At 64.4% G+C, this 57,671-nt stretch carries 38 protein-coding genes (2 of these 38 only partly in view); 29 read left to right on the top strand and 9 right to left on the bottom strand.

Annotated features, from left to right (window positions below):
• The 5 genes from EL249_RS00490 to EL249_RS00470 all read left to right on the top strand — a co-directional run.
• Positions 1-225: the 3' end of a gamma-butyrobetaine hydroxylase family protein gene (locus tag EL249_RS00490; RefSeq protein WP_005675046.1), read on the top strand. Its footprint begins 228 nt before the window's first position; only the last 225 of its 453 coding nucleotides appear in the window; the start codon falls outside the window, past its left edge; the stop codon is at positions 223-225.
• Positions 226-349: 124 nt separating this feature from the next.
• Positions 350-1,090, top strand: a complete 741-nt coding sequence (gene ubiE / locus EL249_RS00485; protein WP_005675047.1) for a bifunctional demethylmenaquinone methyltransferase/2-methoxy-6-polyprenyl-1,4-benzoquinol methylase UbiE — start codon at positions 350-352, stop codon at positions 1,088-1,090.
• Between the two features lie 335 nt (positions 1,091-1,425).
• Entirely contained in the window at positions 1,426-2,382 is a 957-nt protein-coding gene (locus EL249_RS00480; RefSeq protein WP_005675049.1) for a Tim44 domain-containing protein, read from the top strand.
• A 286-nt stretch (positions 2,383-2,668) separates the two neighbouring features.
• Positions 2,669-4,315 (top strand): NAD-dependent malic enzyme, encoded by a 1,647-nt coding sequence (locus EL249_RS00475; RefSeq protein ID WP_005675051.1) that lies wholly within the window; start codon positions 2,669-2,671, stop codon positions 4,313-4,315.
• 75 nt (positions 4,316-4,390) lie between these two features.
• Positions 4,391-5,107 carry a ubiquinone biosynthesis accessory factor UbiJ gene (locus EL249_RS00470; protein WP_126348021.1) on the top strand — a complete coding sequence of 239 codons (717 nt, stop codon included), beginning with the start codon at positions 4,391-4,393 and terminating at the stop codon, positions 5,105-5,107.
• 35 nt (positions 5,108-5,142) lie between these two features.
• Here the strand turns inward: EL249_RS00470 and EL249_RS00465 are convergent, their stop codons facing one another.
• The gene (locus tag EL249_RS00465) at positions 5,143-6,228 is read right to left on the bottom strand and encodes an asparaginase (protein WP_005675053.1); all 1,086 of its coding nucleotides are present in this window, start codon (positions 6,226-6,228) and stop codon (positions 5,143-5,145) included.
• A 400-nt stretch (positions 6,229-6,628) separates the two neighbouring features.
• Between EL249_RS00465 and EL249_RS00460 the strand changes: the two genes are divergently transcribed.
• The 5 genes from EL249_RS00460 to EL249_RS00440 all read left to right on the top strand — a co-directional run bounded on the left by EL249_RS00460 (position 6,629) and on the right by EL249_RS00440 (position 15,350).
• Positions 6,629-6,955, top strand: a complete 327-nt coding sequence (locus EL249_RS00460) for a hypothetical protein (protein ID WP_040530242.1) — start codon at positions 6,629-6,631, stop codon at positions 6,953-6,955.
• 572 nt (positions 6,956-7,527) lie between these two features.
• Positions 7,528-9,600 carry an anti-phage ZorAB system protein ZorA gene (gene zorA / locus EL249_RS00455; RefSeq protein ID WP_005675056.1) on the top strand — a complete coding sequence of 691 codons (2,073 nt, stop codon included), beginning with the start codon at positions 7,528-7,530 and terminating at the stop codon, positions 9,598-9,600.
• A 3-nt stretch (positions 9,601-9,603) separates the two neighbouring features.
• Positions 9,604-10,314: a flagellar motor protein MotB gene (locus EL249_RS00450; protein WP_005675057.1), complete on the top strand. Its 711-nt coding sequence runs from the start codon at positions 9,604-9,606 to the stop codon at positions 10,312-10,314.
• Positions 10,311-12,008, top strand: a complete 1,698-nt coding sequence (locus EL249_RS00445) for an EH signature domain-containing protein (protein ID WP_005675058.1) — start codon at positions 10,311-10,313, stop codon at positions 12,006-12,008. Before EL249_RS00450 ends, EL249_RS00445 begins: the two co-directional genes overlap by 4 nt.
• A 12-nt stretch (positions 12,009-12,020) precedes the next feature.
• A complete protein-coding gene (locus tag EL249_RS00440; RefSeq protein WP_005675059.1) occupies positions 12,021-15,350 on the top strand; it encodes a DEAD/DEAH box helicase in 3,330 nt (1,109 codons plus the stop codon).
• Positions 15,351-15,405: 55 nt separating this feature from the next.
• Here EL249_RS00440 and EL249_RS00435 read toward each other — a convergent pair whose 3' ends face one another.
• A complete protein-coding gene (locus EL249_RS00435; protein WP_126348020.1) occupies positions 15,406-16,455 on the bottom strand; it encodes a LysR family transcriptional regulator in 1,050 nt (349 codons plus the stop codon).
• 110 nt (positions 16,456-16,565) lie between these two features.
• Here EL249_RS00435 and metE point away from each other — a divergent pair, with 110 nt between their 5' ends.
• From metE to EL249_RS00415, 4 genes are all read left to right on the top strand, one after another.
• On the top strand, positions 16,566-18,977 hold the full coding sequence (gene metE, locus EL249_RS00430; RefSeq protein WP_040532189.1) for a 5-methyltetrahydropteroyltriglutamate--homocysteine S-methyltransferase: 2,412 nt from the start codon (positions 16,566-16,568) through the stop codon (positions 18,975-18,977).
• A 235-nt stretch (positions 18,978-19,212) separates the two neighbouring features.
• Positions 19,213-20,658: a peptide MFS transporter gene (locus EL249_RS00425; RefSeq protein WP_005675064.1), complete on the top strand. Its 1,446-nt coding sequence runs from the start codon at positions 19,213-19,215 to the stop codon at positions 20,656-20,658.
• Positions 20,659-20,805: 147 nt separating this feature from the next.
• The gene (locus EL249_RS00420) at positions 20,806-22,632 is read left to right on the top strand and encodes an aminopeptidase P family protein (protein ID WP_005675065.1); all 1,827 of its coding nucleotides are present in this window, start codon (positions 20,806-20,808) and stop codon (positions 22,630-22,632) included.
• A 292-nt stretch (positions 22,633-22,924) separates the two neighbouring features.
• Positions 22,925-24,889 carry an ATP-binding cassette domain-containing protein gene (locus tag EL249_RS00415; protein ID WP_050782104.1) on the top strand — a complete coding sequence of 655 codons (1,965 nt, stop codon included), beginning with the start codon at positions 22,925-22,927 and terminating at the stop codon, positions 24,887-24,889.
• A 39-nt stretch (positions 24,890-24,928) separates the two neighbouring features.
• On the opposite strand, the gene EL249_RS00410 is transcribed toward EL249_RS00415, so the two are convergent.
• Together EL249_RS00410 and EL249_RS00405 are read right to left on the bottom strand one after the other, a co-directional pair.
• Positions 24,929-26,005 (bottom strand): AI-2E family transporter, encoded by a 1,077-nt coding sequence (locus EL249_RS00410; protein WP_005675067.1) that lies wholly within the window; start codon positions 26,003-26,005, stop codon positions 24,929-24,931.
• A gap of 176 nt (positions 26,006-26,181) precedes the next feature.
• On the bottom strand, positions 26,182-27,144 hold the full coding sequence (locus EL249_RS00405) for a polysaccharide biosynthesis tyrosine autokinase (protein ID WP_169311706.1): 963 nt from the start codon (positions 27,142-27,144) through the stop codon (positions 26,182-26,184).
• 805 nt (positions 27,145-27,949) lie between these two features.
• On the opposite strand from EL249_RS00405, the gene epsF reads away from it, so the two are divergent.
• Positions 27,950-29,449 carry a chain length determinant protein EpsF gene (gene epsF, locus EL249_RS00400; protein WP_083799589.1) on the top strand — a complete coding sequence of 500 codons (1,500 nt, stop codon included), beginning with the start codon at positions 27,950-27,952 and terminating at the stop codon, positions 29,447-29,449.
• A gap of 17 nt (positions 29,450-29,466) precedes the next feature.
• Positions 29,467-32,520: a hypothetical protein gene (locus tag EL249_RS00395; protein WP_005675071.1), complete on the top strand. Its 3,054-nt coding sequence runs from the start codon at positions 29,467-29,469 to the stop codon at positions 32,518-32,520.
• Positions 32,521-32,727: 207 nt separating this feature from the next.
• Here the strand turns inward: EL249_RS00395 and EL249_RS00390 are convergent, their stop codons facing one another.
• On the bottom strand, positions 32,728-35,709 hold the full coding sequence (locus EL249_RS00390) for a hypothetical protein (RefSeq protein ID WP_005675073.1): 2,982 nt from the start codon (positions 35,707-35,709) through the stop codon (positions 32,728-32,730).
• Between the two features lie 697 nt (positions 35,710-36,406).
• Here EL249_RS00390 and EL249_RS00385 point away from each other — a divergent pair.
• Together EL249_RS00385 and EL249_RS00380 are read left to right on the top strand one after the other, a co-directional pair.
• Positions 36,407-37,972: an alpha-L-arabinofuranosidase family protein gene (locus EL249_RS00385; RefSeq protein WP_148669024.1), complete on the top strand. Its 1,566-nt coding sequence runs from the start codon at positions 36,407-36,409 to the stop codon at positions 37,970-37,972.
• A 45-nt stretch (positions 37,973-38,017) separates the two neighbouring features.
• Positions 38,018-39,607: a lipopolysaccharide biosynthesis protein gene (locus EL249_RS00380; RefSeq protein ID WP_005675077.1), complete on the top strand. Its 1,590-nt coding sequence runs from the start codon at positions 38,018-38,020 to the stop codon at positions 39,605-39,607.
• 288 nt (positions 39,608-39,895) lie between these two features.
• Here EL249_RS00380 and EL249_RS00375 read toward each other — a convergent pair whose 3' ends face one another.
• Positions 39,896-40,978 (bottom strand): glycosyltransferase family 2 protein, encoded by a 1,083-nt coding sequence (locus tag EL249_RS00375; RefSeq protein WP_005675078.1) that lies wholly within the window; start codon positions 40,976-40,978, stop codon positions 39,896-39,898.
• Between the two features lie 383 nt (positions 40,979-41,361).
• Positions 41,362-42,405, bottom strand: coding sequence for a hypothetical protein (locus EL249_RS00370; RefSeq protein ID WP_005675079.1), 1,044 nt, complete (start codon positions 42,403-42,405; stop codon positions 41,362-41,364).
• A 446-nt stretch (positions 42,406-42,851) separates the two neighbouring features.
• Here EL249_RS00370 and EL249_RS00365 point away from each other — a divergent pair, with 446 nt between their 5' ends.
• The 10 genes from EL249_RS00365 (at position 42,852) to EL249_RS00320 (ending at position 55,748) form a co-directional block, all read left to right on the top strand.
• The gene (locus EL249_RS00365) at positions 42,852-44,081 is read left to right on the top strand and encodes a glycosyltransferase family 4 protein (protein ID WP_005675081.1); all 1,230 of its coding nucleotides are present in this window, start codon (positions 42,852-42,854) and stop codon (positions 44,079-44,081) included.
• A 5-nt stretch (positions 44,082-44,086) separates the two neighbouring features.
• Complete coding sequence (locus tag EL249_RS00360) at positions 44,087-45,229, top strand: DUF1972 domain-containing protein (protein WP_232002050.1); 1,143 nt, start codon at positions 44,087-44,089, stop codon at positions 45,227-45,229.
• Positions 45,226-45,945 carry an HAD family hydrolase gene (locus tag EL249_RS00355; RefSeq protein ID WP_005675084.1) on the top strand — a complete coding sequence of 240 codons (720 nt, stop codon included), beginning with the start codon at positions 45,226-45,228 and terminating at the stop codon, positions 45,943-45,945. Before EL249_RS00360 ends, EL249_RS00355 begins: the two co-directional genes overlap by 4 nt.
• A 237-nt stretch (positions 45,946-46,182) precedes the next feature.
• Positions 46,183-47,895, top strand: coding sequence for a GMC oxidoreductase (locus EL249_RS00350; protein ID WP_005675086.1), 1,713 nt, complete (start codon positions 46,183-46,185; stop codon positions 47,893-47,895).
• A gap of 366 nt (positions 47,896-48,261) precedes the next feature.
• Positions 48,262-50,292, top strand: coding sequence for a galactose oxidase early set domain-containing protein (locus tag EL249_RS00345; protein WP_005675089.1), 2,031 nt, complete (start codon positions 48,262-48,264; stop codon positions 50,290-50,292).
• A gap of 342 nt (positions 50,293-50,634) precedes the next feature.
• Entirely contained in the window at positions 50,635-51,768 is a 1,134-nt protein-coding gene (locus EL249_RS00340) for an OmpA family protein (RefSeq protein ID WP_169311708.1), read from the top strand.
• 971 nt (positions 51,769-52,739) lie between these two features.
• Positions 52,740-53,099 (top strand): HvfA family oxazolone/thioamide-modified RiPP metallophore, encoded by a 360-nt coding sequence (locus EL249_RS00335; protein ID WP_005675094.1) that lies wholly within the window; start codon positions 52,740-52,742, stop codon positions 53,097-53,099.
• Between the two features lie 190 nt (positions 53,100-53,289).
• Positions 53,290-54,309, top strand: coding sequence for an HvfB family MNIO-type RiPP peptide maturase (locus tag EL249_RS00330; RefSeq protein ID WP_005675096.1), 1,020 nt, complete (start codon positions 53,290-53,292; stop codon positions 54,307-54,309).
• On the top strand, positions 54,306-55,145 hold the full coding sequence (locus EL249_RS00325) for an HvfC family RiPP maturation protein (protein ID WP_005675097.1): 840 nt from the start codon (positions 54,306-54,308) through the stop codon (positions 55,143-55,145). Before EL249_RS00330 ends, EL249_RS00325 begins: the two co-directional genes overlap by 4 nt.
• A 33-nt stretch (positions 55,146-55,178) precedes the next feature.
• Complete coding sequence (locus EL249_RS00320) at positions 55,179-55,748, top strand: HvfX family Cu-binding RiPP maturation protein (RefSeq protein WP_126348017.1); 570 nt, start codon at positions 55,179-55,181, stop codon at positions 55,746-55,748.
• Between the two features lie 48 nt (positions 55,749-55,796).
• Here EL249_RS00320 and EL249_RS00315 read toward each other — a convergent pair whose 3' ends face one another.
• Together EL249_RS00315 and EL249_RS00310 are read right to left on the bottom strand one after the other, a co-directional pair.
• Positions 55,797-56,072 (bottom strand): anti-sigma factor family protein, encoded by a 276-nt coding sequence (locus EL249_RS00315; RefSeq protein WP_005675099.1) that lies wholly within the window; start codon positions 56,070-56,072, stop codon positions 55,797-55,799.
• Positions 56,069-56,686 carry a sigma-70 family RNA polymerase sigma factor gene (locus tag EL249_RS00310; RefSeq protein WP_083799593.1) on the bottom strand — a complete coding sequence of 206 codons (618 nt, stop codon included), beginning with the start codon at positions 56,684-56,686 and terminating at the stop codon, positions 56,069-56,071. The genes EL249_RS00315 and EL249_RS00310 overlap by 4 nt, the downstream gene beginning before the upstream one ends.
• Positions 56,687-57,064: 378 nt before the next feature.
• Between EL249_RS00310 and EL249_RS00305 the strand changes: the two genes are divergently transcribed.
• Positions 57,065-57,671: the 5' portion of a beta-ketoacyl synthase chain length factor gene (locus tag EL249_RS00305; protein WP_197721592.1), read on the top strand. The gene runs 128 nt beyond the window's last position; the window shows 607 of its 735 coding nt (coding positions 1-607); the start codon lies at positions 57,065-57,067; its stop codon lies beyond the right edge, outside the window.

The following is a 57,671-nucleotide window of genomic DNA, read 5'->3' as shown; positions in this document are numbered from 1 at the left end:
TACGCCATCCGCCCGGTCTTCAGCGATGGCCACGGTTCCGGCATCTATTCCTGGGACTATCTCTACCAGCTGGGCAAGGACCAGGACGTCCTCTGGAAGGACTACCTGGCGCAGCTTGAGGCCCGGGGGCTCAGCCGCGACGGCAACGCCGAACCTCCCCCACCCAAGCACCACGGCGGCTGTGGGGGTGGCGGCGGCTGTGGCAGTGGCGGCTGCGGCGGCTGATCCTGTACTCGCTCCCTCTTGCGTCCGGCCGCTGCCGGGGCAATCTCAGGCCCCGCGGCGTGCCGTTTCCGGGTGAAGGCACGCTTCTCACCCGCAGACAAAAACACCATTCACGGAGGCTTTCATGCCCGACACCCACGAGAAAACCCACTTTGGCTACCAGCAGGTCGATGCCACCGAGAAGGCTGGCCGGGTGCGTGGCGTGTTCGATTCGGTGGCCAGCCGCTATGACCTGATGAACGACCTGATGTCGGGCGGTCTGCACCGGCTCTGGAAGCACTTCACCGTGGGGCAGGCAGCCCTGCGCCCCGGCATGAAGGTGCTGGATCTGGCCACTGGCAGTGGCGACCTGGCCCGTGCCATGGCCAAAAAGCCTGGCGTCGAGGTCTGGATGACCGACATCAACGCCGCCATGCTGGCCGTGGGGCGTGACCGGGCGCTGGATGACGGCTTGACCGTCCCCACCGTGCAGTGCGACGCCGAGAAACTGCCGTTCCCCGACAAGAGCTTCGATCGTGTGACGCTGGCCTTCGGCCTGCGCAACATGACCCACAAGGAAGAGGCCCTGAAGGAGATCCACCGCGTCCTCAAGACCGGCGGCAAGGCACTGGTGCTGGAATTTTCCAAGGTCTGGGAGCCGCTGCGTCGCCCCTACGACGCCTTCTCCTTCGGTGTGCTGCCCCTCATCGGCAAGGTCGTGGCCCACGACGCCGAGAGCTATCGCTACCTGGCCGAATCCATCCGCATGCACCCCGACCAGGAAACCCTGGCCCAGATGTTCCGTGACGCCGGCTTCGGTCAGGTGCGCTACTTCAACATGACCGCCGGCGTGGTGGCCCTGCACCAAGGCGTGCGGCTGGACTGATTCCGGGCCTGACCTGATCCCTTGCCCCGATCTCGCCGGGGCGGCCTGCGGTACGCTGCATGTCGGGCCTGCCGCCCGCTGGTTCGGGGGGCTGCGCAAACGGGCATTGTGGTTTTCCGCATCCTGTTGTATTTTGGCGGACCGCCCCCATCTACGGCGGAGGTCACACCACACACCGTGTTTTCGTGCACGTTGGGTGGTCGATCCGGGCAGATGCCCGGTAGATGACCGAAAAAGCCTGGCCGAGCCCTCGGCCCCCGGGAAGGCGCCCATTTTCGGCCTTCCCCAGTTTCCCCGTTGCCCAACCACACATTCGCTTGGACAGAGGAACTCACATGAAAAAATTCCTGATGATGCTGATGGTCGTGCTGGCCAGCTCGGTCATGTTCATTACCGACAGCGCCGAAGCCGCCCGGATCGGTGGCGGCCGCAGCATCGGTCGCCAGAACAGCACCATTCAACGTACCGCGCCGGCTCAGCAGAACAACGCCATGGCCAACAACCGGCAGCAGCAGGCTGCCCAGGCCAACAACGGCCGTCGGCCCGGCTTCGGCATGGGCCTGCTGGGCGGTCTGGCCGCCGGCCTGGGCCTCAGCGCCCTGGCCTCGGCCTTCGGCCTGGGTGAAGGCTCCGGCATCTTCTTGCTGATGATCCTGCTGGCCGGCCTGGCCATCTTTGCCTTCCGCATGTTCGGCAAGCGTCTGCAGCAACAGCAGCAGGCACAGGCGGCCGGCAGCGGGGCCCCGTTTGCCGGCAACCTGCGTGACGCCTTCAACAACAGCGGCAAGCAGGGCCAGAACGACATGTTCCGCCAGAACAGCAACGCCGGTGGCCTGTTCAGCCAGACGCCGGCCGCCGGTGCGGCTCAGGCGCCTGCTGCTGACTCGACCGTCAGCGGCTACACCGCCGCCATGCAGGTGCCCGGTGGTTTCGATACCGAAGCCTTCGTGCGCCAGGCCAAGGTCCAGTTCGTCCGCCTGCAGGCGGCCTTCGATGCCCGCAACGCCGACGACCTGCGCGAGTTCACCTCGCCCGAGATGTTCGGCGAGCTGAACATCGACATGATGCAGCGCGGCAGCGCCCCGCAGACCACCGAAGTGGTCGAGCTGAACGCCGAACTGACCGGCATGCACCAGGAAGGCCCCATCCTGGTGGCCAGCGTGCTCTTCAGCGGCCTCATCCGCGAAGAGCCCAACAGCCCGGCCGAGCCGTTCTCCGAGATCTGGAACTTCACCCGCCCCGCCTCCGGCGCTTCCGGCTGGGTGCTGGCCGGCATCCAGCAGCCCAACTGATCGGCTGATCGGCACCCAGGCCACGGCGCTGCCTGCCGGCGCCGGGCAGGTCGGGGGCGGCACCTTCACGGAGGTTGCGCCCCTGGTCTCGCCAGACACACACCCGCCCCACGCGTGCATGCGTCGGGGCGGGTTTTTGTTTCAAGGGTGCCTCGTCATGAATCACACCGCGGGGGGCCTCCCTGGCTAAATGCCTGCAGTGTCAACGGGTAATTCCGTCCGCTCGTTCGTATCCGTGTCAGGCTGTGCCTTCAAGCTGGGCGCATGCCACCGACAGGAGCCAACAATGAGCAAAACCCCCGACATCCTGAAGAATCCTCTCACCAACAAGGGCACGGCCTTCACCCTGGAAGAGCGCGCCCGGTATGGACTGACCGGCCGGCTGCCGGTGGCCGTGGAGACGCTGGAGCAGCAGGCCGCGCGCGCTTACCGCCAGTACTCCGGCTATGAAAGCGACATCGAGAAGTACGTCTACCTGGACCAGCTGCACAACCGCAACGAGGTGCTCTACTACCGGTTGCTGACTGATCACCTGGTGGAAATGCTGCCCATCGTTTACGACCCCACCGTCGGTGAGGCCATCAAGAAATGGAGCCGGGACTACCGTCGTTCGCGCGCCGTGTACCTGGATGTGAATCATCCCGAGAACGTTCGAGCATCCTTCGAAACGCTGGGTCTGGGGCCCGATGACGTGGACCTGCTGGTGGTCTCGGATGCAGAGGAGATTCTGGGCATCGGTGACTGGGGCGTGAACGGTACCGATATCTCCGTTGGCAAGCTGGCTGTCTACACGGCCGCCGCGGGTATCCACCCTGACCGGGTGATCGCCGTGAATCTGGATGTGGGCACCGACAACGAGCAGCTGCTCAACGATCCCGCCTACCTGGGCAATCGCCATGCCCGTGTGCGTGGCGAACGCTACGAGCGCCTCATCGATACCTATCTGCAGGTGGCCAGTGAAATGTTTCCCCGGGCGCTGCTGCACTTCGAGGACTTCGGACCGGGCAACGCTCGCCGCATCCTGGTGAAGAACCGCGAGCGCTACCGCATCTTCAACGATGACATGCAAGGAACCGGCGCCATCGTCATGGCGGCCGTGATCTCCGGGCTGAAGGTGACGAAACAGGGCTTTGCCGATCAGCGGCTGGTGGTGTACGGCGCGGGTACCGCCGGCACCGGCATGGCCGACCAGATCAGCGCCGCCATGGAACGTGACGGCCTGAGCCGTGAAGAAGCCAGGAAGCGTGTCTGGCTGATCGACATCAACGGTCTGGTGACCGATGACATGCAGGGGTTGCCCGACTACCAGCAGGAATACGCCCGCCCGGCTGCCGAGGTTTCCAGCTGGAAACGGCAGGACGGCAAGATTGGCCTGCTGGAGGTCGTGAAGCAGGTCAAGCCCAGCATCCTCATCGGAACCTCCACCGATCACGGTGCCTTCACCAAGGAGGTGATCGAGGCTCTGTGCGCCGGCGTGGAGCGCCCCATTCTGCTGCCTCTGTCCAACCCCACCGAACGCATCGAGGTCCTCCCGTCGGACGCCATCCCCTGGTCCGGCGGCAAGGCACTGGTGGCCACGGGCATTCCCGTCGAGCCCGTCAGCTACCAGGGAACGAAGTTCCATATTGGCCAGGGCAACAATGCGCTGCTCTACCCCGGTCTGGGCCTGGGTGTCATCGTTTCGGGGGCGCGGCACGTCACCGACGGCATGCTGCTGGCCGCAGCCCAGGCGGTGGCCGGACAGGTCAACCCGCAGGAGCTGGGGGCCTCGCTGCTCCCGCCCGTGGACAATCTGCGCGCCTCGTCCGCCACTGTGGCGGTTGCCGTGGCCAAGCAGGCTGTGGCCGAGGGTGTGGCCACCCGCCAGCATGACAACTGGGTGCAGGCCGTGCAGGATGCCATGTGGCAGCCGGCCTATCCGGCCGCTTCATGACAGGTGCGGTCCTGGAGCATGCCTCGTTATCTCCGGATGCCTATAATGGCCGCCAGTTCCGCCCGAGATATCACCATGTTCCAGATCCCGCTACCCGTTGCCCAGCTGGTGCTGTCGGCCATCAACCACATCACCGGCCAGCAGCCCTGGCTGCGTGAACTGCTGGCCAGCCATGCTGGCCACGTGGTGCGCATCCGGGCCTTGCCGCCCACCGCGGGCGGGCAGGGGGGCAAGGCAGCGCCTCGTCCCGCGAAGGCGGGCACTGCTCCGCGTTCGGCCGCGGCCCCGAGGGTCAGCGCCGAACCGGCATCCGACGAGGGCTTTCTGCGCCTGCCCACCCTGCAGGCCGATGCCCGTATCGGTGTCGACGGCATGCTGACTGCTGTGTCCGGCGAAGAACCGGCCGTGGTGCTGACGGCGCGCCCCACCGTGGATGCGCTCTTTCGGGTGCTGCGCGAAGGCCCGCTGGCCTTGGGCGCCACGCTGCGCATCGAAGGCGATGTGATGCTGGCCCAGGCCCTGGGCGATGTGGCCAAGGCCCTGCACTGGGACGTGGAGGAAGACCTCAGCCAGGTGGTGGGCGACGTGGCGGCTCATCGTGCTGGCCAGTTCTGGCGTGATGCCCGCGTGCACGCCGCAGAGGTTGGCGGCCGGCTGCAGGACGCCCTGGCCGATCACCTGGCTTCAGGAACCGGCGTGCTGGTCTCGCGGCCCGAGTTCGAGGAATGGTCCGATGGCGTGCGCAGCCTGGCCCAGCGCCTAGATTGGCTGGAGGGAGCACGCGGGCGTTGAGCGGGGACGGCCAGGTCAGTCCGGGAAAGGCCGCCTCACGGTGAACAACGCTCGAAGAGCGCCTGAATCTCCCGGGCGTTACCCATCTTTGCTGCCAGGCAGAGCTGCAGCAGAATGCGCGCCTTGCGGGCGTCCAGCCAGCCGGCTGCAATGAAATCCAGCGCATCGTCGCCGTCTTCCGGCCTGGCTTCCGTATTGCGCCCCACATAACCTTCCGGTACCCGACTGGCACGCACCACCAGACAGCCCGCCTGGCGCGCCTGGGCCAGCGCCGCCCGCATGGGCACCGGCATGGTGCCGACGCCCGTGCCGGCCAGCACCAGCCCCTGACAGCCCCGTGACCGCAGCCAGGCCACCATGGCCGGGTCAGCATCCACGTGCTGGGGCACGATGCCCACCGGGGGCAGCGTCATCGATGCGGCATCGCCTTCCGCCGTGGCAGCCGTATCCTCCAGCCCCAGCGTTGCAAACTGCCCCTGCAACCCTCCGGCCGCCAGCGCCGGCTGCCAGCACGGCCGGTCCGCCTCCAGCCAGGCCACCGGCTGACCGAAGCGTTGCGCAAAGGCATCCGTCCGGTTTGCGTGCTGCTTGTACACCGCATCCGCACGCAGCACCCGGCCGCCAAAGCTCACGAACACCCCGCCGATGCCGGCCTGTCGTGCCGCCAGCGCAAAGCGGCAAGCATCGTACAGATTGCCCGGCCCATCGGCACTGAGCGCGCTGGCCGGTCGCATTGCCCCCGTCAGCAGCGCCGGCCGCGTGGCCGGCAGCACCAGCGACAGGAAGAACGCCGTCTCCTCCAGCGTGTCGGTGCCGTGCGTGATGACAATGGCATCGGGCGCCTCGTCACCGCTCAGCCACGTCCGCAGCCGGCCCGCAAGCTGCAGCCAGTGCGCCCCGCTCATCTGTTCACTGGGGATCGAGAAGACCTGCTCGGTGGCCAGCCGCCCCTCCGGCACCAGGCCCGACAACCCCGGCACGGAATCCAGAATCTGCCCGATGGGCAGCGCCCCCGCCTGGTAGCCGGCTGTGCTGCCCGCCGACGGGGCCACACCGGCAATGGTGCCGCCCGTGCCGATGATCAGGAGCGAAGGGGGAGAGGATGTGGAGGAGGAGGCCATGGCAGAGAGACCGGGGTGAATCGGGGGAAACGGCAGACAGGGGGCGGTCGGTGCGTGGGTACGGCTCGCATGCGGAAACGGCTCCCGTGCGGAAATGGCCGGTACCGACCGCACGGCAAGTGTAGCCCATGGGGTGTGCACTCATTCAGCACCCCTGGCATGGCCGGCGCCGCAAGGATGGCCGGGTAAAACCAGGGGGCAAAGCGCCGGAAGGAGGCGTTTGCTGGATACACTCGAAGAACCTGGCATCGGGCAGGCAGCGGCAGGACAGGGCCGCCTTTTCAGACCCGGATGACCCGGTACACATGAGCAGCCCGTAAAGATGCTGCCACCGAGGAAGACAGCGGCCACCCGCGCGGCCGACTGCCTGCCCGTAAAGCCACAGACAGGGGGCGACACCATGCGACAAGACCAGACCGACACCCGCGCCGAAACCGCCGTATCGGCCAGCAGGGCACGTTCCCCGCTGGGCGGCTGGTGGATATCCCTCGTCTACGGCCTGGTGCCCTCGGTCCTGGTCCTGACCCCCATCGACGGACGCCTGGGCCAGGTCAGCACTACCTCCATCGCCGGCGTGCTGGTCTATCTCGCCTTCACCCTGCTGCTGCTGCGCCAGTCGGCCCGCAACCGCATCGATGAACCCATCTGGTTCATCGTGCTGCTCTTTGTCTTTGCGGCTGCCATCCTGCTGTTTGGTAGGGGGGTGGCGGAGTGGTTGGGGGTGTGAGGAAGGATCAGACCTTCGGCTGGTCCATGGAGATCGGGTGCTCCAGAACGTTCTCATCCCACACGCTTGCAATGCCGTTCACGGCCGTCGACTTGAAAGCATACCGCTGGTCTCAGGTCATCGTGCTGGGGCAGCAAAGGAGATGAGCGGCTTCTCTGCCGGAGCGAGTGGCACATGGCGTTGCGAAAATATGACTGGCATCCAGATCCTTTGTTGTGCAAACGATACGGTTGGATGAGGGAAGTCCCTCAATAATTTACACGCTGCTGGGCGTTATTTACTGCGTGATAGCATCAGACAAAAATCATAAATGGCTTTCATTGCAGTATGGAAGACGTGGCGTGGAGTAGCGGCGGAGGGCTGGGGGTGCATGCCTTCGCTTTTTTTGGCAGGACATATTCTGTTGTTTCGATGATGCGTGCTGCGGAAGGCGCAGTGGGCAGCCTTGGCACATCCGCCGACAGTCTGCCGGTAACGTCGGGGCAGGCAGAACAAGGGCAGGTGCATCCCGGTGATCTATCCGGGCAGAGGCACGCCGTTGTCATGCGAGCTGCTTATCTGGAGGTGCGCGCATGAACGTGCCGCTTGAAAGACTTATGTCCTTTCCTACTCCCCTGCTGGTGGTCGGGGGTGTTCTTCTTTTCCTTGTCGCTACTTTTCTTGTCTTCTTTCTGGTTCGTGGAGGATTTGTCTGGTGGCGCCTGTTTCAGCTTCAGCGTGCGTTCGCCAGGCTTAAGTCTGGGGGAGGTTCTTCTACGGGCCCCGATTCGTGCAGGGCCGTGTCCGAACTGGACAAGGCCTTTGCCAGGGATAGGCATCTGCTTCATCTCTGGAAGGAGTACCGCGAGTCCCTGCATGAGCAGAGGGCTGTGCAGGATGGCCAGGATGTGGTTACGGCGCTTCGAGCGACGATGCTGGCAGAGATGTACTTCAATGGCCAGTCCGTGGTCGATGGTCGTCTTCGCACAGAGTTCTTCAAGCATCTGCCCGGGCTCCTGACAGGTATCGGGATCATTGGTACCTTCACTGGCCTCATCGGGGGTCTTGAGAGCTTTCATGTCAGCGAGGATGCCGATACGGTACGTGGCAGCCTCAGTGGGCTGATGAATGAGGTGGGAGAGGCGTTTCTCGTATCGGCGTCGGCCATTGGCGCTGCGATGCTGGTGACGTTCCTTGAAAAACTGCTTCTGTCATCGCTCTATCGTCGGATAGAGAAGATTGCTCAGGACATTGATGCTTGCTTTGTGGCCGGTGCGGGTGAAGAGTATCTTTCTCGCCTGGTTCGGGCCTCGGAAGACTCTGCCAGTCAGTCCAAGATCCTGAAGGATGCGCTGGTCAACGAACTGGGCACTCTCCTGCGAGAGCTGACCAAGCAACAGATTGAGTCCTCCCAGCAGCAGCAGCAGCGTCTTCTGGAGGACATGAAGGCCTCTGCCAGGGAGAACAACCAGGCGTTGGGTGACGCCATCAACGGTGTCTTCCGGGAGCCCCTGGAGAAGATCGCGGGTGCTGTACAGGTCGCCAGTGGTGAGCAAAGCGCGATGACCACCACCATGCTGCAGGATGTGATGAGTCAGTTCAGCGCGCGGCTCAATGAGCTGTTCGGTGGCCAGATTTCGGGTTTGAACGAGCTGAACCAGCAGACGGCACGCAGCATGCAGGAGGCAGTCTCCACACTTCAGGCGCTGGTGCAGAACATCGAAGCGACCAGTGGCCGAGCCAGTGATGACATGGCGAAGCGCTTTGCCGAGGCCATTGCCCAGATGGAAAAGCGCCAGCAGGCCATGAACGAGCAGTCGGAAGCCTTTATCGGGCAGATACGTGCGCTTGTGTCCCAGTCGACGGCTGAGACGAACGAAAAGCTTCGCGAAACCTTGGCGGCCATTGGCACGACGATGCGCGAAGTAATGAACTCCCTCAGCGAAAGTCAGGACCAGGTGGCAGAGAGCGTCAGAAAGCGGGAAGAGACGATGGTCTCTCGCACCGAATCGGCGGTCAGAAGCCTCTCCGATTCGGTGGATTCTGTCATTCAGAAGATGGCAGAGATCAGTACCCAGATAGCGCAGAGTATCAATAAACTGGAAGGGGTCACAACTACATCCATTGGCAAGATGGAGAGCAGCGCCGGGTTGCTTGCGGCTGCATCGTTGGATTTTGCCAAGGCGGGGAGCGGTGTGGCAGGTGTTCTGGAAAAGGCAACCACGGCAAGCTCTGGGCTGACGGAGGCGTCCTCCGCTTTCCAGGACAGCGCGGCTTCGGTCAAGAGCGCACTGCAGGACTACCGGCTGCAGCGTGATGCCATGGCTGCAATGACGACCGAATTGAAAGCCACGGTGGAGGCTGCTCGGCGAGAAGCGTCTCTGACCACGGATATCGTTTCGCGCATCGAGCAATCAGCGCAAGGGCTGGGCAGAGCGCAACTGGCGGCGAACGAGTACCTCAATGGCCTCAACGAGGTGCTGGGCGGAGCGCAAGGGGCCTTTGCCGCTTCCATTCGGAAGACGTTGGACACCGCCAATGTGGACTTTCACAAGAAGCTTTCCGATGCCGTCAACCTGCTGAGTGCCGCGGTGAGTGAGCTGGAGGCGTCATTGGCGTCCGTTGGGGCGTCCACGCCCCCCGGCAAATCGGTTGGACGGAGTTGATCCATGCTGGGGGCGCGTCTGGTTATGAACCGTTCACGGCGTGACGAGGCCGAGAAACCGTTCTGGATCTCCTTCGCCGACATGATGACGGCGTTGATGGTGCTGTTTCTGGTGGTAATGAGCGTTGCACTGCTGGCAGTTACCAAGAAGGTCAGCGAGCAGGAGCGGGCAGAGACGGAGCACCGGCAGGATATCGCCGAGATCATGAGACGCTTCGAGCAGGCAGCCGACCGTTATGAAGGCATCCGGATTGATCTGTCCCGTGCCGTCATTGACTTTGGCGACCGTGCCCGGTTTGCCTTTGGAAAATGGAACCTTTCACCAGAGCAGGAAAGCGTGTTGCGCCAGTTCGTACCGGATATCCTTACGCTGGCCAATGATGAGCTGGGACGCCGCGTCATGAAGCGCATCGTGGTGGAAGGTTATACCGACAGGACAGGTTCCTATCTCAGCAATCTGAACCTGAGCCTGCTGCGCAGCCAGCGGGTGTTGTGCGCCATGTTCGCGCGCTCTGGTGCTCATCTGTTGACGGAAGACCAGAAAGCCGATGTCCGCAATCTGTTCCTGGTTGGGGGGTATTCCTTCAATGCCTCGCGCGAGAGTGCGGAGGAAAGCCGTCGGGTGGAGATGCGCATTGAGTTCCTGGGCATTGGGGAGCGTCGGGCGGACCCGGTACCTCTTTCCAATGATTTTGGCGAGTGTGCTTTGCGATGAATGCCCTTCAGCAGCTGGAACACCGGCTGGCGCGATCCACCCAGGATGCCTTTGCCCACAGCCCCCAGTTGCCTGACCGGGGGGCGTGGGAGCCGATACTTGATGCAGTCATCAAACGGATCAGAGAATCAAATCCGGGCCTGAAACCCGGCAACCTTCCGGAAGATCGGATGCAGGATGCGCTGGGCAGGTTCTGGGAGGGCATGGAGGTCAGGGACTTTCGTGATGCCTACCTGCTTTCGCATGCCCTGAGTACCCCGTATCGGGGGACAAACACCTGCGCCATGGATGATGCCGGACGATTCGACAGGATCCTGGCGGGGGCAGACTCCTGGGTCGGGCGGCCGAACCTGTACCGGAGGTGCTACCGAGGGCTGGTGCATAACTACTTCAGCTATGGTTCGTTTCCCGATCGTGTCAGCGAGACGGGCAGGAAGAACTGGAGTGCCTTGCGCCAGTACCTGTACGACAGGAATGGTGTCATCCAGGCTGAGCGTTTCAACCCGCCGTGGGTGCAGGTGGCATTGGACAATCGTCAGCTGTTCACGGCAGATCCGGTTGGCCCCTATGTTGCCAAGGTCATGCAAGGGGACTACGCCACGATAGACAGCCTGAAGGAGCACCTTGGCATCGAACAGTCTTCCTGGTTCTTCAGACAGCTCATTCTGTCGCAGATCAGGCAGGCGGTGGGCTATGAAGATCAGCGGTTCCGGAACAGCCTTGACAGCATGTTGCAGCTGATCCGTGGCAACCTGATCCTGAGAAATGAGGCGCTGGCCATGTTGCTGGAGCGCTACAAGGAAATAAAGGGGCATCCCATCCATATCGGCCTGCGAGACCATTCCGTGACGTGGTGGGAGAACCCATGGCTACCCTCCAACAAGACGGCCTGGCAGAGGGTGTCCGAAGATGCACGCCAGATGGTCTCGAACTGGCTGAAAGGGGAGTTCATCGAGGCGTTCTTCACGAAACTTGCGCAGGACGGAACCAGCGATCGGCGTCGTGTCAATTTCTGGAAGCGCTACGTGAAGGCCATCGACCATGTGGATTTCGCTCTGGGGCCTACAGCGCGCAACTCAAGGGATCCGGACTTCAAGGTGTTGAAGGAGAAGATGAAGGGTCTACTCTGGTACCTTGATGCCTCCGGCAACAACAATGCCTTCATCATGAGAATGGGCAAACTGGTTGTCGTTGAGTTCAGCGACATGGGGAATGCCTTGTACGCTTATCGTGATGACCAAGGGCTGCCGTTTGATCTGACAAAGCCATTGGCCTTGCCAGTAAACGCTCGGAACTCCCTGAAGAATTCGGCCAGGCGTAACAAGCTGACTCACAAAGACGGGATATACGGCTACAGTGAGTGGGAAGACCACTTTGAGAACTGGCTGCGCAGTGAGGGCGTGTCGCCGGAAGGCCGGGGTGATGGTGCGCCCGCTCGACCTGGCCGGCAGGGAGAAGGTCGTTCCACGGAACATGTTCCGGAGCGGCCTTCACCACCGCCGGGACAGCCCGTTTACTACCCACCGCTGTACAACGTTCTTGATATCGCCAGAAGGCATGGTCTGAAGACAAGTGATCTTCGGAAGCAAGGTGGATACTTCTGGGTCTTGACGGATGACTCTGATCCGCAGATTGGTAACGCTCTGAGCATGCAGGGGTTGCGCTATAGGCCCGGTAAAGGTTGGTACACATAGGAGAGTGTCGTCGTGTTCAATCTGCGCAAGGCTTTCCGGGCAAAGCAGACTGCATGCTGGTACCGTCGTCTGGATGCTGTTGGCATCCGAATCTCGCGGGATGCGTCTTCAGGCGGGATGCCCATTGAGTCTCCCCTGCTGGGAGGCTATCTGGAGCAGCTGCTGGATGACGGCTGGCTGACCGAGACGAGTGATGGCGGTTTCCTGGAGTGGGAGGGTTTTTATGGCAGCCTTTCCACGGCCATGGCCGAGATGCGCTCGATGGATGATCTTGCTGGGGCGTTACAGCTTCCCGAGGAGACATCGGCCCAAATCGTCCTGCGCAGTGAAGGGACGCTGATCGACGCAGGCTTCTCGATCATCATTGCAGGCTGGCGTTATCCTGATGGCATCGTTCGAAGCGCTCGTCTGGAGGGAGCGATCCTGCAGCTGGATGATGTTATGGAGCGTCTGACCGTTGAGCAATGGCAGTTGGTCCAGGCCATACGGGCATTCAGCCGCAGGCCAGACGCGGAGCGCGATGATCTGTCCAACCGGAGGGCGTGGGGCCATATCCGTTCTCTGGCCTTGGCAGCCCATGCCAATCTGGACGATTTCCTGACACGTTCCGTCGTTGTGACGCCGGAGCACATGCTGCTGGCGTTTCGCCGCTCTGCCATCGTGTCCGATGGCCCGGTCGTCGAGATCATTCCCGGGTTTGATGGCGTGCCGGATGTCTGGCTGGCTGCCTTCGATCGGAACTCCACTGTTCTGCCACGGTATGACCTTTCTATGCCGGAAGGGATAATTCAGGTGCTGATCACGCCTCAGGTTCGTACCGTACTGGAGTCGATCAAGCGGATGCCAGGGCGGCGTGTGGCTGGCGCAAGGGCAGAGGCCATCCTCCGGAATCCCATGGCGGCTCTGGGAGAGGATGCCCAGGAGGTGCTTGATCCGAAACAGATTGAAGAGGTCTTGGCCGGTGCCGGCGTGCTCTTTGAGCGCTTCACCCCCCGAGTCGTATGGGATGCAGAGGGAAGGTTGCTGCACATCGGCTTGCTTATTGAACCAGAGGGTGCAGAGGGGCTTCAGTCATCCGAGATTCATTGGCTGTCTGACGAGCAGGTCGAGAATTTCATCGAACGGGTGGAGCGTGCCATTCAGGCGCAGCGCCAGCTGGTTGCCTGGAATGGACACGATCTGGCGATCAGGGGTGAAACACCTGAACATCTTCATGTCTTGCGTGAAGCGCTCAGAGCCAAGCATGCGCAGATGGAAGGCATTGGCTATGAGAGGGTCCATGACCTGGGCATCTATAGCGAACGTATCGCAGGCATTGGGCAGGACACGGTCCTGCATGTGTCGGCGGTGGGGCGGGATAAGGAAGGTGACGTCTGGTTTCCAGAGCAGATTCCTGAATTCATCGTCTATACCCCTGAGGGGCGGGAGCTACCAGTCCGGATTCCGACCGATCCTGAAAATTTGGCCAAGCTTGAAAAGAGCGCATGGGAGGCAAAGTCCAGGGGAGAGACGGATGTTCAGGTCCCGGGGACATCTGACAAGCTGCCCGTGGATGAGGTGCTTCGCCTGGTCGGGCGCCTGAAGGTACCGATGGGTGAGGCGGGTAACCCCAAGAGCCCCGACTCCGGTCTTGAGAAACCCAAGGACAAAGAGCGCGATAGCACGCCTCGGCAGTCGGGTTCCAAGACCCTGATACTGCTGGACAACATCGATCAGGTCGACTACGAGGAGAAGAGAAGGATAGCTTTGAGCGGAGAGAGGACGGCAGCCCGGGTACCCGCATGTATCAGGTCTGGGCTTTCATTGCTCCCTCATCAACGGGAGGGGGTGGCATGGTTGCAGCACCTTTATGGCCTGAGATCGGATTTCCAGGTTCGGGGGGCCATTCTGGCGGATGATATGGGGCTGGGAAAGACCTTCCAGCTGCTGGCCTTCATGGCATCACTCATCGAAGAGAATCCCTCCATCGAGCCGATGCTGGTGGTTGCTCCAGTGTCTCTGCTGGAGAACTGGGCGGAAGAGGCGGACAAGTTCTTCGTCCCCGGCGTGCTGACCCTGCTGACGGCCTATGGGGATGCACTTGCGCCATTGCGCGTTCCCAGGCATCTCATTGATGAACGTCTGAGGAACGAGGATGGGCTGGTGAGGTTCCTGAAGCCGGGCTGGATCGGCAATGCCCGGGTGGTGCTGACAACCTACGAGACGTTGCGGGATTTCGAGTTCTCTTTTGCCGCCGAGAAGTGGTCAGTGATGGTGTGTGACGAAGCACAACGGATCAAGAACCCGGCTGCGATGGTGACACGTGCTGCCAAGAAGCAGCAGGCCGGTTTCCGGGTTGCCTGCACCGGGACGCCTGTCGAGAACAATCTGGCGGATATCTGGTGTCTGTTCGATTACATCCAGCCTGGTCTACTGGGGGCGCTCAGTGATTTCACCAGGCGCTATCGGAAGCCGATCGAGGCATGTACCGATCAGGAGAGGCAGCGGGTTGGGGAGCTGCGCGCACGCATTCAGCCGCAGGTACTGCGGCGGCTGAAGCAGGATGTGGCGAAGGACCTGCCCCAAAAGATCGTCGATGAGGGCTGCCGCCGCCTTCCATTGTCCCCTTTTCAGCGCAGCCTCTATTCCCAGACTCTGGAGGGATACAGAGCGTCCAGGGAGGGCCTTGGGAAGTCTCCGTTCAAAAACCAGCTTGGGGTGCTGCATTACCTGCGGTTGCTCTGTACCGACCCCCAGGAGTTCAACATGAAGGGTAGCCAGCGCGACCGGTTGGATGTCTACCGAGCAAAGGCACCCAAGATGGACTGGCTGCTGACGCAGCTGAAACGCATCCAGCGCTGGAACGAGAAAGTCATCGTCTTCTGCGAGTTCCGCGAGGTGCAGCGGCTGTTGCAGTCCTGTATCGAGGTAGAGCTTGGCTATTCGGCGACCATCATCAATGGAGACACCAGTGCTTCATCCCGGAACGTCGATAGTCGGCAGAAGCGCATCCGGGCATTTCAGGAGAAGCCGGGTTTCGGTGTGCTGATTCTTTCGCCAGTCGCGGTAGGGTTTGGGGTCAACATCCAGGCGGCCAATCACGTTGTGCACTATATGCGAACCTGGAATCCCGCCAAGGAGGATCAGGCAACCGACCGTGCCTATCGCATTGGTCAGACGAAGGATGTCCACGTTTACTATCCCACCGTGGCCGCCGATGATTTCGTGACCTTTGATGTCAGGCTGGACCAGCTGCTGACCAAGAAGCGGGAGCTGGCCGGCGACATGCTGAATGGCTCCGGGGACATCAGTGGCGCTGAATTCGACACCATGCTCAATGAACAGGTGGGAGCGGCCTCATGAATGGTTCGGGAGGGGGCATTCCTTGCCCAGTTCTCGGGCTGCTGCAGGGTCGAATTCAATCTTCCAGACCATGGTGCTTCATCACGTCTTCCTGTGACAGGGTCTGGGTCTGGGTCTTGCCGCTGCGGATGTCGATCAGACGTTGTTCGGCCAGTGACAGGTCTTCCAGGTCATCTAGGCGTTCGAGGCAGGTGGCCTCAGGCCGCTCACGCCCGGATTGCCCCCGCGCCAGCTCCACAAACCCCCGCAGGTAATCCACCTCATCCTCGCCCTCCCGGAAGCCCAGGAAGATCTGCTTGGCCACGCCGTGAGGGCCCAGGCGCAGCGGCACCACGGCAAAGCGCTGCATGTTCTCTTTGACCAGCCAGCGAGGCAGGGCGGTCACGCCCCGGCCGCTTTCCACCATCTGCAGCATGATGTCGGTGGTCTCGATCTGTCGGTGATGTCGGGGAGCGATGCCGGCGGGGGTCAGGAACTGGGTGTAGATGTCCAGGCGGTCAATGCCGACGGGGTAGGTGATCAGGGTCTCGTTCGCCAGCTGTTCGGGTTGCACGTCGACCTGAAGGGCCAGCGGGTGGCTCTGTGCCACCACCAGCACCTGTTCGTAGTCGAAGACGGCTTCGTAGCGCAGGCCGGGGCGGTACAGGGGGTCGGGGGTCACCAGCAGGTCGATCTCGTCATTGAACAGGGCCCCGATGCCGCCGAACTGGAACTTCTGCTTCACGTCCACGTCCACGGCAGGCCAGGTGCGCAGGTAGGGGGCCACCACCTTCAGCAGCCATTGGTAGCACGGGTGGCATTCCATGCCGATGCGCAGGGTGCCTCGTTCGCCAAGGGCAAACTGGCGCAGGCGTTCTTCGGCGTGCTGCAGTTGGGGCAGCAATCGGTTGGCAACGCCCAGCAGGTAGAGGCCGGCCTGGGTGGGACGCAGGTTGCGGCCTTCGCGGTGCCAGATGGGGGTGCCCAGTTGGTCCTCCAGCTTGCGGATGCAATGGCTGAGGGCCGGCTGGGTGAGGTGCAGGCGTTCGGCGGCGGCGGTCAGTGAGCCGTGCCGGTCAACGGCCTGGATGATTTCCAGGTGGATGCGTTCCAGGAAGGTGGCCATGTGCCAATCCATGAAAATTATTGATCGACCGATGAAAGAATAGCATTTCCATTCATGGATGAGGCTTCCTACCATGCAGTCCTGCTCATCGGCAACGCATGGAGAAGATCATGGCAAGCACGCATTCCCTGGGGTTTCCGCGCATCGGTGCGCGGCGGGAACTGAAATTCGCGCTGGAGGCCTATTGGCGGGGCGAGTCCTCGCGCGAGGCGCTGCAGCAGGTCGGCGCAGAGCTGCGCAGCCGTCACTGGCAGGATCAGTCGGGTCTGGACTGGGTGCCGGTGGGGGATTTCTCGTTCTACGACCAGGTGCTGGACATGAGCTTCACGCTGGGCAACCTGCCGGCGCGGGTGCGTGGCTATGCCGGCGATGACCTGGACAACTACTTCCGGGTGGCGCGGGGGCGTTCGGCGCCGGGTACCGAGCCGGCGGGGCAGGAAAGCCAGGCCGTAGTCCCTGCGTCGGGACAGGATTCCACGCTGGCGGAAGGTTCCGTCGACAAGGCCGCCTGTGGCTGTGAGCCCGGCACGCATGATGTCGAGGCCGGTGTGGCCGCGGGCGAGATGACCAAGTGGTTCGACACCAACTATCACTACATCGTGCCGGAGTTTGGCGCCGACACGACCTTCCGGCTGGATCCGTCGCGGATTCTGGCGCAGCTGGCCGAGGCCCGGGCGCAGGGCGTGGCAGCCAAGCCGGTGCTGCTGGGGCCGGTCAGCTATCTGGCGCTGGGCAAGGTGCGTGATGCGGCGCATCCCGATCTGGACCGTCTGTCACTGCTGCCGCGGCTGCTGCCGGTGTACACCGAGCTGCTGCAGGCGCTGGCCGATGCGGGGGTGGAGTGGGTGCAGGTCGACGAGCCGATTCTGGTGACCGAGCTGTCGCCGGACTGGCAGCACGCGCTGAACCTGGCCTATCACCACCTCAAGAGCGTGCGCATCAAGGTGTTGCTGGCCACGTATTTCGGGCCGCTGAAAGAGAATGCCTGGCTGGCGGCGAATCTGCCGGTGGCGGGGCTGCATCTGGACGCCATCCGTGGCCGCGAGGATGCGAAGCCCCTGCTGAACCTGCTGCCGACGCACAAGGTGCTGTCGCTGGGCGTCATTGATGGTCGCAACATCTGGAAGACTGATCTGGAGGCGGTGCTGGACTGGCTGGAGCCGGTGGCGGCACGGCTGGGTGACCGGCTGTGGCTGGCGCCGTCGTGCTCGCTGCTGCATGTGCCGGTGGATCTGGCCAGCGAGGACGGGCTGGATGCCGAGCTGAAATCGTGGCTGGCCTTTGCACGCCAGAAGCTGGATGAACTGCGCGTGCTGGCCCGGGCCATCAATGAAGGGCGTGACGCCGTGCGGGACGAGCTGGCGGCCAATCGACAGGCGATCGAGTCGCGTCGTCGTTCACCGCGTGTCCACAACCCGGCCGTGCAGGCGGCGCTGGCCCAATGCGCCACGGAGGCCGCAACGACGCGCCAGAGCCCCTACGCGGTGCGGGCGCAGCGCCAGCGGGCCCGTTTCCAGCTGCCGATGTTTCCCACCACCACCATTGGTTCCTTCCCGCAGACGGCCGAGATCCGCCAGGCACGTCGTCAGTTCAAGGCCGGCGAGATTGATGCGGCGGCCTACGAGCAGGCCATGCGGGCCGAGGTGGCCTGCTGTGTGCGCGAGCAGGAAACGCTGGGGCTGGACGTGCTGGTGCATGGCGAGCCCGAGCGCAACGACATGGTGGAGTACTTTGGCGAGCAGCTGGAAGGCTATGCGTTCAGCCGCTTCGGCTGGGTGCAGTCCTATGGGTCGCGCTGCGTGAAGCCGCCCATCCTGTTCGGCGACATCAGCCGTCCAGATCCGATGACGGTGGCCTGGGCGCAGTACGCACAGTTGCTCACGAAGCGCCCGATGAAGGGCATGCTTACCGGTCCGGTAACGATGCTGAACTGGTCGTTCGTGCGGGATGATCAGCCGCGTGCCACGACCTGTCGGCAACTGGCGCTGGCCATTCGCCAGGAGGTGCTGGATCTGGAAAAGGCCGGTATCGGCATCATCCAGATCGACGAGGCGGCGCTGCGCGAGGGGCTGCCGCTGCGTCGGGCGCAATGGCAGGAGTACCTGGGCTGGGCGGTGGAGTGCTTCTGCATCACGGCCAATGGTGTGGCCGACGACACCCAGATCCACACCCACATGTGCTATTCGGAGTTCAACGACATCATGCCCGCCATTGCAGCCATGGATGCGGACGTGATCACCATCGAGACCTCGCGCTCCGACATGGAGCTTCTGGATGCCTTCGATGACTTCAGCTATCCGAACGAGATTGGACCTGGCGTCTACGATATCCATTCGCCCAACGTGCCCACGGTGCAGCACATGGTGGACCTGATGGAGAAGGCGGCGCAGCGCATCCCGGCGGAGCGGCTCTGGGTGAATCCGGACTGCGGCCTGAAGACGCGCCAATGGCTGGAGGTGCTGCCGGCGCTGGCCGGCATGGTGCAGGCCGCCCGCCGGCTGCGGGAGCAGCATGCGGGTTGATCAGGGTTTTCCCTGAACCCTCCCTTTCCGGGGCTCTTCCTGACCGCCAAAGCCGCAGCAGCACTCTCAGTCCGTAGTACATTCAACACACTTTTCAACCTTTCGGTGCGCCTGGCGCGCCGGGGCTGAAAGGGCCGGGCGTCCGAGCAGGTCTTCCGGTCAGAACCACGAGACCTGTTCCGGGTGTGTTGCGTTGCCGTCCCTTCGTGCCGCCCGGGCGCGCAAGGAGAGGCACATGCCACGTCACGTCCCGGATACTTTCTTCGGCCATCCCCGGCCGCTGTCCACGCTCTTTCACATTGAGCTGTGGGAGCGTTTCTCCTATTACGGGATGCAGAGCATCCTGCTCATCTATCTCTACTATGAGGTCACCCGGGGAGGGCTGGGCATCGATCAGGGGCTGGCGGGCGGCATCGTCGGCATCTACGGCGGCAGCGTCTATCTGGCCACCATCCTGGGCGGCTGGCTGGCCGACCGGGTGCTGGGAGCCGAGCGCACGCTGTTCTATTCCGGCATCGTGGTGATGCTGGGGCACATCGCGCTGGCGCTGCTGCCGGGCATCTCCGGGCTGGTGGTGGGTCTGGTGTGCATCGCGCTGGGCAGTGGCGGGGTGAAGTCCTCGGCCAGTTCCATGGTGGGGGCGCTCTATGAGGATCCGCAGTGGCATGCGCTGCGTGATGCAGGCTTTTCCATCTTCTATCTGGCCGTGAACATCGGCGGCTTCTTCGGGCCGCTGCTGACCGGCGTGCTGCAGACCGAGATGGGCTTCCACTATGGTTTTGGTGCCGCGGCGCTGGGCATGGCCTTCGGGCTGTGGCGCTATGCGCGCGGTCGGGCAGGACTGCCGCAGCTGCCGGTGCCCAATCCGCTGTCGCCGGCACAGCGCGTGCGCGTGCAGCTTGCTGCTGTTGCCGTGATCGCGGTGGTCGGTGCGCTCTTCGGGGCGAATATCATCCACACGGGCAACTTCTCGTCGGTGGTGCTGGGCATCAACATCGTGGCCGTGCTGGGCTACTTCGGGCGCATGCTGCTGGGCCCCAGTTTCTCGGCCAGCGAGAAGCGCCACGTGCTGGCCTATGTGCCGCTTTTCCTGGCGGCCTGCGTGTTCTGGATGCTGTGGTTCCAGGTGTTCACGTCGGTGGTGGTGTACTTTGACGAGACGGTGGTGCGCCGCATCGGGGACTGGGAGGCACCGGTGTCCTGGTCGGCTTCGGCCCAGAGCATGTGGGTGATCATCCTGGCGGGCACGATGGCCACGCTGTGGACGAAGCTGGGTGACAAGCAGCCCCGTACGCCGATGAAGTTCGTGCTCTCGCTCTTCGTGCTGGCGGCGGGCTACTATTGCTTCGTGCCTTACATCAAGGCGGGCGAGCCGATGTCAATGCTGGTGTTCGTGGGCGTGCTCTTCCTGGTCACGGTGGCCGAGCTGCTCATTTCGCCCATCGCCATCTCGCTGGCCACCAAGATCGCACCGGCCTCGTTCCGCACGCAGATGGTGGCGGTGAACTTCCTGTCGCTGTCGCTGGGCTTCACCGCAGGTGGCGTGCTGTTCGACGCCCACTACAGCAAGGAAGCCGCCGCAGACTTCTATGTCGAGCTGACGGTGATCAGTCTGGTGTGTGCGGTCGCGCTGTTGGTGCTGGTGCCGGTGCTCAACCGCATGCTGAAGGACGTGGATTGAGGGGGCGATGCATCCGCCCGGGCAGGCCGTCCTGAAGGGCACGGTCTGCCGGCTCCTGTGGTCGGCCTGCACTTCTTGTAGCCTGCTGCAGGCTTCTCCCGTCTTTCTCCTGTTTCTTCGGTCATCCAGGATCCTATTTTTTTCGTCATGAACGCTGTCTCTTCTTCCTCCGCCCTGCAGGGCCCCGTCCAACGTCTGGCCGCACTGCGCCAGACCATGCAGAAACAGGGCATTGATGCCTGGATCATTCCGTCGGCCGATCCGCACCTCTCTGAATACCTGCCCGAGCACTGGCAGGGCCGGCGCTGGGTGTCGGGCTTCACGGGCTCGGTGGGCACGCTGGTGGTCACGGCTGCCACGGCCGACCTGTGGGCCGACAGCCGCTACTGGGAGCAGGCCACGGCGCAGCTGGCCGGCACCGGCATCCAGCTGCAGAAGCTGGGCCGGGGGCGCACGCACGTGGAAGCCCTGGCCGAGGCCCTGGGCCAAGGGGCCGTGGTGGGGGTGGCGCCCGACATGCTGTCGCGTGCGGCCAAGCGCCAGCTGGAGCAGGCCTTCGTGGCCAAGGGCATCCAGCTGCGGGCCGATGGCGACCTGCTGGCCGGTATCTGGACGGAGCGCCCGGCGCTGCCGGCCGAGCCGGTGGTGGTGCATGCAGCGGAATTCGTGTCGGAATCTGCCGCCGAGAAGCTGGCCCGCGTGCGTGCCGCCATGCAGGAAAAGGGCGCGGCCCATCACCTGATCTCGTCGCTGGATGACATCGCCTGGCTCACCAATCTGCGTGGCAATGATGTCTCCTACAACCCGGTCTTCCTGGCGCACCTGCTCATCGGGGCGTCCAGCGCCACGCTGTACGTGGACGACTCGCGCCTGACGGAACCTGCGCGTGAGGCGCTGGCGGCGGCCGGCATTTCGGTGGCACCGTATGAGAAGGCGGCAGACGACATCGCCCGGCTGTCCGACAGCCTGCTGGTGGACCCGGCCAAGGTGGCCGCCAGCACGCTGCAATCGCTCAAGGGCACGGTGCCGGTCATCGAGTCGGTCAATCCCAGCACGCTCTTCAAGTCCGTCAAGTCGCCGGCCGATGTGGCCCACACCCGTGAGGCGATGATCGAGGACGGCGTGGCGCTCTGCCATTTCTTTGCCGATTTCGAGACCCGTCTGGCCCGGGGCGAAGTGCTCAACGAGCTGGACATCGACCGGATGCTGCTGGAATTCCGCAGCCAGCGGCCGAATTTCGTCTCGCCCAGTTTCGGCACCATTGCCGGCTTCAACGCCAATGCCGCGCTGCCCCATTATTCGGCCACGCCCGAGGCATTCAGCGAGATCCGTGGGGATGGCCTCCTGCTGATTGATTCCGGCGGCCAGTACCTGAACGGCACCACCGACATCACCCGCGTGGTGCCGGTGGGGACGCCCAGCGCCGCGCACAAGCGCGACAACACGCTGGTGCTGAAGGCGCACATCGCACTGGCCGAGACGATCTTCCCGGAAGGCATCGCCGGCCCGCTGCTGGATGCCATCTGCCGCAAGCCCATGTGGCAGCAGCAGTGTGACTACGGCCATGGCACCGGCCATGGCGTGGGCTACTTCATGAACGTGCACGAAGGCCCGCAGGTGATTTCCTGGCACGCGCCGGTGCTGCCGCAGGGCGCCCTGAAGGTGGGCATGATCACGTCCATCGAGCCCGGCATCTACCGGCCCGGCAAGTGGGGCATCCGCATCGAGAACCTGGTGGTGAACCAGCCGGTGGCAAACCCGAAGGAAACGGAATTCGGCCAGTTCCTCCACTTCGAGCCGCTCACGCTGTGCCCGATCGACACGCGGCTGATGGACACGGCGCTGATGACCCCCACGGAAATCCAGTGGGTGAATGCCTATCACGCGCTGGTGCGCGAGAAGCTGGCGCCGCGCCTGCAGGGCGCTGCGCTGGCGTGGCTGGAGGCGCGGACGCAGCCGCTGGCCAAAAGCTGAGGTCGGCTCAGCCCAGGCAGGCCGGTTCCCATCCTGCGGGCCGGCCACGCGCATGCATTTCAGGCAACGCAGTGCGCTCAGGACTGAGGGCCCGCATCCATGAGGGGCCGGGTGCTTTCTGCCGCCCAAGCTCCTAGAATCCCGGAAGTGTCTTTCTGCGCTTGCCCGGTTGGCGGTCGTCCCGCCAGCGGTGTGCGCGGCTCCCAACTCTTCGGGCCTGCCCATCTACAGGCGGGGCCCGGGAGCCATCGACACTGACCTGAGCCCCTCCACCTGCAACGAGATCCCTTCCGTGAGTGTCCTCTTCAGCCTGATCGATGCCGGCCTGGCCTTTGGTGCCCATCCCCTGCTGGATGGGGCGGCCTTCACTCTGACTGCCGGCGAGCGGCTTGGGCTGATCGGTCGCAACGGCACCGGTAAGTCCAGTCTGCTCAACGTCATTGCCGGCCGCATCCAGCTTGATGACGGGCGTGCAGTGGTGCGCGACGGCCTGCGCATCGTGCTGGTGGAGCAGGAGCCGGTGCTGCCGCCGGCCGGTACGCTTTTCGAGAGCCTGCTGGCGCGCGGCACGGCGGCCGGGCTGGTGGACGAGCGGGATGAACGGCGCTACTGGGCGCTGCAGGCGCGGCTGCGCGCCGAGCTGGACCGCTTCGGTGTCGACCCGGAGGTTGATCCCGAAGGGCTTTCGGGCGGGCAGAACAAGCGGGCGGCGCTGGCGCTGGCCTTTGCGCTGGAACCGGACCTGCTGCTGCTGGACGAGCCCACCAACCATCTCGATATCGAGGCCATCGAGGCGCTGGAGGCCATCGTCAACGCAGGGCCGGCGGCCATCATCATCACGCACGACCGGCGGTTCCTCGACCAGGTGGCCACCCGCATCATCGAGCTGGATCGCGGGCTGGTGCGCAGTTTCCCCGGCAACTTCGCCACCTACGAGAAGGTGCGCGGCGAGCAGCTGGAAGCCGAGGCGGTGGCCAACCGCAAGTTCGACAAGTTCTGGGCGCAGGAAGAGGTCTGGATCCGCAAGGGCATCGAGGCGCGCCGCACCCGCAACGAAGGCCGTGTGCGGCGGCTGGAGGCACTGCGCGAGGCGCGGGCCGCCCGGCGCGAGCGCACCGGCCAGATCCGGCTGGAGGTGGATGCAGGCGAACGCTCCGGCAAGCTGGTCTGCGAGACCCGTCAGGCCGGCATCAGCCTGGGCGGGCGTTGCCTGGTGCGCGACCTGGACCTCACCATCATGCGCGGCGACCGCATCGGCCTGATTGGGCCCAACGGCATCGGCAAGTCCACGCTGCTCAAGCTCATTCTGGGCGAGTACCCGCCCGACACCGGCTCGGTGCGGCTGGGCTCCAACCTGCAGATTGCCTATTTCGATCAGCTGCGCGAGCAGCTCGACCCCGAGCAGAGTGTGGCCAACACGGTCAGCCCCGGCTCGGAATACGTCGAGATCAATGGCGCGCGTCGCCACATCATGAGCTATCTGCAGGACTTCCTGTTCCCGTCCAACCGCGCCAACTCGCCGGTGCGCACCCTGTCGGGCGGTGAGCGCAACCGCCTGCTGCTGGCGCGCCTGTTTGCCCGCCCGGCCAACCTGCTGGTGCTGGACGAGCCCACCAACGACCTGGACCTGGAATCCATCGACCTGCTGGAAAGCATGCTGCAGTCCTACCCGGGCACGCTGCTGCTGGTCAGCCACGACCGGCGCTTCCTCGACAACGTGGTCACGTCGGTGCTGGTGGCCCAGGGCGATGGCCACTGGCTGGAGCTGGTGGGCGGCTATTCCGACTGGCTGGCCTGGCGTCAGACCCAGCCGAACCAGGCGCCGTCGGGCTTCGGCGCGGCGGTCATCGCGTCGTCAGCCGGGCAGGCAGGCGCGGAGGGTGGTGACACGGCCAACCGCGCGGCAAGCGCTTCCGGCGCGCAGGCGGCGGATGCGGCCGGCTCTGCGTCCAGTCCGGCAGGGGCTTCCTCCGCTTCCTCCGAGGCGGCCAGGCCCCGGGGCGGGCGCCTCACCCTCAGCAACCGCGAGGTGCGCGACCTGGCCAACCTGCCCGGCGAGATCGAGACGCTGGAGGCCGAGATTGCCGCCGATCAGGCCCGCATGAACGAGCCCGACTTCTTCCGGCAGCCGCCCGAGCAGATCAAGGACTTCCAGACCGCCCTGGCCGACAAGGAACAGAAGGTGCTGGACATGATGACCCGCTGGGAAGAGCTGCTCGAGAAGGAAGCGCAGGTCAACGCCAGCCGGGGCCGGTAAGGTCCAGGGGGAAGGCTGCGCTTTGCGCAGCTTGCGTGCTCACTCGTGGGGGTGCGGCTCTGGCAGGGGCGCCGTATGCGGCGCCACCGGCGCGTTGTTGAAGCGCGTCCAGAGCCGGGCAATCTCACGCTTGAAGAACGGGTAGAGCAGGGGTGCCGTCACCAGGCCCGGCACGCCGAACAGCGACTCGCCGGTCAGCATCGCCGCCAGGATTTCCCACGAGTTCATCGAGATCTTCGAGCCCACCGTGCGGGCGTTGATCACGTATTCCAGCTTGTGGATCAGCACCAGGAAGACCAGCGAGCTGACGGCTACCCACGGCGAGACCGCAAACGAGATCAGCGACAGCACCGTGTTCGCCATCAGGTTGCCCAGCACCGGCAGCACGCCCGTCAGCAGCGTGAACATGCACAGCAGCCCGCGGAAGGGTAGCTGGACCTGGAAGAGCGGCAGCACCACGAACAGGTAAAGGGCCGTCATCGTGGTGTTGAAGAGTGCAATGCGCATCTGGGCGATGGCCACCCGCTCCAGCACCACCAGCAGCCGCGCGATGAACAGCCGGTCCGATCGCAGCCGGTGCGGCTGCCACGTGGAGACCGCCGCCAGCGCGCCCACCAGAATGGCGAACAGCGACTGCACGATGGTGTGCACCACCACGCCGCCCACGCTGCCCAGCACGGCCGCCTTGCTGCGCACGACGTTGAAGAGCTGCGCCTTCAGGTCCGCCCAGTTCTCGGGGATCACCTTGGCAGCCGCCTCGGGCAGCGCCTGGCGCAGCACCTCCAGCGAATCCTCGATGCGCACCAGGAAGATGCGCAGGTCATTGGATGAGGCCAGATGGATGGTCCAGTACGTCAGGAAGACGAAGGCCGTGATGACCAGCACCGAAACGACGGTTCCGCTGATGACGGCCGGCCAGCGCTTGGGGTAGTAGCCCAGGGACAGGGCCGACGGCTTGTGCGCCTGCACGATGCGGTCGGCCAGCAGGCAGCTCCAGGCGTACACCAGCAGGGCCAGCAGCACCGGGATCACCAGCCCTTTCAGGATGATGACGAAGGCGGCGACCGCAGTGGCCAGCAGGCCCAGCACGGGCATGAGGGTGGGAATGTTCGGCATTCGGATCGGGCGGACGGTTCCGGTTCTGTCCGAATATACAGGCAATTGCCCGCTGACTGCTGCAGAAAGCAGACAGGCGAGCGGCCGTGGCAGCCGCTCGCCTGTCAGGGATCCTCTGGATAAGTCGCGGTGACTTGTTCAGAGGATCCCCAGGGGAGTCCGTTTGGGGGGTGGGATCAGTACTCGTTCAGCGAGGCGCCCAGCAGCGCGATGTTCGAGCTGGCCATCACCGAGGCCAGTTGCGCGATCTCGGTGGCCTTCGTCTTGTTGCGACGACCGACGATGAGCGCAGCGCCGGCGCGCTGGCCGATCACCATGGCGTCCGACGCTTCCTGGGCCGACGGGGTGTCGATCAGGATCACGTCATAGTGGCCCGCCAGCGTCTGCAGCAGGTCCATGAAGATGTCGCGGCCCAGCAGTTCCTGCGGGTTCGGGGGTTGCGGGCCCGACGGCAGCACGGCCAGGTTGGGCAGGGTGGGGAACTCCATCACCTCTTCCAGACCGGCGCGACCGCTGAGGATGCCCGACAGGCCCATCTGGTTGCGCAGGCCGAAGTTCAGGTGCTGGGTGGGATGGCGCAGGTCACCGTCGATGACCAGGGTGCGCTGGCCGATCTGCGAGAAGGCCACGCCCAGGTTGGCGCAGACGAAGCTCTTGCCGTCGCCGCGGTCCACGCTGGTGATGGCCAGCGTGCGGCGGTCGGGCGAGCCGTCGAACCAGCGCGTCATCAGCTGGCTGCGCAGGCCGCGCAGCGCTTCGGCGAACGGCGAGTAGGGGTTGACCGCGCTGGTGACCTTGTCGGGCAGCGCCAGGGCCGAGGCCCGCGACGACGAATAGCCGAACTGGATGGCCAGCGCCTCTTCCACATCGGCGTGGGAGACCAGGCGCATGCGCATGGCGGTCTCGCCGAAGCGCAGGTTGGTGACACGCTGCTCGTTGAGCACCAGGTCGATCTGGTCCTGACGCAGCTTGCCGTTGGCGACCAGGATGCCACCCATCATCAGGGTCTTGCGGTTGGCCTGATTGAAGTCGGGCAGCCGGGTGCCGTCATCCCGGACCAGGGCGGTGCCAGTTGCCTGGCGGCCACCGGAGTAGTTCGAGGAAGAGCCTGCCGGCGCTTGGTCGATCGGGTTGTTCATGTTGGCAAAATGGTGTCTGAGGAATCGGGTGAAACAGAAGGCGTTGCCGGCCATGGCCGGCAGGCAGCAGGGCGATGACGGCCCGGCGGCTCGCCAATCCGCGGAATGTGCCCGCGGCACGGCAGGGCATCCATGTCGGCATTGTCCCTGATTCTGCGGCGGCGCGCAGCCTCCGACGTGGGCCGGACAGGGAAATTGCCCGGCCACCGGACGCCTTCGCGCCGGATCGGGACCCCGTGACGGGGGCCCGTATCGGCGGATCGGTCCATCATGCCGCGTGCCGGGCAGCGGGGCGAGGCATTTGTGCACGGCCGCGGCATCTGCCGGGGCTGGAGGCCCGTTTGCGTCAGTGTGGCGCAGGAGCTGCGGCCTGCGGCATGGACGCGCCACAGTATGTCGGCAATCGGCATGGCTTTTACATGCGCATTACGTGCCGGCTACGAACCCGCATCATGGGACCGGAAATTTCATAATCCCCGGGGGCGATCCTTGCGATAATACCGCCCCGGCCCTGGTATCGCTTCAGGCCGGTCCGTCATCGGCCGCAGGCCCTGGGCCGTTGTTCCAAGGGCAGCGCACGGGCTTTCATGCCACATCTGGCGCGCATTCGCGCCGTTTGGGCTGTCGGCATGCGTGACATCCAGCCCCATACATAGCCGGATACTGGGATAATACCGGGTGTCGAGGAAGTCGATGCCCAGCCGTCCGGCGCCGGCGCGGAGCCGCCGCGCGGTCGGTCGACCGTGTGTTTCCGTGGCCGGCACCATCGAATCTCCATGCGACCCGCGGTCCCGCGCCGCGGACGATGTGCAGTTTCTCACCGCCTCGAACCGTCGCTCCATTCACAATCGGCACTTCCGTGCCAACTCCAGGTAGTCCTATGCGTTTCGACTTGCTTTTTGGAATTCTCCGATCGCGATTCTGGCTGGTCGCGTCGATCGTGGCCATCACCACGCTCATGGCCATCACCGGCAGCCTGCTGATGAGCAAGCGCTACAGCGCCGCCACCACGGTCTACGTCGATGCCAACACGGTCGACCAGGTGTCCGGTATGGCGGCGCCCACCCGTGAGACCATCCGCAACATGCTGGCCAGCCAGACCGAGCTGATCCAGAGCAGCCAGGTGGTCGATCGGGTCATCAAGGACCTGAAGCTTGCCCAGGACGAGGACGTCCAGACCGACTGGCAGAAGGCCACCAAGGGTCGGGGCAACATCGATGACTGGCTGGCCACCGTGCTGCTGAAGTCCATCAAGGTCACCTCGTCCACCGACGGTACCACCATCGCCATCGGTGCCGAATGGTCCAGCGCCGAGCGTGCTGCCGAGATCGCCAATGGCTTCGCCAACGCCTACAAGGCAGCCGCCCTCGATCTGCGCACCAAGCCGGCTCAGGAATACGCCGAGCGTTTTGCCTCGCAGGTCAAGGAGTACAAGGCCAAGGTCGAGGCCGCCCAGAACAAGCTGACCAGCTATCAGCGTGAAAGCGGCATCATCACCAGCGACGAGCGGATCGACGTCGAGAACCAGCGCCTGCAGGAGCTGTCCTCGCAGCTGGTGCAGGTCCAGTCGGCCCTATCCGAGAGCCGCTCGCGCAGCGCCGTGGTGGGCCGTGGCGGTGACATGGCCATCCCCGAAGTGGTGGCCAACGAGCTCATCCAGACGCTGACCACTGACCTGGGCCGTGCCGAGGCCAAGCTGGGTCAAGTGTCGTCGCAGTACGGTGCCAACCACCCCATCCGCCTGCAGGCGCAGGCCGAGGTGCAGGAGCTGCGCACCCGCCTCAACACCGAGATCAGCCGCGTCAAGAACAGTATCCGCACCGCCAACTCGGTGAACCTGCAGCGCGAGCGCGAGCTCTCGGCTGCCGTGGATGCCCAGAAGGCCAAGGTGCTGTCGCTGCGCAGCAAGCGTGACCAGATCGCCATCCTGCAGCAGGATCTGGCCAGCGCCCAGAAGGCCTATGACCTGGTCGAGCGTCGTCTGACCGAGACCCAGGTGGCCATGAGCGCCGGTCTGTCCAACATCAGCATCATCACCCCGGCCGTCGTGCCGCTGCTGCCCAGCCGGCCCAACCTCATCCTCAACACGGCGGTGGGTCTGTTCCTGGGTCTGTTCCTGGGCCTGATGGCTGCCTTCACCCTGGAAGCTGCCCAGAAGCCGCTGCGCAGCGCCGACGATCTGCTGCAGGCTTCCGGCATCCCGGTCCTGGCCGTGCTGCCGCCGTCGCAGTCCACCCGTGCCCAGCGCCTCATTGGCGGTACGGGCCCGACGGTGACGCCGCCCAACCTGCGTCTCGGCAACTAAGCTCCTAAGCACCTCGCATGGCTGTCTCCTCCATCCTGAATCGCCTGCCGCGCCTGGCAGGCAACCACTCCTGGACCCCGCTGCTCATCGGCGGGCTGTTCCTGGGCGTGGGGGCGCTGGTCGGGCTGGTCGTCGCCACCGGCAACCTGATCCTCATCGCCCTGGTGCTGGGCGGCATCGCCGGCGTGCTGCTGCTCAACGCGCTGCCGATTGCCGTCTGGCTGATCCTCATCGGCGTGTTCCTGATCAACGGCCCGGTCGGGTACTTCTCGCCCGGCATGGCCAAGATCTCCTGGCTCTTCTCGCTGCTGGGCATCTTCATGGCCGGGGCGGCCATGCTCTACACGGTGGCGGGCAGCAAGCATTTCCAGCGGCCCATGCCCCCGTTCATCTACACGAGCCTCGCCTTCATCGTGCTGGCGGTGGCCTCGGGTCTGATGTCCGATGGTCCCATCACCGAGGTGGCGGCCGGTGCCAAGCGCTACTTCCAGTTCTGGGGCGTGATGTTCCTGATGGCGGTGGTGCCGTTCAGCGAGAAGCAGGTCCGCAACTGGCTGCTCTTCATCCTGGGCGTGGGCCTGATGCAGCTGCCGTTCACGCTCTATCAGCGCGTGGTGCTGGTGCCGGGCGTGATGGGCTACGACAAGCCTGGCTTCGTGCCCTTCGACATCATCGTCGGTACCTTCGAGGGCTCGATGACCGGCGGTGGCGCCAGCTCCATCATGGCCATGCTGCAGGTGATGGTGCTGTTTGCCGTCTTCTATGCCTGGCGCGAGAAGCTGCTCAACGGCTTCTGGACGCTGCTGCTGACGGTGGCCCTGCTGGTGCCGCTGGGCCTGGGTGAAACCAAGGTCGTGCTGATCATGATGCCGGTGGTGCTGTTTGCCGCCTACTTCGACCTGGTGGCCAAGCGGCCGCTGGCGTTCCTGGGCATCGTGGTGGCTACGCTCTTCTTCGGGGCCATCCTGGGCTACTTCTACTTCGTGGTGCAGACCTCGGGCGACATTGCCAACATGTCGTTCGACGAGAACCTGCGTGACACCATCGAGTACAACTTCGGTAACCGCGGCTACTACGCGACCGGGGTGAACCGTCTCACGGCGGTGCCCTACTGGTTCGAGTCGCAGTCCTGGAACGACCCGATCGAGACGCTGTTCGGTACTGGCGTCGGCTCTTCCTACGGTGTCGACGGTCTGGTGCCAGATCCGGGTCACATGTTCCTGGCACACCCGGGCATGTACATCGACCTGCTCACGACGTCCACCGTGCTATGGGACTTTGGTATCGTCGGCTTCATCCTGTACTTCATGATCCTCTTTGGTGCCATGCGTACGGTGGCAAAGTGCTTCGCGGAAGCCACCACGGCCTGGGATCGTCTGCTGTGCCGGATGCTGATGTCCAGTCTGGCGGTCACGCTGCTGATGGCGGTTTACTCGAACAGCGCCGTGGTGCTGGTCAGTCATGCCTTCATCGTGTCGCTGACGCTGGGTCTGGTGGCATGGCGCTATCGGCATGGCCCGATGTCGCCCACCCGCGCCGATCTGCTCAAGGCTGGCAAGCCGTCACGCTTCAAGCCCGACTTCCGCCATACCAAGGTCATCTTCCCGACCGAAGGTGTGCTGGCACCGCAGGAACTGGCCTGGCAGCAGCAGCGCCTTCTGGCGAGCAAGGCCGCCGAGGCCGGTGAACAGCCTGCTCAGGAGGCGCGCCACCTGGGGTACTCGGCGCCTGCTGGGGAGCAGGGGCAGCAAGGTCAGGGTGCGGCTGCGGATTCGAGTCATGCCGTGCACGGCCAGCAGGCCACGTCGGCCTTTGCAGCCGGGGCGCCCATCGGCGGTGCGGCGGCCCCTGCGCAGACCGGCGCTGCGGATCAGTCCCATGCGGCGCATGGCCAGCAGGCCAAACCTGCCTTTGCGGCCGGCACGAGCATCTCAGGCACACAGGCCCAGGCCTCCCGTCCGCAGGCGGGTCCGGTACCGGGCCAGCCGTCTGCGCCAGCCCAGGCCGTGGCATCGGCGCAGGCAGGGCAGGCCGGTCAGTCGGCGGCATATTCGGCTGGGTACACCGCAGCTGCGCCGTCAGCCCAGGCTGGCCAGACGGCCACCCAGCAGCCCATGAATCCGCAGGCGGCCTCAAGCGCTGCAGCGGCTACCCCGGGCAGCACCGAGATGACGGCGGCCCAGGCCATGGCCAACCTGGCCACGGCTGGCCAGACGGCACGTTCGGCCTTCCCGAAAGCACAGGGGGCCCAAGCTCAGGCTGAAGCGGCGCCCCGGCAGCCGGCATCGGCGCCGGTCGCCCAAGGGCCGGTCGCTCAGGGACCTGCCGGCCAGGCGCCGGCGGGACAGGGCATGCCGGCGGCGGCTGCGTCGTCTCCGGCCGCACCCCGCATGCAGCCCCCTGGTGGCATGGGGGCGGCTGCACCGCGGCGCACGGGAGTCGGCCAGCCCGGGCCGCAGATTCCGCCTTCGTCGGCCGTTTCCCGCGGGCCGCAATCAGGGACTGCGCAGCGTGCTCCGTCGCAGGTGGCTCAGCCCCCGCAGCAGCGGCAGGTTGCTCAACCCCAGGCCACGCAGCAGACCATGCAGCAGCAGGTCACGCAGCCGCAGGGTCCGGTGTCTGTGCCGTCGCAGCCTCGCTTCCCGCAGGCGCCGGCCGCACCGCAGGAACCCATGATGACGCAGCCGCAGCCGCCGTATTCGTCGCCGGTGCAGCCTTCGCACGTGGCGCCGGATGCAGGCATGCCGTCGCAGCCCGCTTTCGGGGAAGGCGCGCAGCATCATCGCCGCGCTCGCCACACCGGGCACTTCGGCCCTCGGCCGCAGCATCTGGATCTGGCCAACCCCTCGGCCTGGGGAGCGCCCGAGCAGGGGGCGGACCTGCCGCCCGCCGTCGGTACCCGCCGGCCCAGTCCGCGCCAGGGCATGCCCGGTGAGCCGACCATCGACGATGTGGCCGGTCCGCGCACGTTGCCGATGTTTGCCGACGATGACGAGCCCGACAACGGCAAGGACCTGTCGTCGCGGCGCTCCGGCTGGCTCGATACGCGCGATTCCAGCCGTCGTCGCTGATTTCGGGGGCATCCGGCAGAGGCCGGGAATCCGGAGGCATGAGAGCCTCTCGGGTTCCCGGCCTTTTTCTTGCACGGTCGCAACCGGTCAATGAAGAGGGGGAGACCGTTGCCGGCCTCCCCCGTTACCACACGCACACAACGATGATTGTCAGAGTCCCGCGCGTGTTTACTGCCTTGTCATGTCAGGAGTGGTTTTGGTGGTGCATCACTCCAGCGGCGGGGGGTTGTTGATCAGTTCCTGGGTCGAGATCGAGCCACCCGGTTCCGGTTTGCCGGCGTCGATAGTCGAGAAGTTGAAGGCTCGCCATTCGTTGCGGACATACTTGGCGCGGGAGACACCGACACCCGGGAAGTAGTAGGCCGGTGCCGTGGCGGCTACACGCGTGCTCGTCTCGGGGTAGTAGTCGGCGCCCACGTGGATCAGGAACTTCGCACGGGAGCGGTCGTCCGGACGGGCCGGGTTGTCCACCACCAGGCGGGCCTGAACCGTGGTCACCAGCGCTTTCAGATCCCAGGCATCGAAGTTGATCGGACTGCCCCAGCCGTGGAACACGCGGTTCCGGCCGTTGGGCTTGAGCGAGCGGGAGCCGTCGGCTTCGTAGCGGATGTCGGCGCGGGTCGTCTGGTCACCCTGCAGCGATTTCGGGTAGTCCTCGCCCGAGATGGGCTGGTTGATGATGACTTCCCAGCGGTTGGTGGACTTGCGCTTCATGTACAGCTTGATGTTGCGCATCTGCACCCGGGTGTTGGTGGCACCGTTGCCCACACCGTCGAACACCACCAGCCAGGGAATGACGGCGTTCCAGGTGGCGCTGCTCTTGAAGTGGGTGTTGGCCGGTCTCCAGTAGCTCGGGGTGTTGGTGCCACGGGGGATGTTGCCCATGATCACGTAGCCCGGACCCGAGGCCCAGCCGTTGCCCTTGTCCACACCGGCCAGTTCGCCCTCGTTGTACAGCTTCATGTCGTTGATGATTTCCTGCACCGAGTTCACGGTGCCGCCGCGGTTCTGCTGGGCGACGGGGGCAGGAGCCGACACAGGTGCGGGGGCAGGACGTGCCGCGCTGGCCGAGGCAACCACCTTCACGGCCGGGGCCGTGAAGTTCACGATGTCGCCGGAGCGGCCCAGGACTTCCTCGGTGTAGACGATCGACTTGCCGACGTCAGCCGAGGTCGGGACATATTCCGGACCCCAGCCCTTGTCCTCACCGTTCACCTTCCAGATGGCGTTGGTCACGTAGCCGTTGGTGTAGGAACCCATCGTGCGAACCAGCCGCTGGCCAACCACCGCGTTGGCGGTGCCGATCGAGATGGTGGGCATCGTGCTGGCCGTCGGATACCCGGGCTTGGCAGCCTGGGTCGGCTGCTGGGGGGCCGTTGCCGGGGCACCGGCCGAGGCCACCACCCGCACGGCAGGGGCCGTGAATTCCTTGACGGTGCCGTCGCTGCCCCGAACTTCTTCGGTGTAGACGATCGACTTGCCAATGTCCTCGCGGCTCGGGGTGTATTCCGGACCCCAGCCCTTGTCCTGCCCGTTCACGCGCCAGATGGCGTTCATGATGTAGCCGTTCTGGTAGGCGCCCAGCTTGCGTTCCAGCGTCTGCCCTACCACGGCGTCGCGCGTGCCGGTGGTCAGCGAGGGTTGGGTGGTAACTTCCAGGCTGTTGGCGGCCACCACCGTCACCGGCGTGCTGTGGAAGGTGGCGCTCTTGCCGTTGGACGGGTTACGCACCACTTCCGAATAGCTCACCTTCTTGCCGGCGTCGGCAGACACGGTGGAGTAGCTCATCTGGGTGGCGCCGCTGATCGGCTGGCCGTCACGCAGCCACTGGCGCGAGGCGGTCTGGCCATTGCGATAGCTGCCGGCCACGGCGTTCAGGCGCTCGCCAGCCTTCACCTGGGCATTGCCCGAGATGCGCGGTGCCGTCACCTGAGCGGGCGAGGCGGCATCGACCACCGTCACTTCCGCACTGTAGAAGGTCTTGACCTCGCCGGTACGCGGGTTGTGCACGCGTTCGCCGTAGATGATCTTCTGGCCGACGTCCGCTTCCACCGGGGTGTAGCTGGCGGCATAGCCGTTGCTGATCTCGACGCCGTTGCGCAGGCGGAAGCCTTCGAAGGCCACGCCGTTCTGATAGGTACCCGAGACGCGGGTGACGGGTACGCCGACCATCAGCGGCTGGTCGGCCGGCGCAAAGCGCGGTGCCACCGTCATCGTGGGGGCCGTGGCCGTGGCCGTGGCCGTGGCCGGAGCCGGTTGCTCGGCAGCCGGGGCGGGGCGCGGAGCCGTCACCACGGGCTTGGCGGCCTGAGCGCCGGCAGCGACCACCGTCACTTCGGCACTGTAGACGGTGATCACTTCACCGGTGCGCGGGTTGCGCACACGCTCGCCATACACCAGCACCTGGCCGATGTCGGCGGCCACTGGCGTATAGGCGGCCTGCTGGCCGTTCTCGACCGGCTTGCCGTTACGCAGACGGAAGCCTTCGAAGGCCTCGCCGCCATCATATTCACCCGTCACGCGGGTGACGGGTTCGCCCACACGGATCGTGCGACCGGCGGGGCCGAAGGTCGGCGCCTTGCGGGCGACGGGCGCCGTGGAGCTGACCACCGTCACCGGGGCGCTCTCGGCCCAGATCTCTTCGCGGGTGCGGGGGTTGACGACACGCTCGCGGTAGATCAGCTGCTTGCCGATATCGGCAGCCGTCGGGGTGTAGGCAGCCTGCTGGCCATTGGCGACTTCCTTGCCGCCGACGTAGAGGCGCTGGCCTTCCACGGGCTCACCGTTGCGATACTGACCCATCACGCGGGTGACCGCCTTGCCGACGCGGATCGTCTCGCCGGCCGGGCCGAAGGACGGGGCCTTCAGGATGGCAGGCTGGGTGGCCGTGGCCTTGACGGCCTTGGCCACCTTGTCGGCGTGAAACTGAGGAACGTGGCCTTCGGCCGGCTGACCCACGCCAGCAGCCGGTTCATTGGCCGCGTCGAAGAATGCGCCCGCCAGGCTTTCTTCCTGCTGGCTGCTCGATGTCGGAGCACCGCTCTGCTGGCCCTCGCCGCCGCTGCCACCGCAGGCAGCCAGCAGGCCAGCGCTCAGGAACAGCGCGGCCAGCGTCCGCGGCTGGGAGGAGAGCATGCCGTTCAAGAGAGGTAAGTCTTCGGCGGGCGGGATCTGGAATTGCTTTTTCATGGTCTGACGTTCATCGTGTGGTTGGTGAACCCGGCAGGTACCTGGGCAACTGCCGTCGTTGTGCGCTTGCATGTGTGCGTCATGCGGGACGTACTCTACGAACGACAGTTTTGGTTGTTAAACAACACAGGATGGACGGTTGCTGCCATGGGACGGGCAGGCGAATGAAAAGAAAAGCCACTCTTTGGCGGCCTTTTTTCAATGACTTTGTGGGAAACGCCCGCTGGCAGCCGTGACCGGTTTCCTGGGAGAGCAATTCCGCGGCTGAGACGCCCCGGTGAGCCGTATCGTGGCCATCCCGTGAATCCATGACGAGGTGGGAGAGCTTGCACGTCAGGCCGCGAGGTCGTCATATGGGCGAAACGACCCGTGCGGCATGGGGCTCATGCGCATCCATGGCCGCTTCCGCGCAGGACAAACCCGTTTTGGCAAGTGAAAAATGGCGCGGCGGCACCTATCGCCTTACAATTGGAGGCTGTTCGTGTCCCGGAGCCATCCGGGACAGGACACTGCCGGAAAGCCTCCCTGTGCATTTCTTCACGGGCGAGGGCATCGCTGCATGGCAGCATCCGGCCTTTCGACACGGGGCGCATGCGCCCATCGTGTCCATGCCCGCGTCGTCATCCGGGCTTCGTCGCCGGCCGGTCCGCCCGGACCGCCGACCTCTCGAACCCCCTTCGCCCCTCGGGTCATCGTCATGCCAAAACCTGATGTCAAATCCCTGTGCAGGCTTCCCCTGGCCCTGATGCTCGGGCTGGCCCTTGTCGGCTGCAAGTCCACCGTAGCGCCCAGCGGCGACTGCAAGCCGGTGGCGGTCAACAAGGGTTCCGAGGGGCTTTCGCTCACGATTTCCGACAAGGTCGTCAAGAGCATGGGGCCCGAGTATTTCGGCTTCAACCTGGAAAACAGCGAGTTCCAGCTCTCGCTCTGGGATGCCGAGCGGCAGCAGGTGCGCCCCGAGGTCACGCGCTTCCTGAAGCAGCACTTCCCGGGGGCGGTCTATCGATATCCCGGTGGCACCACCGCCAACTACCACCGCTGGAAGACCTCGGTGGGCAAGGTCGCCACGCGCAAGTCGGTCCGCATCAACGACTGGATCGAGCTGCCGCGCATCGAGTTCGGGGTCGATGAGTACCTGGATTTCGTGGGCGAGATCAATGGCCAGGTCTGGTACGTGCTCAACCTGAAGGGTGACATCGACAGGCTGGCCGACATCGACAAGCTCTCCGGCGAGGCTGCCGACCTGGTCCGGCACATCGGCGAGCGCAAGGTGCCGGTCGTGCGCTGGGAACTGGGCAACGAGCTGGACCGCTTCGAGGAGAAGTGGACTTCCGACCTGTACGTGAACCGCGCCCAGACCGTCATGGAGGCCGTGCGCAAGGTCGATCCCAAGGCGCGTTTCGTGGCCATGATGGCCGACTTCGACGCCCAGTCCGACCGGGGCATCAACGCCTCGCAGTACAACACGGCGCTGGCCAAGGGGCTGAAGGACAGTGGCATCACCGAATTCGCCCAGCATCTCTACTATGACGGCGAGCCCGATGGCCCGCCGGTCACCAACCGCATCGACCACCTCTGCCAGTCCATTGCCGATGCCGAGAAGGGCGGCGTCCCGGCCAAGGATGTCGGCTTCTGGGTCACCGAGCACGCCCGCTGGCCCGAAGGGCAGGGCGAGGCCTGGAACAGGAACTGGCGCCAGTCGGGTGATCTGGGGGCCAGCATCGGTCTGGCCGACCTGATCATCACCACCACGCAGCTGCCCCAGGTCAAGGGCACCGATCTGCATGCCCTGCATGGCAGCACCGGCCCGTGGCCCATGTTCCATCAGCCCGAGGGTGCATCCGCCTACCATCCGTCGGTGCCGTTGCATGCCTATGCGCTGCTGCGCGAGACGCTGCTGCCCCAGGTGCTGGAAACGAAGACCAGCAGCGGCAACCCGTCCAGCTACGGCGGCGGCTATTCGGCGCGCGGCACGGTCATGACCAACCAGGACCGCAGCCGCTACAGCGTCTGGGCCGTCAACCGCGACAAGGCGGCTACCGAGATCACCCTCAACATGCCGGCGCTGGCCGGCAAGACGCTGAAGGCCAATCTGGCCAGCATCAGTGGCGGCGTCACCCAGATCAACAACTACGACCGTCAGATCATCGATGGTCCCAAGCGGCAGAGCATCCAGCTCTCCTTCGACGCCCAGGGGGTGGCGCGCTACACCGTCGCGCCCAACTCGGTGTCGGGGCTCAGTTTCGCAGGAACGACACGCTGAGCGCTTCCTTGATCCTTCTCTCCGTCAGAACAGGCAACAGATCCCATGTCGGAACACGCCGATCACAACCCCTATAGTGCGCGGCGTATCGCTGCCGGCATGAAACACTTCCTGATGGGCAAGGCGCTGACCTCCGTGGCCGGCGTCGGTGCCCTGCTGCTCACCGTCCGGCATCTGCCGGTCGAGGAGTTCGCGGCCTACTCCGTGCTGCTGGGCCTGACCGAGGTGCTGCTCACCCTCACGTCGGTCGGTACCGGGCAGATCCTCACCCGTTTCGTGCCCGAGATCTTCAACCTGCGCTACGCCTGGGCGCTGCGCCGGCTCATCGGCTATTCCATGGGCCTGCGCCTGCTGCTGATCCTGCTCACGGTCATCGTGCTGATGATCTTCCCGCTGTGGCTGGCCGACTGGGTAAGCCTGGAGCGGTGGGTGGTGCCCCTGCAGCTCTACATGCTGGTCGTGCTGTTCCGCACCACCTCCAACTCCGAGTTCCAGATCCTGGAGGCGATGCTGGAGCAGAAGCGCGGTCAGACGGCCTTCGCCGCCGTCACCGTCGGCAAGTTCATCGGTGTGGTAGGTCTGGTCTGGGCGCAGCAGATGACGCTGACCAACCTGATCCTCGTCGAAATCGTCAACGAGGCCATTGGTGCCCTCGTGATGACCTGGGGCGTCTACAAGGCCAGCCGCAATCGCCCCGGTGACAACACCGACGTTCCGCTTCAGCGTGAATGGCTGAACAACAACATGCGCCGGATGATCGACTTCGGCATCAAGGGCTACACCCAGGGCCTCATCATCCTGCCTTACGGCGGCATGGTGAACCGTCTGGTGGCCGGTAACCAGTTCACCGCCATCCAGGTGGCTCTCTTCGGTTTTGCGCAGTCCATCTTCGACCAGCTGCAGCGCTACCTGCCGGCCCAGCTCTTCAACGGCATGATCCGTCCGGTGATGGCAGCGCGCTATTCGGCCAACGGCTCCTACCAGGAGGCCGAGACCGTCGCCAACGCGGCGCTCACCGTCAACCTGGTTCTGATCGGCCTGGCCGCCACCTTCTTCGCGGCGGGCGGTGGTGACTTGTACCTGTGGCTGTCCAAGGGCAAGTACGGTTCCGATGCCAACCTGCTCATCCTGATGATGTGTCTGGTGATGGCGCTGGAGTCCTGGCGGCATTCGCTGGAGAACCTCTCGCACACGGTCGAGCGCTACGGCTTCCTCGTCTTCAGCAACCTGTTCCTGGGGCTTTCGCTTCTGCTGGGCGTGGCCCTGGCCCCGCAATTCGGCATCGTGGCCCTGCCGGCCGCCAACTGCGTCGGCCTGGTGCTGGCCAACATCATGGTTGCCTACTGGCTGCGGCGCACGGGCTTCCCGTATCAGGTCAACCTGGAGCACATCCTGGCCTGCACGTTTGCCAGCTGCATCGGGCTCATCGCAGCCACCTTGCTCTATCACGTCTTCCCGCAATGGTGGTGGCGCGTCGTGCTGGCCTCGCTGGTCTACCTGGTGGTGCTGGGCCTGGTGCTGCGTCCGCGTCAGGAAGAAGTTCGCATCTTCCAGGCCGTCCTCAAGCGCAAGCGCGGCGGCGGCCAGCCCGAGGCCACACCTCCGGCCGACGGTGGAGCCGCGCCGACGGTCTGAGTCTGCAGGCATCAACAAGCATCGGCCACCCCCTCACTGGTTGGGTGGCCGATGCACTCCGAAAGGCGCCCTTTAAAGGGCGCCTTCTTTTTTGGCATGATGATCCTGGGCATGACAATCGGGGAATGTCGATCAGGCATGACGACCGGGCATGACGACCGGGCATGACGACCGGGCATGAAAAAAGCGCCCAGGCTTCAGCAGCAAGGGCGCTTTGGGGATGATGTCCGGACCGGCTTCAAGGACCGAAGGCGATCCCTGACGAGGTACCGTCCGGCCTTCGCGGCCTCAGGCCGCAGGTTTTTCCGTGCTTTCCGTGCCTTCCGGGGCGGGTGGCCTGGTCTGGCCATCTTTCCACACGGGGTTCGGGTACTCGGCCACCGTGTAGTGGATGTCCTTGTTGTCGATGTGGTGCGGATAGAAGAACGGCACACCGATCAGGAAGCCCGAGCTGCGGGCTGCCGTGCCTGCCAGATCCTGCAGGAAGCTCACGCCAGGGCGGCGGATGTTCTTGGCCACGATGTAGCCGATGAACAGCAGCAGCCACCAGGGGCTCACGAAGATGGCCAGCAACAGGGACAGGGCAAACACCGCGGTGGGGCGCTGGTGCGAGATGAGCAGCGGCCAGTAGTGGCGGTTCATCCAGTGACGGCGGAACACCACGCCCGGATAGCACATGCTGCCGTCCAGCAGCATGCGGCCCAGCCGGTGCCACTGGAAGTAGTCCACCGTGTGGTGCGTGGCCATGACCGTGGCATAACCATAGATGCCATAGCCCGCCTTGCACAGCCGCAGGCCCAGTTCCTGGTCTTCGTTGACGCGCATTTCGGTCATGAAGCCGCCGACCTTCTCGAAGGCCTCGCGGCGGATGAGCGAGATGCCGCCCAGTTCCACCCGATAGCCGTCGGCCCGCACCTTGTAGCGGTCCGGGCCGTCGGTCAGGAACTTGCCGGTCGGTGAATAGAACTTCTCGGGCAGCTGCCCGGAGGTGACGTTGTGGTGCGGCAGACCATCGGGGCCGAGCGCGACCTTCAGGAAATCGGGACCGATTTCCATGTCACCGTCGATGAAGAAGAATGCGTCACCCTTGGCCACGGCAGTGCCTGCGTTGCGGGCAATGGCGGCGTTGGTGTGGCCGGACAGATGGACGATGGTCACGTCCTTGCCCAGGCGTTCGCGGACACGCTCCGGCGTGCCGTCCGTGGACTTTGAATCGACGAAAACGACCTCGTAGCGGTCCAGCCCGGCAGCCTTGGTGGCCACCTGAACACTGGTCAGGCACCTGTCGATCGTTTCGATCTGATTGCGGGAGATGATGATGATGGAGAGCAGGGTCGTCTCCTGTACGAGTCTGGGGTTCGGGCAGGACACGGCAGCAAATGTTGCGTTTGCGCAACTCTGCTGCCCGATGTCTCTCACTCAAAGCACGTCGATGATACTACCGATACCCGAGACAATACGGTAAAACCATGCCTCATGTCTGTGTGAGGCCGATTTGTCCCGATGAACGGTTGGCGTCAGGACAACGGGCGATGCGGCGAGTTAAAGTTTCTTTACCCGCATTTGCCGGTTGTGTGGCGCTTTTCGACGGAATGGACGGCTAGTATTCCAGCCGCATGGGGCATCCTGCCGCACCCATGCCTGAGCATGGCGTGCAGCGCAACCCTGTACTTCCCCCCGCTTGCATGAAGAAAGCGGCCCGCACAGGGGCCGCCAGGGGAAAGCAGGGAGCGGTTGGAAGCCGGTTGCCGTTTTCAGGCGGCTGCCACGGCACGGGCCGGGGCCACCGTCACCGGTGCGTCGTCTTCCGGCGGGACGACCTGTTCCGGCGTCAGGCCCACCAGCTCGGTCAGCACGCGGCGACGGATGGGCGTGTGGATGTCATCCGGGAACTTGCGGCCGAAGAAGGCCGGCGACTTCTGCAGGAACTCGAAGTCGGCATCGGTCAGCCAGGCCGGGTTGGCCTCGATGAAGGTGACGATGCAGTGGTTCATCGGACCGGACTTGAAGCCCTTCTTCTTCACGCCCTGCATGATCATCGACGGAATCAGGAACTCGTCGGCGATGCAAAGCTTGGGGAAGTGCGTCTGGATGTCCTTCTGCGCAAAGCGCTCCAGCATCCAGCCCACGACCTCACGCCGGGCCCCGAACCAGGTCGAGCCGTAGAAGGGCGGGAAGTCCTTGGTGAACACGTGGCCGCCCAGCGTTGGATTCACCAGCAGGCGGGTCACGAAACGTGCCAGCCGGGCCACAGGACGGAGCTTCCCGTTGGCATCCAGGTTGCCGCCGGTACGCAGCTGCACGCCGGCCAGGTCGCGCCGTTCGGCCGTATTGTTGAAATACAGCACCATCATCCGGCGCAGCAGCCGGTGGCGGAAGCTCTCCTCGCCCGCAAAGCCGCGGTACGACACCGACATCAGCGCGTCGTCGTCGGCCAGCATGTCGATCCAGGCGAAGTCCACATCCGTCTTGCCCGAGGCCACATGCTCTTCCAGGGCCTTCACCGGCTTGATCGGCAGGCAGGTCGGGCTCAGGATCTGGAGATAGTCGAACTCCAGGTTCTCATAGGCATAGCGCATGGCATGGAAGATGCCTTCCGAGAAGCCCCAGATGGCCCAGCCAGTCCGCTTCGGCTCGGGCACGAAGCGCACGTTGGGCTCGTTCACCGAGAAATCGGGCGTCTGGCTGAAGTCGTGGTGCACCACCACCGTGTGGGGGGCAAGCGCGCGCGCCAGCTGGGCCACCGACTCAGGGCTGTGGATGGCCGACATCACGACAAAAACGATCTTGGGTTTCATGGCTGCTGCAAGAACTGCTCAATGAGGTTCATCGGGATTGCCGCCCGGATCCGGCTGCCGGTTCAGCCGTCCTGTCCGGTCATCATGTTCGCGTCGTCGGGAGTAAGTCCGACTTCCGGCCTATGCTACCGGCCGGCAGGGCGGGGCGCCGAAATCGTTCCCGGAGGTAACGGTCCTGAAACAGAATTTGCGATTGATCATGACTGGGCGTCGCGGATTGTCCGGGAAAAATGCCGTCAATACGTTGATTTTGTTGGCGTTCATCCCAAAAATCCACAAAACGTGCGGCAAGAACGTTACGTTGCCATATTGCAACGCTTGGGACGCCGCCCGGAGGGCCGCTCTGACGGACGGGCCACCGCTGGCGCCGGAACGGCGCTTCCTGTGGGGCGGGCGCACACTACCGCACTGCGCAACCCGGGAGGCCCCTATAGAATGGCTGCCTCATGAAAACGACACCCCCCCGCCTTCTTTCCCTGAACTCCTACCACTATCGCCGTGGTGGGTCCGACGTCGTCTACCTGGAACATGACGCGCTCTTCCAGGAACTCGGCTGGGAAACGGCCGTCATGTCCATGCATCACCCGAAGAACATGCCCTCGCGCTGGAGCGAGTACTTCGTGGAGGAGCTGGAATTCGGCAACGCGCACGGCATCAAGGACAAGCTGGTCAAGGCGTCCAAGGCCATCTATTCCTTCGAGGCCCAGGACAAGCTGCGCAAGCTGCTCAAGGTCTTCCCGGCCGACGTGGCGCACCTGCACTGTATCTACCACCACCTTTCGCCCTCGGTGCTGCCCGTGCTGCACGAGGCCGGCATCCCGTCGGTGCTCACCGCACACGACCTGAAGATCGCCTGCCCGGCCTACAAGATGCTCAACAGCACCGGGGTCTGCGAGCGCTGCAAGGACGGTTCGGTCATCAACGTGCTGCGCCACCGCTGCGTGCGCAACTCGCTCGGCGCCAGCGCCATCGTCATGCTGGAATCGGGCCTGAGCCGCACCATGAACACCTGGCAGAAGTATCTGGGGCGCGTGGTTGCGCCCTCGCACTTCTACCGCAACAAGCTGATCGAATGGGGCTGGCCCGAGTGGCAGGTTACCTACGTCCCCAACTACGTCGACGTCAACGCCTTCACCCCCTCCTACGAGCCGGGTGACTACGTGCTGTTTGCCGGTCGCCTGGCCCCCGAGAAGGGCGTGGCCACCCTGGCCAGGGCGGCTGCCCAGGCTGGCGTCAAGCTGCGCGTGGCCGGCACAGGCCCCCTGGAAGAAGAACTCAAGGCCATGCCGGGCGCAGACCGGATCGAATGGCTGGGCTTCTGTTCGGGAGATGCCCTCTGGAACCAGATCAAGGGCGCGCGGGCGCTGGTGCTGCCCAGTGAGTGGTACGAGAACGCCCCCATGAGCGTGCTCGAGGCCTTTGCCAGCGGCAAGCCCGTCGTCGGCGCCGACATCGGCGGCATTCCCGAGATGATCACCCCCGAGATCGGCTGGGTCTTTCCCAGTGGCAATGTCGACGCCCTGGCCGGCGTGCTGACCGAGGTCTTTGCCCGTTCCGACGCCGACATCGCCGAAATGGGGCGCAAGGCCCGCGTTCATTGCGCCACCCATTTCAACCGCACGCGGTATATTGAAGGCATCGAAACCGTCTATCGAGAGCTGGGAGTCAAGTTTTGAGCAACGTGCCCAACACTGCGGCCGCGTCTTCGGCCGTGTCCGCCCATTCCGCGCCTGCGCTTCGCATCCTCGGCATCCGTGGCGTGCCGGCAGCGCATGGCGGGTTCGAGACCTTTGCCGAATACCTGGCGCTCTATCTGGTGAAGAAGGGCTGGAAGGTCACCGTCTACTGCCAGATCGACGGGACCGGCCCCATCACCGAAGACACCTGGGAAGGTGTCCACCGCATCAACATCCCCGTTGACCGTGCTGGCCCGGCAGGCACCATCCAGTTCGACTGGATCGCCACCCGCCACGCCCAGAAGGCCGGTGAACCCTGCCTCACGCTCGGCTACAACACCGCCATCTTCTGCACGCTGCTGCGCATGGCACGCCTGCCCAACGTCATCAACATGGACGGCATCGAGTGGCAGCGCGCCAAGTGGGGCGCCGGTCCCAAGGCCTGGTTCTATCTGAACGAATGGGCGGGCGCCTGGCTGGGCAACCACCTGGTGGCAGATCACCCCGAGATCAAGGTCCACCTGTCCCGGCGTACCAGCCCCGAGCGCATCACCGTCATTCCCTATGGCGCCGAGGACATCCGCTCGGCCGACACCGCCCCGGTGACGGCCCTGGGCCTGGAGCCCGGCCGCTACCTCAGCGTCATTGCCCGGGCCGAGCCCGAGAACTCGCTGCTGGAAATCGTCGAGGGCTTCTCGCGCAAGCCGCGCGGCATGAAGCTGGCCGTGCTGGGCAAGTATGAAGACAGCAATGCCTATCATCAGGCCGTCAAGGCAGCTGCCGGCAACGAAGTGATGTTCCTGGGCGCCATCTACGACAAGAAGGTGGTTCAGGCGCTGCGCTTTCATTCCGCGGCCTACGTGCACGGTCACCAGGTGGGCGGCACCAACCCGTCGCTGGTCGAGGCCCTGGGCGCCGGCAATGCTGTCATCGCCCACGACAATCGCTTCAACCGCTGGGTGGCCGGCCCCGGTGCCGCCTTCTTCGACGGCGCAGCCGGCTTTGCCACGCAGCTCGACGCCATCCTGGCCGATCCCACCCGTCTCGACAGCATGCGCAAGGCCTCGCGCGAGCGCTTCCTGGCCGAGTTCCAGTGGGAGAAGATCCTCTCGGAATACGAGACCCTGCTTCTGAAGTACCAGAAGTGACAGGGCAGGGCGGTGGGCCGTTCCAGGGCATCCAGGCCATCACGCTGGACCTGGACGATACGCTGTGGCCGGTACTGCCCGTACTGGCCCAGGCCGAGCGCGAGCTGGTCGAGTGGCTCGCGCCCCGCGCGCCCCTGACAGCGCAGACGCTGGCTGCAGGTCGCAGCGTCCTGGCCCTCAAGTCCCAATACCCCGAGCATGCCCATGACATGAGCTGGCTGCGACGCCGGCTCCTGCATGACCTGCTGACCGAACACCACGAAGACCCGGCGCTTGCCGACCCCGCCTTTGCCGTCTTTCTGGAAGCACGGCAGCGGGTGACACCCTGGCCCGAAGTGGAAGGTATCCTGGCTGCCTGGGCCAGCCGCTACCGCATTGCCGCCATCACCAATGGCAATGCCGATGTCCATCGCACCCCGCTGGGCCGATATTTCAGCGCCAGCATCAGCGCGCCCGCCTTCGGCGCCGCCAAGCCCGACCCCCGTATCTTCCACGCCGCCTGTGACGCCCTGGGCGTCGAGCCGGGGGCAACCCTGCATATCGGCGACGATCTGGAGCTGGATGTGCTGGCAGCCCGTCGGGCAGGCCTGCATGCCGCCTGGCTGCTCAGACCCGAGCTTGGTCGGCCAAGTGTTGTAAATAACACAGAAAGGCGCGGAGCTTTACAACCTTACTTCTTTAGTTTGTTGTCTATAGACAACGCTGTGCAACGATAGTACGATCCGACGTAATGTCTTGTTTTGGTTGTGTGCATTACGTCAAGGTTTGAAGCAAAGTCGGCGTCGCGTTACAAGGCGGCGGGGCTTATACTGCAAAAAACTGCCAAAACAGTCCCAGGGTGCCTGACATTCGCGCCAGACGCGCGCCGCCCCTCATCCAGAGGATGACAGACATTTTCCTTTCAATGTCAGGTGCTTGCCTTCGCAACACTGCGTCCCCAGAAGGAACCATCCATGCTGATCGACACCAACGAATTGGCCTCGGGCTCCGTCATTCAAACCCAGATCTGTATCGTCGGCGGCGGCGCTGCAGGCATCTCCATGGCGCTGGAGCTGGAGAAAGCCGGCATCGACACCGTCGTGCTCGAGAGTGGCGGCCTTTCCCGTGATGAAGCCACTGCTGACCTTTACCGGGGGCCCAGTGTGGGTATCCCCTACGATTTCTCCGACGGCACCCGCAGCCGTTTCCTGGGGGGCAGCAGCAACTGTTGGGGCGGCTTCTGCCGTCCGTGGGACCAGAGCGCCTTCGAGAACCGCTCCTGGATCAAGGCCAGCGGCTGGCCCATCGGCCGTGCAGACCTGGAGCCCTTCTACCAGCGCTCGCATGCCATCCTGCAGGTCCCGTCCAACGATTACGACCCTGCCCACTGGGTGGGCAAGACCGGCGAGGCCACCCATGGTCCTTCCAAGGGACTGTCGGCCAAGGCGGCCAGCTACCCCTTCGACCCCAAGAAGGTCGAGGAGATCATCTCCCAGTACAGCCCCCCGCTGAAGATGGGCGAAGCCTATCGCAGCGAGCTCAAGGCGGCCAAGCACGTCAAGGTCTACATCAAGGCCAACGTCGTCGAGCTGCAGTGCAACCCGTGGGGCGGTGCGGTGGAAAGCGCCAAGATCCGCACCCTGAAAGGCGTGTCGGCTACGGTCCAGGCCAAGGTCTTCGTGCTGGCCTCCGGTGGTATCGAGAACGCCCGCCTGCTGCTGGCTTCCAACCGTCAGCAGAGCGCCGGCATCGGCAACCGCTATGACCTGGTCGGTCGCTACTTCCAGGATCACCCGCGTTTCCTGAACGGTATCGTCGACTTTGCCGAGCCGTACCGCAACAACCCGCTGTTCGACATCAAGTTCCACTGCATCGTCAACAAGGTCAAGATCGGTGGCGTGGACATCTCCGGCCAGATGCGCATCCCCTTCGAGGTCCAGAAGGAGCGCGGCATCCTCGACGCCCAGATGTGGTTCCGCTCGCTGTACGCGGGTGAGGGCACCGATGTGGTCCGGGCGCTGTATCGCATGCGTCAGCGTGTTCGCGGCAAGTGGTCGCCGTTCGTGGGCCTGGGCACCGACCTCGGCCACATCTTCTCGCACCCGATGGACTCGCTCACCTACTCGGTGGCGCACACCACGGGCTCGCTCAAGCTGGTGCGTTACGTCACCATGGAGCTGATCGCCGAGCCGGAACCGGATCCGAACAGCCGTGTCATGCTGAGCGACGACGTCGATGCTCTGGGCATGCGCCGCACCAAGATCGACTGGCGCCTCAACCAGCGGGTCAAGGATACGGTCGACACCTCCTTCGAGCTGCTGGCACGCGAGCTGGAAGACAAGAAGATCGCCAAGGTCACCCTGGGGCCGCGCATCAACGACGTGGGCTGGCCGGCCGACATGGAAGGTACCTACCACCACATGGGTACCACCCGCATGGCCGATTCGCCGCGCGAAGGCGTGGTCGACCGCAACTGCCTGGTTCATGGCATGGAGAACCTCTACATCGCAGGTTCGTCGGTCTTCCCCACCTCGTCGTCCAACAACCCGACCATGACGCTGGTTGCCCTGGCGCTGCGCCTGACCGACCGTCTGGTCGACGAGTTCCGTGCCGGCACACGCTTCAGCCCGGAGGCCAAGGCCGCCGAGCCTGCCAAGGCTGAAGATCAGCCCAAGGCTGCTGCCTGATGGCGCGCTGATCGCGTTCTTCCTTTCGGAGCCCCTGTCAGTCCCGGGGCTCCCACAGGGCCAACTGCCTGTTGCAAGGCGTTGGCCCTTTTTTTGTGCTGCATGTCAGGTCTCGGCCTGCGTCAGGCATGCCCATGGCACACCAGGAGGAAATGGTCGCCTGCCAGATCGATGCAAACGTGAAATTTTCGAGCGTGAAAAAGCCGGCGCTGGAGGATGATGCCGACAGTCTCCGATGCGCAGTGTCGGTGCAGGCTGCCACACAGCACCCGCACCCCGCGCATGTCCGCGACAGGGAGTCCAGCGTTTTCCGGGGTCATCCCGGATTTTCCGACGGACGTCTTTCACTCGTTTGGATTGATCGCCATGAGAGTCTCTACGCCTTCCTTCAAGCTTGCCTCGCTTGCCGTGCTGACCGTACTGGCTGCATGCGGCGGTGGCGGCAGTGATTCCGGTGCGGCCGCCCCTGGCCCCACCGCTACCGGCACGGGTACCCAAGGCGGTGCTGGCAACACCATCGCCTCGACGGATACCACCACGCAGTCGGGCAGCAACGCCTCGGCCAATACCTCCACCTCGTCGGGCAACCAGGCTTCGACCGATGCCGCTGCAACCCGTCCGGCTGCCGATACCAAGCCGACCACGCCTGCTACCAACGGCACCTCGGGTACCGGTACCGCCGCTGCGCCGGTTGCTCCCGTGCGCCCCGTGCCGCCGGTGATTCAGCCTGCGCCTCAAACCGCACCTGAAGTTCCCAAGCCGCCCGTCGCGCCGGTTGCCCCGGTCACGCCTGCCGAGCCGGTCAAGCCTGTCACGCCCACCACGTCTGCCGAACAGCAGGCACGCAAGACCCGGGGTGAATGGCTGCCCAAGGTGAACTGGCCGGTGGTTTCCATTCATGCCGCCATCACGGCCGACGGTCGGGTGCTCACCTACGGTACGGACTACAACGTCCGGCAGGACAGCCAGTTCCGCTACGACGTGTGGGATCCCGAGCTGGGCACGGACGATGCGTCCCACATGCTGCTGCTCAACTCCACCAAGACCTTCCTGTTCTGTTCGGCGCAGATCCTGCTGCAGGACGGCCGGATGATGATCCTGGGCGGTGACCTGCTGAAGGATGGTCGCGTCACCAACCGTGGCGTGAAGGATGTCAACATCTTCGATCCGAGCAGCAACCTGCTGACCCCCGCGCGCAACGACATGACGCTGCCGCGCTGGTACGGCACGGCCACCACGCTGCCCACCGGTGAGGTCTACATCCAGGGCGGTACCGACGGCGAGAAGCACCCCGAGATCCGCAAGGCCGACGGCACCTTCAAGGCGCTGACCATCGACACGATGGCCAAGATCAAGGTTGGTCCCAACGAGATGGCCGCGTTCGAGAACAACTATCCGCGCAACTTCGTTGCCCCGAACGGCAAGATCTTCGGCTTCGACCCGCACTTCATGTACGAGATCGATCCGTATGGCAATGCCGGCAAGGGTTCGGTGAAGATGCTGGGTGCCCACTGGGACTATCCGCGCATCACCGAAGACGGCAAGGAAGACTGGGAGTTCTACCGCGGCTGGCAGGCCACCTCCACGGCCGTCATGGTTCGCCCGGGCCTGATCTTCCAGTTCGGTGGCGGTGACATGACCGGCAACATGAACAACGGCGGTCCGTCCAAGGCCACGCTGATCGACATCAACGGAGATCGTCCCAAGCTGTTCGACATGCCGGCCCTGGACAAGACCTACCACTGGAGCAATGCCACGGTCCTGGCCGACGGCAACGTGCTGGTCTCGGGTGGTTCGACCAAGAACCTGCTGGTCGACGTCGAAGAGCCCATCAACGAGGATGCGGGCGATATCAACTACGCCACGATGCTCTTCAACCCCGACACCCGTCAGTGGACGCCGGGCGCCAACATCAGCGAGAAACGCCTCTATCACAGCGTGACCCTGCTGCTGCCGGATGCCACGGTCCTGTCCACCGGTGGTGGTCAGCCGGGTCCGGTCGACAACCTGAACGCCCAGATCTACCGTCCGCCGTACCTGTTCAATGCCGACGGTACGCTGGCGAAGCGTCCGGTGCTGAAGGGTGAGGTTGGCAGCGGTGCGGTGGCGATGGTGGCCGAGCCGGCCAGCACCTTCCACATCGAGACCGCCGATGCCAACGACATCGCTCGGGTCACGCTGGTCAAGACGGGCGCCGTCACGCACTCGTTCGACATGGAACAGCGCTTCAACGAAGTGAAGTTCCGCGTCAACGGCAACGGTCTGGACATCGAACTGCCGAAGAACAAGTACCTGACGCCTCCGGGCTTCTACCACGTGTTTGCCTTCAACAAGGCGGGTGTGCCGTCCAAGTCCCGGATGATCCGCATCAACCCCTCGGAGAAGGCTCCGTTCTGATCGGGTAGTTCGCTCCCCGCCCGGCTCACCGGCCGGGCAGGGGGCATCGGTCCATCGAACCCCGTGCCGGGATGTGTCCCGGCACGGGGTTCGTCTTTCTGGCGCATATCCGGACCAGTGAGAGCTCAGGTCTGGATGTCGCACCCAGGCAGCGAGCATCCGGCCATCTCCACCAGCATGTCGGGCCTTGTGGCCCACCTGTCGGGGCGGGCGAGAGGGGGAAAAAGGCGTGTCTTAACCTTGTGCCATCAGTCCAACCACAGGAACAGGATGGGTCATGCCGATGCATGCCGAGCGCGCTGCGACGCTGCCGGGGCTTTGCGCCTGACCGCTGCTTACACCATGAAGTCACGCCGACATTGCGCACCTGCCACCATCTTGCTGTCGCTGATGCTGGGAGCCTGCGCCGGTACGCACGGAGAGGCCAACAAGGACCTGGATGCAGGTGCACAGGTTTCCGGGTCGATGGCGGGCCAGGAAATGACTGCCGACACGGGCTCCTACACGCCGTTCCAGAAGATGGAAGATGCGCAGATTGCCCGTGACCAGGGCATCTATCGGGACACGCAGGCGCGCATCGCGGAACTCAACGCCCGGAAAGGTGTCCGCTTGGGCAGCTATGCGTTGGCCAAGGCCCAGTGCTGGCTGGACGTGAGCTTCCACGAATACACGCGCAATGATCGTGGCGGGTTCCCCCGGGCTTCGCTTGCGCAGGCCCAGGGCATCCTGGACCAGCTGGAGGCCGGTCAGAATCCGGACGTCAGCGAAACGCCGCTGGTCAATGATGCACGCCGCCTGCGCGACGATCTCTGGGCGCGTCATGACCGCCTGCGTCAGGACACCGAAGGCATGCAGTGTGCTGCCCAACGTCTGGCGTGCGCCGAAGTCGAGCTGGTGCATGCCGGCAACGAGATTCGCCAGGGTGGCTGGCGCCATGCCAGCCCCTATATCCAGATTGCTGAAGATCTGACGGAAGAGGCGGAAAAACTGGCCGCCCAGTGCAAGCCCAAGCAGGTCGTTTCCGCTCCCGTCGAGAAGCCGGCTGTCCCTGCGCCGGTGATCGAGGCGCCCGCCATGCCGACACTGGATGTGCGTTTCCGCTTCGACCGTTCGGGCGTGGCCGACATCCTGCCCGAAGATCGTCAGAAGCTGATGGACTTTGCCGAGGTGCTGAAGGGCCATGGACCGAACGAACATCAGGTCCTGAAACTGATGGGGCATACCGACCGCCTGGGCAACCGTGCCTACAACGAGCGCCTGTCCATGCGACGTGCCGTGACGGTGCGTGATGAGCTGCAGCGACTGGGTGTGCGTCTGCCCATGGAAGTTCGCGCCATGGGGGCCACGGAAGATTTCTCCCGTGGTTGCCACCAGGACACTGCGGGTGCAGAAAAGACCGTGCAGTGCCTGCAGCCGGACCGTCGGGTTTCGGTCGAGCTGCTCGATGAAAGCGCAGCGACTGTCGCCGGTCAGTAATTTCGGACGCACAAAAAAACTGCCCGCATCTCGAAGGAGAGGCGGGCAGCAATCGCCGGGAAGATAATTATTGTTGTTTTAACGTTTGGGCTTGATGACGTCCAGAAGGTGGTTGCTTCCGTCGTGGATGGGCAGCCCCCATGGCGTCATTCCATGCCTTCATGAAATATCCGTATCGCACAGTGTTGTTTGCCGTTTGTTTGGTCACTGCCGATTCGGATGATTATAAAAAAGCTTTTCTCGCCTTTGGGTTGACTTTTATCAAGAAGCCTTGGGCTCAGGGTCGAGCCCCTGTGAATCAGATGTCGAGATTCTGATAATGATGAATAGCTGAACGAAATTCATCATGAGCAACGGCCTTCATTCTGGCACGTCGCAGTTTCTCATGGCGGTATTCATCGCCCCTTGTCTGCGGGAATTATTTCGCGGAATCGCTTTCCGGAAACTCGTTCACAAGGTAACGATTTCCAGACGGACATCTCGTTCGTACAAGGGGTTGGCGTGAAGTGACGCCAAACCCATTCGGGCTGGTGGTGGCATGTTCCGCTTCGAAGGACCGATCCTGAACCCCGCCTTGGCCTTGCGCCCCATCTTGGGCTTGCGCCCCGTCCTGGCATCCGCGTTGTACGCCTGCGTCAGGCAGCCCCCCAAGAGCGCCCGCCCCTTGTGTGCTGCGCTGAGCATGCCAGCGAGTCCTGCCGCAGCGACGCTCCTGTGCTTCGCAGCCCCTGCACGCATGAGCCGTGCTGCATCCACGCATGCGGGCAAGGTCCGGAGGCGGGCCGTGCGCGTCTGGCCCAGGCAATCCCGTGGAGGGATCTTTCCCATGGAAACGATATTTCAACAAAAATAAATTTCGTTACTAGCGTAATGTTTCCGGGAATCCGGCGACCATACGGAAGTCGGCGCAGCGCGGTGCTGCCCGCGTCCTTTCCAACTTTGCGTTCCATGTCTGGAACTTTGGAGATCTCATGAGCAAGAAATTTGCAGCGCTTCTTTCCGGTGCAGTGGCCACGGGTGCCGTCATGGCTTCGACGCCGGTGTTTGCCGCGCAGAGCCTGTCCCAGGGCTATCAGGTCGCTGCTGCCGACCAGAAGGCGCCGGAAGGTTCCTGCGGTGGCAACGCCAAGAGCCAGGAAGGCTCCTGCGGCGCCAATGCCAAGAGCCAGGAAGGTTCCTGCGGCAGCAACAATGCCAAGACCAAGGAAGGTTCGTGCGGCGCCGAGAAGGCCAACAAGCCTGCCAAGACCGAGAAGCCTGCCAAGGCCAGCAAGGGCATGGAAGGCCGGTGCGGTGAGGGCAAATGCGGCGGCAACCGCAAGATGAAGTAAGCCATTGAGCCATCCATCGTGGGGCGGTCGCCGTTGCCGACCGCCTTGCACGATGGGACGGCTCTGTCACGCCCGGCGCGGTCCGGGCGTGTTCCGAATCGTTCAGCCCTGGGCCAGGCTGCCGGCTATGGGGGTCGCAGGCCGGGTCATGCGGGGTGAAGGGTGAGGCATGAAAAGGGGAGAAGGAGTCATGACGAGAGATTCCCGGGATGTTCGGTTGCTGCATCGTGCCGGGCTGGGCCTGCGGCGGAGCCTGCTGGCCGACACGCTGGCCATGCTGGAAGCAGGCACGATGGACGTGGTGGCCTTCTTCGAGGTGGCGCCCGAGAACTGGAGCCGACTGGGCGGACGCTTTTCGCGGGATCTGTCGGCGATCAGCGAGCACCGGCCGCTGGCTTGTCATGGCCTGTCGCTGAACCTGGGGGGCAGTGACGGTCTGGACATGCGGCTTCTGGCCGAAGTGAAGGCCTTCATGCGCACCTACCGGATCTCCCTCTACACCGAGCACCTGTCGTGGTGCGGGCACGAAGGGCAGCTCTATGACCTGTTGCCGCTGCCGGCCACCTACGAGACGGTGCGCCATGTGGCGCAGCGCATTGCCCAGGTGCAGGACTACATGGGCGAGCAGATCGGCATCGAGAATGCCAGCTACTATGCGGCGCCCGAAGGCGCCGAGATGGATGACGCCACCTTCGTGCGCGAGGTGGTGAAGGAAGCGGGCTGCCTGCTGCACCTGGACGTGAACAACGTCTACGTGAACAGCTGCAACCACGGCTTCGACCCCTACGAATACATGCGACAGCTGCCGCTGGAGCGTACCTGCTACATGCACGTTGCGGGCCATCACGTCGAAGACGATGGGCTGATCATCGACACGCACGGCATGCCGGTGATCGATCCGGTCTGGCAGCTGCTGGAATTTACCTACGACCGGCTGGTCGACGCCGGGCTGGACCCGGTGGCCATTCCCAGCTGTCTGGAACGGGACTTCAACTTCCCGCCGCTGGCCGAGCTGGTGGATGAAGTGGGCACCATCGACCGGATGCAGCGTGAGGCCTCGGCGCGTCGTGCGGCGCGAATGCAGGCCGAGGCCGGGAAGGCTGGCATGGAGAAGACCGGCGTCGAGGTGCCTGGATCGTCCGATGCTGCCAAGGTCTCGGCGGAAACGGAACGGGGTGCCCCGCAGGACCGGGGAGTGCTGGTGCCATGACTGCCAACCAGGGGCCGAACAAGGGCCAGCAAGCGGATACTGCACCTGCACCGGCGGCACGCCAGACAGGCGCGGGTCAGGCGTCGTCAGCCCCCGGCCTGGCCCGCATGCAGGGCGACTGGTCGAGCTATTTCCGGCAACCCGGCGTCGCACCGCGACCGACAGGCACGGAGCCGCGCCGCATCGATGTCTACGCCTCGCTGCTGCGCAACAACATCGGGAGCTTCATCCATCAGTGCTTCCCCCTGTGTGAGGCGCTGATCGGCACGTCACACCTGGAAGCGCTCATTGACCGCTTCTTTGCAGAAGGGCGCTGGCACACCTCGCCGTTCTTTCACGAGATCCCGAAGGCCTTCGTGGACTTCCTGCAGGCAGAGGACGCGCCTGCCGATGAATCCTTGCCCCCCTGGCTGGCCGAGCTGGCGCACTACGAGTGGCTGGAGCTGGCCGTGGAGACGGCACCGGACGTACCGCTTCGCGTCGGTCCGCAGGGGCTGGCGCTGTGCCCGGCCCTGCAGCTGGGCGGATACGCCTACCCTGTCCACACCATTGGCGCCGAGGACGCCGAGGTGGTGCCGACCACCACCTTCGTGGCGGTATACCGGGACCGCCAGCACCAGGTGCGCTTCAACGTGCTGACCCCGGCGGCCGCGCAGTTGCTGGATGCCCTGCAGGACAACGGCTGTGACTGGCAGGCCGCCTGTGAGCAGCTGGCCTCCCATTGGGGGCTGGCAGCGGATGAATTGGCCGAACAGATTGTGCCGTTGCAACAGCAGTGGCTGGCTGACGAGCTGCTGCTGCGCCCAGGCACCGCTCAGCCCGCGGCAGCCGGCTGATCCCCCTTTTTCGACATTCACCTGGAGATGATCATGCATGTTTCCTGTTCCAATGCCGCCGGTTCTGGCCTGGAGGGCGAAGGCGGGAGCGGACGCTGCGGGCTGTCGCGGCCACCTTGCCGTATCCGTCGTGCGCTCGACAGCCTTGCCCCCTGGGCGGGCCTCCTGTTCCTGCGCCTGCTGATCGGCTGGGAGTTCCTGGAGTCCGGCCTGGAGAAGCTGGGCGGCGAGAACTGGTTTGCCGACATCCAGGAGCAGTTCCTGTTCCCGTTCAACCATCTGCCGGCCGAGCTGAACTGGCAGCTGGCCATGTGGTTCGAGATTGTCGGGGGCCTGGCGCTGATGCTGGGGCTGGGCACGCGCTTCTTTGCCCTGGCGCTACTGGTGGTCACGATCGTGGCCACGGCTGCCGTGCACTGGCCGGCCGAATGGCATTCACTGGCTGAGCTGGCGCAGGGCTATGTCATCACCGACGACGGCCATGGCAACTTCAAGCTGCCGCTGATCTTCATGGTCATGCTGTGGCCGCTCATGTTCTTCGGGGCTGGCCGGATCAGCCTGGATGCACTGCTGGGAGCCGTGCTGCGTCGCAAGACGCACTGAGCCTGCGCTCAGACCGAAAAGGGCCTCGTCACGAGGCCCTTTGTCGTTTCAGGGGGCTGGCTTGCGCGGTGCGTCGCCGGCATCCTCGGGCGCAGCGTCGCTGCCCGCCTCTTGGCCGTCCTCGTTGATGTCGGCATAGCGCTTCATGATCTGGTGGAGCGCCTCGGTGTTGTGTTTGAAATGGCGGCAATCGGCGCAGAGCAGCAGATGCAGCCGAACTCTCAGCCGTTCTGCCAGCGTGAGCGCATCGTCCTGGTCCTGGGCTTCGGAAATCAGCCGGGTCACGCGCAGGCATTTCCGGTTGTCGGGGGCTTCGTACTTCATGCGGCGTGACCATCCGTCTTGCGGGTTCGCGGGGAGCGGGCGGCGTCATCGCCCAGCCAGTTCTGCTGCAGGCACTTCTGCAGCTTCAGGCGTGCCCGATAGAGCATCACGTTGATGTTGTTGCCGGTGAGTTGGGTCTGGGTGCTGATTTCCTGGGTGCTCAGCCCCAGGTGCTCGCGCATCATGAAGACCTGGGCCTGGATGCCGGGCAGCCTGTCCAGACAGCGCTGCAGCACCTGCCAGAACTCACGATCGGTGCACAGCTGCTCGGGCGAGCCCAGGGTGCCGGGGCCGGCGTCCTGTTCCCAGTGGCCATCCGCCCGGAATAGCAGGGCTTCCAGATCGTCGCCCTCCGGATCCTCGTCATGCGCGTAGCTGACCTCGCGTGACTGACGGCGATAGCGGCCGCGCAGGGCATCGGCAATCTTGTTCTTGAGAATGGCAAAGACCCAGGTCTTGAGCGCGGCCTCGCCCCGAAAGGCATCGGCCCGGTCGAAGGCTGCCACGAAGGCATCCTGCACCACGTCCTCGGCCAGCTCGTCATCACCCAGCTGACGTGTCGCATAGGACAGCATCTGGGGGCGGAAGGCAGCCATCTGTTGCGTCGCGTTCATGGCGGGCAAGAAAGTGGGGATTCCTCTGAACAGGTTCTTCTGGAAGGCTGGCCACGAAACAGGAGGAGGTGGCCGCCAGGGCTTGCTCCTGAAGGATCCCGACGGGTCCCGGAGCATGAGACCGGGATTATGCAGTGATGTGCAGGGACGGTGGGACAGAACATGTCGTGTGCCGGCCTAAACGCCGGCAACTGTCCGGAGCCCTGGGAGGCGGGAGGACGGAAATTGCCGTGAATGTTGGCCAATTTGTACCAAAGGGATGGCAATTTTCGGGTTTTCCGGCATCATCACGGCGTACCTTCATGTTGGGACAGAGGCAGGAAAGAGGCTTCGATGCTGTGTTTCTCGATCAGGGGTTGGCGGGCGGCCAGCACCAGGATGGCGGACGACGACGCCTGGCGGGCGTGGGCGGCGGATCCGTCGATCGCCCAGGACCTGCCGCCTCAGCGTCCGGCCCTGGAGTTCCTGGGGGCCATGCAGCGTCGTCGCCTCAGCGGGGTGGCGCGCCTGATGGTCGATGCAGCCTGGCCGCTGGTGCAGGACGACGAACACCTGCCCGTGGTGTACGTGTCGCATGATGGCGAGATCAACCGAAGCTTCGAGCTGTGGCTGACGCTCCTGAAAGAAGGGACCGTCTCGCCCACCTCGTTCGGGCTATCCGTCCACAACGCCCTGGTGGGGCAATGGTCGATGCTGCGGCGGGACGGCAGTGAGAGCACCGCCCTGTGTGCGCGCTCGGCGCAGCTGGAAACCGGCGTGGTCGAAGCCTGCGGCATGCTGGCCGACGGTGCGCCCGCCGTGCTGTTGGTCGTGGCGGATGATCCGCTGTCTTCCGAATACCCGGTGACGGCCCAGCGGGCGCCGTTTCCCTATGCGCTGGCCATGGTTCTCGTGCCGGGGGACGACTGGAGGCTTTCCTGGACGAGGGAAGGGGGGCCGATGGAACACCTTCCCGAAGGACAGGGCGGCCGCGTGCCCGGACAGG

Source organism: Lautropia mirabilis (assembly GCF_900637555.1).
Lineage (GTDB): Bacteria > Pseudomonadota > Gammaproteobacteria > Burkholderiales > Burkholderiaceae_E > Lautropia > Lautropia mirabilis.
Note: the sequence above shows the minus strand (reverse complement) of the source record. Positions and strands in the feature narration are given on the sequence as shown.

Coding starts and splice junctions, on each gene's coding strand:
- EL249_RS00320 (WP_126348017.1), top strand. CDS start 55,179: ATGCATGTTTCCTGTTCCAATGCCGCCGGTTCTGGCCTGGAGGGCGAA.
- EL249_RS00370 (WP_005675079.1), bottom strand. CDS start 42,405: ATGAAACCCAAGATCGTTTTTGTCGTGATGTCGGCCATCCACAGCCCT.
- EL249_RS00385 (WP_148669024.1), top strand. CDS start 36,407: ATGCCAAAACCTGATGTCAAATCCCTGTGCAGGCTTCCCCTGGCCCTG.
- metE (WP_040532189.1), top strand. CDS start 16,566: ATGGCAAGCACGCATTCCCTGGGGTTTCCGCGCATCGGTGCGCGGCGG.
- EL249_RS00435 (WP_126348020.1), bottom strand. CDS start 16,455: ATGGCCACCTTCCTGGAACGCATCCACCTGGAAATCATCCAGGCCGTT.
- EL249_RS00460 (WP_040530242.1), top strand. CDS start 6,629: ATGCGACAAGACCAGACCGACACCCGCGCCGAAACCGCCGTATCGGCC.
- EL249_RS00445 (WP_005675058.1), top strand. CDS start 10,311: ATGAATGCCCTTCAGCAGCTGGAACACCGGCTGGCGCGATCCACCCAG.
- epsF (WP_083799589.1), top strand. CDS start 27,950: ATGTGCAGTTTCTCACCGCCTCGAACCGTCGCTCCATTCACAATCGGC.
- ubiE (WP_005675047.1), top strand. CDS start 350: ATGCCCGACACCCACGAGAAAACCCACTTTGGCTACCAGCAGGTCGAT.
- EL249_RS00410 (WP_005675067.1), bottom strand. CDS start 26,005: ATGCCGAACATTCCCACCCTCATGCCCGTGCTGGGCCTGCTGGCCACT.
- EL249_RS00475 (WP_005675051.1), top strand. CDS start 2,669: ATGAGCAAAACCCCCGACATCCTGAAGAATCCTCTCACCAACAAGGGC.
- EL249_RS00405 (WP_169311706.1), bottom strand. CDS start 27,144: ATGAACAACCCGATCGACCAAGCGCCGGCAGGCTCTTCCTCGAACTAC.
- EL249_RS00345 (WP_005675089.1), top strand. CDS start 48,262: ATGAGAGTCTCTACGCCTTCCTTCAAGCTTGCCTCGCTTGCCGTGCTG.
- EL249_RS00365 (WP_005675081.1), top strand. CDS start 42,852: ATGAAAACGACACCCCCCCGCCTTCTTTCCCTGAACTCCTACCACTAT.
- zorA (WP_005675056.1), top strand. CDS start 7,528: ATGAACGTGCCGCTTGAAAGACTTATGTCCTTTCCTACTCCCCTGCTG.
- EL249_RS00325 (WP_005675097.1), top strand. CDS start 54,306: ATGACTGCCAACCAGGGGCCGAACAAGGGCCAGCAAGCGGATACTGCA.
- EL249_RS00425 (WP_005675064.1), top strand. CDS start 19,213: ATGCCACGTCACGTCCCGGATACTTTCTTCGGCCATCCCCGGCCGCTG.
- EL249_RS00465 (WP_005675053.1), bottom strand. CDS start 6,228: ATGGCCTCCTCCTCCACATCCTCTCCCCCTTCGCTCCTGATCATCGGC.
- EL249_RS00310 (WP_083799593.1), bottom strand. CDS start 56,686: ATGAACGCGACGCAACAGATGGCTGCCTTCCGCCCCCAGATGCTGTCC.
- EL249_RS00330 (WP_005675096.1), top strand. CDS start 53,290: ATGACGAGAGATTCCCGGGATGTTCGGTTGCTGCATCGTGCCGGGCTG.
- EL249_RS00390 (WP_005675073.1), bottom strand. CDS start 35,709: ATGAAAAAGCAATTCCAGATCCCGCCCGCCGAAGACTTACCTCTCTTG.
- EL249_RS00480 (WP_005675049.1), top strand. CDS start 1,426: ATGAAAAAATTCCTGATGATGCTGATGGTCGTGCTGGCCAGCTCGGTC.
- EL249_RS00470 (WP_126348021.1), top strand. CDS start 4,391: ATGTTCCAGATCCCGCTACCCGTTGCCCAGCTGGTGCTGTCGGCCATC.
- EL249_RS00450 (WP_005675057.1), top strand. CDS start 9,604: ATGCTGGGGGCGCGTCTGGTTATGAACCGTTCACGGCGTGACGAGGCC.
- EL249_RS00315 (WP_005675099.1), bottom strand. CDS start 56,072: ATGAAGTACGAAGCCCCCGACAACCGGAAATGCCTGCGCGTGACCCGG.
- EL249_RS00335 (WP_005675094.1), top strand. CDS start 52,740: ATGAGCAAGAAATTTGCAGCGCTTCTTTCCGGTGCAGTGGCCACGGGT.
- EL249_RS00340 (WP_169311708.1), top strand. CDS start 50,635: ATGAAGTCACGCCGACATTGCGCACCTGCCACCATCTTGCTGTCGCTG.
- EL249_RS00395 (WP_005675071.1), top strand. CDS start 29,467: ATGGCTGTCTCCTCCATCCTGAATCGCCTGCCGCGCCTGGCAGGCAAC.
- EL249_RS00350 (WP_005675086.1), top strand. CDS start 46,183: ATGCTGATCGACACCAACGAATTGGCCTCGGGCTCCGTCATTCAAACC.
- EL249_RS00380 (WP_005675077.1), top strand. CDS start 38,018: ATGTCGGAACACGCCGATCACAACCCCTATAGTGCGCGGCGTATCGCT.
- EL249_RS00420 (WP_005675065.1), top strand. CDS start 20,806: ATGAACGCTGTCTCTTCTTCCTCCGCCCTGCAGGGCCCCGTCCAACGT.